56 protein-coding genes and 4 tRNA genes (1 of these 60 running past the window's edge) are annotated in these 57,041 nt (G+C 65.7%); 20 read left to right on the top strand and 40 right to left on the bottom strand.

Features of this window, described 5'->3' with window-relative positions; genetic code table 11:
* The 6 genes from C0J29_RS00295 to C0J29_RS00270 form a co-directional block, all read right to left on the bottom strand.
* On the bottom strand, positions 1-65 hold the 5' end (the start) of the coding sequence (locus C0J29_RS00295) for a PPE domain-containing protein (RefSeq protein ID WP_120791169.1). It extends 1,075 nt beyond the left edge of the window; only the first 65 of its 1,140 coding nucleotides appear in the window; the start codon lies at positions 63-65; its stop codon lies off the left edge, out of view.
* 7 nt (positions 66-72) lie between these two features.
* Positions 73-378, bottom strand: coding sequence for a PE domain-containing protein (locus tag C0J29_RS00290; protein ID WP_172834776.1), 306 nt, complete (start codon positions 376-378; stop codon positions 73-75).
* Between the two features lie 82 nt (positions 379-460).
* A complete protein-coding gene (eccCa, locus tag C0J29_RS00285; RefSeq protein ID WP_120791168.1) occupies positions 461-4,558 on the bottom strand; it encodes a type VII secretion protein EccCa in 4,098 nt (1,365 codons plus the stop codon).
* Between the two features lie 2 nt (positions 4,559-4,560).
* The gene (eccB, locus tag C0J29_RS00280; protein WP_120791167.1) at positions 4,561-6,057 is read right to left on the bottom strand and encodes a type VII secretion protein EccB; all 1,497 of its coding nucleotides are present in this window, start codon (positions 6,055-6,057) and stop codon (positions 4,561-4,563) included.
* 45 nt (positions 6,058-6,102) lie between these two features.
* Entirely contained in the window at positions 6,103-6,444 is a 342-nt protein-coding gene (locus C0J29_RS00275; RefSeq protein WP_065047707.1) for a DUF2710 family protein, read from the bottom strand.
* Positions 6,445-6,483: 39 nt separating this feature from the next.
* On the bottom strand, positions 6,484-7,626 hold the full coding sequence (locus C0J29_RS00270) for a DUF5631 domain-containing protein (protein ID WP_120791166.1): 1,143 nt from the start codon (positions 7,624-7,626) through the stop codon (positions 6,484-6,486).
* A gap of 101 nt (positions 7,627-7,727) precedes the next feature.
* Between C0J29_RS00270 and C0J29_RS32615 the strand changes: the two genes are divergently transcribed.
* Complete coding sequence (locus C0J29_RS32615; RefSeq protein ID WP_162951361.1) at positions 7,728-7,871, top strand: hypothetical protein; 144 nt, start codon at positions 7,728-7,730, stop codon at positions 7,869-7,871.
* Between the two features lie 4 nt (positions 7,872-7,875).
* Here C0J29_RS32615 and C0J29_RS00265 read toward each other — a convergent pair whose 3' ends face one another.
* Genes C0J29_RS00265 through C0J29_RS00240 form a run of 6 tightly spaced genes read right to left on the bottom strand, consistent with a single transcriptional unit; the run spans position 7,876 to position 11,937 of the window.
* A complete protein-coding gene (locus C0J29_RS00265; protein ID WP_120791165.1) occupies positions 7,876-8,181 on the bottom strand; it encodes a DUF2694 family protein in 306 nt (101 codons plus the stop codon).
* A gap of 16 nt (positions 8,182-8,197) precedes the next feature.
* The gene (locus tag C0J29_RS00260) at positions 8,198-8,509 is read right to left on the bottom strand and encodes an ESX-1 secretion-associated protein (RefSeq protein WP_065047702.1); all 312 of its coding nucleotides are present in this window, start codon (positions 8,507-8,509) and stop codon (positions 8,198-8,200) included.
* 21 nt (positions 8,510-8,530) lie between these two features.
* A complete protein-coding gene (locus C0J29_RS00255; RefSeq protein ID WP_174814878.1) occupies positions 8,531-9,934 on the bottom strand; it encodes a DUF4226 domain-containing protein in 1,404 nt (467 codons plus the stop codon).
* Positions 9,935-9,983: 49 nt separating this feature from the next.
* Positions 9,984-10,337, bottom strand: coding sequence for a DUF4226 domain-containing protein (locus tag C0J29_RS00250; protein ID WP_120791164.1), 354 nt, complete (start codon positions 10,335-10,337; stop codon positions 9,984-9,986).
* Between the two features lie 21 nt (positions 10,338-10,358).
* Positions 10,359-11,150, bottom strand: a complete 792-nt coding sequence (locus C0J29_RS00245; RefSeq protein ID WP_120791163.1) for a C40 family peptidase — start codon at positions 11,148-11,150, stop codon at positions 10,359-10,361.
* Positions 11,143-11,937, bottom strand: coding sequence for a helix-turn-helix domain-containing protein (locus C0J29_RS00240; protein ID WP_120791162.1), 795 nt, complete (start codon positions 11,935-11,937; stop codon positions 11,143-11,145). The genes C0J29_RS00245 and C0J29_RS00240 overlap by 8 nt, the downstream gene beginning before the upstream one ends.
* 145 nt (positions 11,938-12,082) lie before the next feature.
* On the opposite strand from C0J29_RS00240, the gene C0J29_RS00235 reads away from it, so the two are divergent.
* The 4 genes from C0J29_RS00235 (at position 12,083) to C0J29_RS00220 (ending at position 15,377) form a co-directional block, all read left to right on the top strand.
* Positions 12,083-12,511, top strand: coding sequence for a WhiB family transcriptional regulator (locus tag C0J29_RS00235; protein ID WP_120791161.1), 429 nt, complete (start codon positions 12,083-12,085; stop codon positions 12,509-12,511).
* Positions 12,512-12,615: 104 nt separating this feature from the next.
* Positions 12,616-13,998, top strand: coding sequence for an acyl-CoA dehydrogenase family protein (locus C0J29_RS00230; protein WP_065047690.1), 1,383 nt, complete (start codon positions 12,616-12,618; stop codon positions 13,996-13,998).
* 22 nt (positions 13,999-14,020) lie between these two features.
* Positions 14,021-15,022 carry a pirin family protein gene (locus C0J29_RS00225; RefSeq protein ID WP_120791160.1) on the top strand — a complete coding sequence of 334 codons (1,002 nt, stop codon included), beginning with the start codon at positions 14,021-14,023 and terminating at the stop codon, positions 15,020-15,022.
* Between the two features lie 13 nt (positions 15,023-15,035).
* On the top strand, positions 15,036-15,377 hold the full coding sequence (locus C0J29_RS00220; RefSeq protein WP_065047686.1) for a GNAT family N-acetyltransferase: 342 nt from the start codon (positions 15,036-15,038) through the stop codon (positions 15,375-15,377).
* 2 nt (positions 15,378-15,379) lie between these two features.
* On the opposite strand, the gene C0J29_RS00215 is transcribed toward C0J29_RS00220, so the two are convergent.
* The 4 genes from C0J29_RS00215 to C0J29_RS00200 all read right to left on the bottom strand — a co-directional run bounded on the left by C0J29_RS00215 (position 15,380) and on the right by C0J29_RS00200 (position 18,973).
* Positions 15,380-16,873: a PPE family protein gene (locus C0J29_RS00215; protein ID WP_120794443.1), complete on the bottom strand. Its 1,494-nt coding sequence runs from the start codon at positions 16,871-16,873 to the stop codon at positions 15,380-15,382.
* 240 nt (positions 16,874-17,113) lie between these two features.
* Complete coding sequence (locus C0J29_RS00210) at positions 17,114-17,341, bottom strand: YdeI/OmpD-associated family protein (RefSeq protein WP_371872511.1); 228 nt, start codon at positions 17,339-17,341, stop codon at positions 17,114-17,116.
* Between the two features lie 57 nt (positions 17,342-17,398).
* Positions 17,399-18,703 (bottom strand): ammonium transporter, encoded by a 1,305-nt coding sequence (locus C0J29_RS00205; RefSeq protein ID WP_120791158.1) that lies wholly within the window; start codon positions 18,701-18,703, stop codon positions 17,399-17,401.
* Positions 18,704-18,890: 187 nt separating this feature from the next.
* A tRNA-Leu gene (locus C0J29_RS00200) sits at positions 18,891-18,973 on the bottom strand.
* A 236-nt stretch (positions 18,974-19,209) separates the two neighbouring features.
* Here C0J29_RS00200 and C0J29_RS00195 point away from each other — a divergent pair.
* The 7 genes from C0J29_RS00195 to pknB all read left to right on the top strand — a co-directional run bounded on the left by C0J29_RS00195 (position 19,210) and on the right by pknB (position 29,157).
* A complete protein-coding gene (locus tag C0J29_RS00195) occupies positions 19,210-20,877 on the top strand; it encodes a DUF3662 and FHA domain-containing protein (RefSeq protein WP_120791157.1) in 1,668 nt (555 codons plus the stop codon).
* A 124-nt stretch (positions 20,878-21,001) separates the two neighbouring features.
* Positions 21,002-21,469 carry an FHA domain-containing protein FhaB/FipA gene (locus C0J29_RS00190; protein ID WP_065047758.1) on the top strand — a complete coding sequence of 156 codons (468 nt, stop codon included), beginning with the start codon at positions 21,002-21,004 and terminating at the stop codon, positions 21,467-21,469.
* Positions 21,470-21,545: 76 nt separating this feature from the next.
* Complete coding sequence (locus tag C0J29_RS00185; protein ID WP_065047673.1) at positions 21,546-23,096, top strand: PP2C family protein-serine/threonine phosphatase; 1,551 nt, start codon at positions 21,546-21,548, stop codon at positions 23,094-23,096.
* Positions 23,093-24,505 carry an FtsW/RodA/SpoVE family cell cycle protein gene (locus C0J29_RS00180; RefSeq protein WP_120791156.1) on the top strand — a complete coding sequence of 471 codons (1,413 nt, stop codon included), beginning with the start codon at positions 23,093-23,095 and terminating at the stop codon, positions 24,503-24,505. Before C0J29_RS00185 ends, C0J29_RS00180 begins: the two co-directional genes overlap by 4 nt.
* Positions 24,502-25,980: a D,D-transpeptidase PbpA gene (gene pbpA / locus C0J29_RS00175; protein ID WP_120791155.1), complete on the top strand. Its 1,479-nt coding sequence runs from the start codon at positions 24,502-24,504 to the stop codon at positions 25,978-25,980. The genes C0J29_RS00180 and pbpA overlap by 4 nt, the downstream gene beginning before the upstream one ends.
* A gap of 61 nt (positions 25,981-26,041) precedes the next feature.
* Positions 26,042-27,280 carry a serine/threonine-protein kinase gene (locus tag C0J29_RS00170; protein ID WP_370530890.1) on the top strand — a complete coding sequence of 413 codons (1,239 nt, stop codon included), beginning with the start codon at positions 26,042-26,044 and terminating at the stop codon, positions 27,278-27,280.
* Positions 27,277-29,157, top strand: a complete 1,881-nt coding sequence (gene pknB / locus C0J29_RS00165; protein WP_065047667.1) for a Stk1 family PASTA domain-containing Ser/Thr kinase — start codon at positions 27,277-27,279, stop codon at positions 29,155-29,157. The genes C0J29_RS00170 and pknB overlap by 4 nt, the downstream gene beginning before the upstream one ends.
* Here the strand turns inward: pknB and C0J29_RS00160 are convergent.
* Positions 29,135-29,830 carry an aminodeoxychorismate/anthranilate synthase component II gene (locus C0J29_RS00160; protein WP_065162696.1) on the bottom strand — a complete coding sequence of 232 codons (696 nt, stop codon included), beginning with the start codon at positions 29,828-29,830 and terminating at the stop codon, positions 29,135-29,137. The genes pknB and C0J29_RS00160 overlap by 23 nt on opposite strands.
* 35 nt (positions 29,831-29,865) lie before the next feature.
* Positions 29,866-30,609, bottom strand: coding sequence for a DUF881 domain-containing protein (locus tag C0J29_RS00155; protein WP_065047663.1), 744 nt, complete (start codon positions 30,607-30,609; stop codon positions 29,866-29,868).
* 98 nt (positions 30,610-30,707) lie between these two features.
* Here C0J29_RS00155 and crgA point away from each other — a divergent pair, with 98 nt between their 5' ends.
* Together crgA and C0J29_RS00145 are read left to right on the top strand one after the other, a co-directional pair.
* Complete coding sequence (gene crgA / locus C0J29_RS00150; protein ID WP_055578119.1) at positions 30,708-30,989, top strand: cell division protein CrgA; 282 nt, start codon at positions 30,708-30,710, stop codon at positions 30,987-30,989.
* A gap of 168 nt (positions 30,990-31,157) precedes the next feature.
* Positions 31,158-31,571 (top strand): PH domain-containing protein, encoded by a 414-nt coding sequence (locus C0J29_RS00145; protein WP_065047662.1) that lies wholly within the window; start codon positions 31,158-31,160, stop codon positions 31,569-31,571.
* Positions 31,572-31,669: 98 nt separating this feature from the next.
* On the opposite strand, the gene C0J29_RS00140 is transcribed toward C0J29_RS00145, so the two are convergent.
* Positions 31,670-32,218, bottom strand: coding sequence for a peptidylprolyl isomerase (locus tag C0J29_RS00140; RefSeq protein ID WP_065047660.1), 549 nt, complete (start codon positions 32,216-32,218; stop codon positions 31,670-31,672).
* A gap of 123 nt (positions 32,219-32,341) precedes the next feature.
* On the opposite strand from C0J29_RS00140, the gene cwsA reads away from it, so the two are divergent.
* Positions 32,342-32,767: a cell wall synthesis protein CwsA gene (cwsA, locus tag C0J29_RS00135; protein ID WP_120791154.1), complete on the top strand. Its 426-nt coding sequence runs from the start codon at positions 32,342-32,344 to the stop codon at positions 32,765-32,767.
* 99 nt (positions 32,768-32,866) lie between these two features.
* Here the strand turns inward: cwsA and C0J29_RS00130 are convergent, their stop codons facing one another.
* From C0J29_RS00130 to C0J29_RS00125, 3 genes are all read right to left on the bottom strand, one after another.
* Positions 32,867-34,054, bottom strand: coding sequence for an IS481 family transposase (locus tag C0J29_RS00130; protein ID WP_120791153.1), 1,188 nt, complete (start codon positions 34,052-34,054; stop codon positions 32,867-32,869).
* Between the two features lie 114 nt (positions 34,055-34,168).
* A tRNA-OTHER gene (locus C0J29_RS32610) sits at positions 34,169-34,232 on the bottom strand.
* A gap of 200 nt (positions 34,233-34,432) precedes the next feature.
* On the bottom strand, positions 34,433-34,705 hold the full coding sequence (locus C0J29_RS00125; RefSeq protein ID WP_162951360.1) for a hypothetical protein: 273 nt from the start codon (positions 34,703-34,705) through the stop codon (positions 34,433-34,435).
* A gap of 132 nt (positions 34,706-34,837) precedes the next feature.
* Between C0J29_RS00125 and C0J29_RS32605 the strand changes: the two genes are divergently transcribed.
* Positions 34,838-35,311: a hypothetical protein gene (locus tag C0J29_RS32605; protein ID WP_162951359.1), complete on the top strand. Its 474-nt coding sequence runs from the start codon at positions 34,838-34,840 to the stop codon at positions 35,309-35,311.
* An 85-nt stretch (positions 35,312-35,396) separates the two neighbouring features.
* Positions 35,397-37,241, top strand: coding sequence for a dCTP deaminase (gene dcd / locus C0J29_RS00120; protein WP_162951358.1), 1,845 nt, complete (start codon positions 35,397-35,399; stop codon positions 37,239-37,241).
* Between the two features lie 291 nt (positions 37,242-37,532).
* Here dcd and C0J29_RS00115 read toward each other — a convergent pair whose 3' ends face one another.
* From C0J29_RS00115 to C0J29_RS00070, 9 genes are all read right to left on the bottom strand, one after another.
* Positions 37,533-37,844 carry a hypothetical protein gene (locus C0J29_RS00115; RefSeq protein WP_120791150.1) on the bottom strand — a complete coding sequence of 104 codons (312 nt, stop codon included), beginning with the start codon at positions 37,842-37,844 and terminating at the stop codon, positions 37,533-37,535.
* Between the two features lie 562 nt (positions 37,845-38,406).
* Entirely contained in the window at positions 38,407-38,670 is a 264-nt protein-coding gene (locus C0J29_RS00110; protein WP_120791149.1) for a hypothetical protein, read from the bottom strand.
* Positions 38,671-38,686: 16 nt separating this feature from the next.
* Complete coding sequence (locus C0J29_RS00105; RefSeq protein ID WP_120791148.1) at positions 38,687-39,562, bottom strand: hypothetical protein; 876 nt, start codon at positions 39,560-39,562, stop codon at positions 38,687-38,689.
* Positions 39,559-39,894 carry a MerR family transcriptional regulator gene (locus tag C0J29_RS00100; RefSeq protein WP_120791147.1) on the bottom strand — a complete coding sequence of 112 codons (336 nt, stop codon included), beginning with the start codon at positions 39,892-39,894 and terminating at the stop codon, positions 39,559-39,561. The genes C0J29_RS00105 and C0J29_RS00100 overlap by 4 nt, the downstream gene beginning before the upstream one ends.
* Before the next feature lie 277 nt (positions 39,895-40,171).
* Positions 40,172-41,773, bottom strand: a complete 1,602-nt coding sequence (locus C0J29_RS00090) for a hypothetical protein (RefSeq protein ID WP_174814877.1) — start codon at positions 41,771-41,773, stop codon at positions 40,172-40,174.
* The gene (locus C0J29_RS00085; RefSeq protein WP_120791145.1) at positions 41,770-42,120 is read right to left on the bottom strand and encodes a DUF2742 domain-containing protein; all 351 of its coding nucleotides are present in this window, start codon (positions 42,118-42,120) and stop codon (positions 41,770-41,772) included. Before C0J29_RS00085 ends, C0J29_RS00090 begins: the two co-directional genes overlap by 4 nt.
* A complete protein-coding gene (locus C0J29_RS00080; protein WP_120791144.1) occupies positions 42,117-42,581 on the bottom strand; it encodes a hypothetical protein in 465 nt (154 codons plus the stop codon). The genes C0J29_RS00085 and C0J29_RS00080 overlap by 4 nt, the downstream gene beginning before the upstream one ends.
* 26 nt (positions 42,582-42,607) lie before the next feature.
* The gene (locus tag C0J29_RS00075; RefSeq protein ID WP_120791143.1) at positions 42,608-42,997 is read right to left on the bottom strand and encodes a hypothetical protein; all 390 of its coding nucleotides are present in this window, start codon (positions 42,995-42,997) and stop codon (positions 42,608-42,610) included.
* Positions 42,994-43,236 carry a hypothetical protein gene (locus tag C0J29_RS00070; protein ID WP_120791142.1) on the bottom strand — a complete coding sequence of 81 codons (243 nt, stop codon included), beginning with the start codon at positions 43,234-43,236 and terminating at the stop codon, positions 42,994-42,996. Before C0J29_RS00070 ends, C0J29_RS00075 begins: the two co-directional genes overlap by 4 nt.
* Positions 43,237-43,238: 2 nt before the next feature.
* On the opposite strand from C0J29_RS00070, the gene C0J29_RS32600 reads away from it, so the two are divergent.
* The 3 genes from C0J29_RS32600 to C0J29_RS00055 all read left to right on the top strand — a co-directional run bounded on the left by C0J29_RS32600 (position 43,239) and on the right by C0J29_RS00055 (position 45,393).
* The gene (locus C0J29_RS32600; RefSeq protein ID WP_162951346.1) at positions 43,239-43,445 is read left to right on the top strand and encodes a hypothetical protein; all 207 of its coding nucleotides are present in this window, start codon (positions 43,239-43,241) and stop codon (positions 43,443-43,445) included.
* A 267-nt stretch (positions 43,446-43,712) separates the two neighbouring features.
* Positions 43,713-44,240 carry a helix-turn-helix domain-containing protein gene (locus tag C0J29_RS34285; RefSeq protein ID WP_120791140.1) on the top strand — a complete coding sequence of 176 codons (528 nt, stop codon included), beginning with the start codon at positions 43,713-43,715 and terminating at the stop codon, positions 44,238-44,240.
* Positions 44,227-45,393, top strand: a complete 1,167-nt coding sequence (locus C0J29_RS00055) for a site-specific integrase (RefSeq protein ID WP_162951356.1) — start codon at positions 44,227-44,229, stop codon at positions 45,391-45,393. The genes C0J29_RS34285 and C0J29_RS00055 overlap by 14 nt, the downstream gene beginning before the upstream one ends.
* Positions 45,394-45,410: 17 nt before the next feature.
* Here C0J29_RS00055 and C0J29_RS00050 read toward each other — a convergent pair.
* From C0J29_RS00050 to dnaA, 9 genes are all read right to left on the bottom strand, one after another.
* A tRNA-Ala gene (locus tag C0J29_RS00050) sits at positions 45,411-45,483 on the bottom strand.
* Between the two features lie 157 nt (positions 45,484-45,640).
* A tRNA-Ile gene (locus tag C0J29_RS00045) sits at positions 45,641-45,714 on the bottom strand.
* 66 nt (positions 45,715-45,780) lie between these two features.
* Complete coding sequence (locus C0J29_RS00040) at positions 45,781-46,638, bottom strand: DUF3566 domain-containing protein (protein ID WP_120791138.1); 858 nt, start codon at positions 46,636-46,638, stop codon at positions 45,781-45,783.
* Between the two features lie 72 nt (positions 46,639-46,710).
* A complete protein-coding gene (gene gyrA, locus C0J29_RS00035) occupies positions 46,711-49,791 on the bottom strand; it encodes an intein-containing DNA gyrase subunit A (RefSeq protein ID WP_120791137.1) in 3,081 nt (1,026 codons plus the stop codon).
* A 46-nt stretch (positions 49,792-49,837) separates the two neighbouring features.
* Positions 49,838-51,871 carry a DNA topoisomerase (ATP-hydrolyzing) subunit B gene (gene gyrB, locus C0J29_RS00030; protein ID WP_065047651.1) on the bottom strand — a complete coding sequence of 678 codons (2,034 nt, stop codon included), beginning with the start codon at positions 51,869-51,871 and terminating at the stop codon, positions 49,838-49,840.
* 244 nt (positions 51,872-52,115) lie between these two features.
* Entirely contained in the window at positions 52,116-52,655 is a 540-nt protein-coding gene (locus C0J29_RS00025; RefSeq protein WP_065047648.1) for a DUF721 family protein, read from the bottom strand.
* Positions 52,652-53,803: a DNA replication/repair protein RecF gene (recF, locus tag C0J29_RS00020; protein WP_065165106.1), complete on the bottom strand. Its 1,152-nt coding sequence runs from the start codon at positions 53,801-53,803 to the stop codon at positions 52,652-52,654. The genes C0J29_RS00025 and recF overlap by 4 nt, the downstream gene beginning before the upstream one ends.
* Positions 53,804-53,814: 11 nt before the next feature.
* Positions 53,815-55,011, bottom strand: a complete 1,197-nt coding sequence (dnaN, locus tag C0J29_RS00015) for a DNA polymerase III subunit beta (RefSeq protein WP_120791136.1) — start codon at positions 55,009-55,011, stop codon at positions 53,815-53,817.
* 527 nt (positions 55,012-55,538) lie between these two features.
* Entirely contained in the window at positions 55,539-57,041 is a 1,503-nt protein-coding gene (gene dnaA, locus C0J29_RS00005) for a chromosomal replication initiator protein DnaA (protein WP_120791134.1), read from the bottom strand.

Below are 57,041 nucleotides of genomic sequence, written 5' to 3'. Positions count from 1 at the left end.
GGGGAACCGGCCTCGAAGATCGCCGCGACGACCTCGGGCGGTCCAGTCCAGCGGGGATCTGGCATCGGCGTCCTAGAGTCCGACGGCGCCCGCGTTGGCCGCCTCGGCCGCGACCGTCGTCGCCGAGGACAGACCTTGTGCCCCCGAGAAGGCGACGCGCTGCCCGACGTGCTCCGCGGCCGTCCCCAGATAGGCGGATCCGGCGGCGTTGAGAGCCGCCGCGAACTCGATCGAGTCCGCGTCGGCGGCCATCGGTACCACTCCGGTGAGCGCGGCCGCCCCTGCCGCCGTCGTGGCGGCCATCCCTTCGCTGATTCCTGCCTCGGCGGCCGCCGACATGTCGACAGCGCCCGGCACCATGCCGAAAAATCCGCCCATTGCTACCTCTCGATTCAATCCCGCCGGACAGAGCCGGCGACAAGTTGCGCTGAGTCTAGGTTCAGGCTCGGCGCCTGTCGATTCACGTCTGCGGCTCTGCGACCAGCACTCCTTCCATCCCACCGTCGCTGGTGACCAACAACGCCCGACCGGGCGGCAGTTGCTGGGCGCTGATCCTGCCGAACACCTTCACCGCTGCCGGGTCGTTGTCCATGAACAGGGTCGGCGCCCGCGAGCCCGTCATCTTCTGCAGGAACGGGTTGGTGACCGAGACGCCCGCCCAGTTGCCAGGCAGGCGCGACGCGATGACGTGCAAGCCGATCTCGCGGCTGCGCTCGATCAACCCCCAGAGCGGCGCCGTTGCCGCATTCTTGCCCAGCACACCGTGCGGTCGCAGTTCCTGCTCGTCATCGATCAGAACGAAATGGTGCGGACCTTCCCAGCTCCTGCGGTTGAGCAGTTCTTCCTGGCTCAAACCCGACGGAGGCAGGCGGTCGCGCAGCAGCTGTGTCAACTCGGCCAACACCGCGTCGATGTCGTCCGCGGTGTATGCGTATGCCCGCACATGCTCGCCCTGAATTCTGCCGATCAGCGAAGTCTTCGGGTCGATGATGGTGATCTGCGCCTGCTCCGGTGTGCAGCGGGCTACGACCATCTGTCCGAATACCGCCAAAGTCGTTGACTTCCCGCATGATTGACGGCCCACGACCAGCATGTTGGGTACCACTCGGGAAGGCAGCGCGGCCGGTTGCAACGCGGTTTCGCCGATCCCGAAGGGAATGGTCAACGGATCGGCATCCCCGGCGCTACCCGCGAACACTTTCGCCACCTCGCTGAGCGGAATCCGTTGGGGCAGACGGGCCAGGCTCTCGACCCGCCCGGCCCCGGTTCGGTCAGAGATGAGGGCGCCGATGTCGCGGGTGGCCACCCGATCTCCGTTGGGCGCGAACACCTCCGGGACGCCGACGAGCAACTCGAAGCCTTCTCGAGTGAGCCCGAACCCTGGCCGGTCCAGGGTGTTGCGGGCTGCCTTCTTCCGCTCGAATCCCTCACCCATCTGGGTTTCATCGGGATTGCTCAGCCGCAGCTGGATTCGTGCATTGGAGACATTGACCAGTTGTTGCTTCTGCCCGATGAGCCACGCGGTCGCGGTGGTCATGATGTGCACCCCATAGGACAGGCCCTGCCGGGCAATGGCGATTGCCCGTTCTCCCATAGCAGCGTCCTTGTCGTAGAGATCGCTGAAGTTGTCGATGACGAGGAAGACGTCGCCGAACTTGTCGTCGGGGTCCGTCGTGCCAGTGCCTGTCTGGACGCTGCTGTCCAGGCCGAAGCGCCGGTCCCGGAACTCGGAAATGTCGATCTGATACCTCTTGAACGCCGCCTCACGCGCCGAAATCAGGCCTTCGATCGAGGCGATGGTCCGAGACACTCCCTCGCGGTCGGTCGGGCTGACCACCGACGCCACATGCGGTAGTTCTTCGACCGGGTACAGCGACGCTCCGATGCAGAAGAACGTCACCCGTTCCGGCCGGTACATCAACGCCGCGGAGGTCATCAGCGTCATCAACGTGGTGGACTTGCCGCGCTGGGCGGTCGCAACCACCATGACGTTGTCCATTTCGGCGTTGATCGCATGCACGCGTTGGTCGTGTTCCTCGGGAATGTCTACGACTCCCAGCGGGAACACCAGGCCTGGATTCTCTCCGTATGCGACATGCCACGGCCGGCCGCGCCAGCGGGCCACCAACGCGTCGACCGGCTCGCTGACTTCCAGTGGCGGCAGCCATATTTGGTGCGGCGGCCGCGCGGGGTTCGAGACGAGTGACTCGCGGACGACGTCGACGAGCTTCTTCTTCCGAAAGCCGTCTGCATGGAACAGGAATTCGTCCGGCTCGTCGGGTGCATCCGCGACGGCCAGCGCCGCGCTGTCGGACTCACTGAGCGGTTGGTATTCCGAGGTGTACGCGCGTGGCTGCGAAAAGCTCATGGCCACCGTCTTATTCACGTTCAACGCCGGTTTGGGCACCACGAACGGGGCCGACACATAGAAGCACCGGAACTGCTCGAGGTCACGGGGGCCGACTTTGAGCAGCGCGTAGCCGTTCTCCTGCGACGGCAGGTGCAGCGCGGCGTCACTGCCGATCACGTCGCGGGAGTCCTCCGCGGTCTCGGCGCGCAGCGCCACCCGAAAGGCTATGTTGCTCTTCGCCTTACTCAGCGACGACAGGTCCAGCCGCTGGCCGCCCAGGGTGAAGAAGACGTTGCAACCGCGGCCTTCCTGCCCGATGTGGATCACCAGGTCGATCCACTCCGGGTGATGAATGAACAGCTCGAGGTACTCGTCGATGATCACGAGCAGGATCGGGATGGGCTCCAGATCCCTTCCGGCGAGCCGCATCTCCTCGTACTCGTTGGCATCGCGGGCCCCGGCGTCCTTCAGAAGCCGGTAGCGTCGGGCGATCTCGCCGTTGACCGCTTTGCGCATCCGCTCGGCCAGGTGGCGATCGTCCTTGCCCAGGTTCGACAGCGATCCCGCGACGTGCGGGAACCCCTGTAAGTCCTGGGCGGCCGACTCGAACTTCATGTCGACGAAGATCACGATGAATGTCTCCGGGGAGTGCGTCAGCGCGATTCCGCTGCACAGTGACAAGAAGTATTCCGACTTGCCGGAACCAGAAGTGCCGATCACTACGGAGTGAAAGCCGTAGCCGCCGAAGTCCTTGGCCCGCAAGATTACATACTGCAGGTCGCCACCCTGCCGGACGCCGACGGGCACCATCGCCCACTTCGGATCGCCCCGTCCCCGGCTCTCTGCCCACAGCCGGTCGACGTCCAGGTTGCGCGGGTCGGTGATGCCCAGTGCGCGCAGCAATTCACCCGCCTGGCTGTCGGTTTCGGACAAGTCGCCGGCGCTCATCGGCGACCAGCGGGCAAGCGCACGCGCAAACCTGTTGGCAGTGCTGTCAGCCAGCGTGTCGGCGACGGCGTAGAAGGTGTTGCGGTGGGTCAGCCTGCCGTCGCGCAGCGCGAACCGCTGGCTCTCGTCAGCGAACCCGACGCCGACTCCGGCGCGAGTTGCCAACCGCAACACGGTGATTCCGGCCATTCCTTTCTGCCCGGTTACACCCTCCCACTGTTCGGGGGTGCCGACGTTGTCATCCACGATCACCCAGTGCGGACCCAACGTCGGTGCCGTCGTCCCTTCCATGGGTGACGGCATGGACGTCGGACTCGCCGTCACGGGCGGCGACCAGGGCCCGCGCCCCTTGCGGTGCAACTCGGCGTCAAGCGCGTCTTCCAGCTCCGTCGGCGATGCGAATACCAGGCGGCGCAGCCCGCACGCGTCGAACATCTCGTCGTGCTGGTTGTGTGGCAACCAGACCAGCCATTGCCAGTGTTCAGGATGGCGGGTGACCACCATCAGTTTCACGTCATTGGGACTGTGGTAGACCGCGAGTGAGCACAGCAGTGCGCGCGCCAGACCGTGCAACTCGCTCGGATCATCGGCAGTGAAGCTGAATCCGGGCTTCGACCGCAGGCTCAGCACCTTCCCGATCCCGCGGATCTTGCTCTGTTCGAGGATGAAATCCCGCAGGGCACCGCCGGTTACCGGCTCCAGCTCTTCACCGATGGGAACGTCTGGCCACTGCAGCGAGACTGCCGATTCGCTGGCCTGCTGAACGCCGATACCCAGCCGGACATCGAGGAAGTCCGGATCGGCGGGGCGCCGTTCCCACATTCGTGGGCCGCCGATCACCGTGTCGAGTTGCTGCGGGCCGGCATGCACGAACAGCTGGCTTCGGCGTTGTTCCCGCGCGGCACGCTGAACTTCTTCACGGTCGTCATCGAGCTGGCGCAGATAGCTGCGCCGCTGCTTTTCCAGTTCGCCCCAACTGATTCGGCGACCGCGACCGAACCGCCCGCCGAACATCAGCGCGCCGAAGCCGACCAGACCGACCATCGGAAAGAAACCCGACTGCAACGACCTGACACCGGACGCATACATCACGACCAGGGTGCCGACGATGCCGACCAGCAATGCGGGCAGCGCGATCATCAGCAGGATGTTGCGCGGCTCGCGTTCGGGCAGCGCCAACGGCGCGGCGATCGCCACCCGCACCGGCGGCACATTCGGTGTGGGCGTGCGCTTCGGTCGCACGAATCCGCGTTTGGACATGGCTAACTCCCCGTCTCGCTGGCATCGGGAAGGGGCGCCAGTGCGCCGCCCGCGGATACCGCGTCGCGGGCAACCAGGGCCGCGTCGCGACTGATCGCTGGACCGGGCGCGAATGTGCGTACCAGGGGCCATGGTGCCTGCACGGCGAGGCGTGGATCCAGTCCGAGCGCTTGCAGGGTCCGCGGATCGGATTGGATCCCGTAGCGAACTCCTTGCGGTGAAACCCAATACAGGCTTTCTCGGCTGGCCGCGGTCAGCACGCCGCTGGTGGTGGCCACGAAGTTGGCCGCATCTGGCAGGACCAATGTCTGGTCGGCCTCGCTGGACTCCGGGCTGCGGTCATCGCGCACCAGATGCACCAGACGTGAGTCCATGCCACTCGGAACCGGCAGGCCCCGACCCGAGATGATGGCGACTCTGGCCTGGGGGTCGGAAGCTTGTTTCTCCCATCCCACACAGGTCACCGGATTAGCTTTGGTGTCAACGAATTCCAGTTTGCCGGACGGATAGTAGTCGACATTGAGCACGTCGACGACCGGGATGTGGATCAATCGGTCCGGCGCTATCAGCGTGGGTGCCGTCGAGCCTTGAGAGTCCCTGGTGCGCAGCAGATCCGCGACGAAGCTGCTGATCTTCTGCACGCCTCCGGTCAGCAGGACATAGAACCCGTTGACGGTTCCACCGGAGTCGCGGGATTGAAGGACGCTGCCCACCTTCAGCTCGGGCAGCCACCGCGACGCGGTTCCCGAATCCGGAATCGTCGGTGATACAAGCGGTTCCGTCGCCGGCATGGCGTCAAAGAGGGCGTTGGACAGTTCGACCGGATACGTCACGCCGGGATCCAGACCCAGATTGAAGGTCACCGAGCGGTCGGCCGGGTCGATGCGCGACCGTTGCCCTCCCCAGATCACGTAGGTCGTGCCGTTGTGCGTTGCCAGGAGTGCCTGCGTCGGGCTCATCGCAGCTGCCCTGTCCAGTGGAGTCAGCCGTCCCGCGATCGCAGTGACGAGGGGCGGTGTGGTGCTGCCCCGAGTCCCGTTGGGTGCGGTGTCACACACCGCCCACGCGGACACCGCGGCGGCCGCGACGGGCAGGCTGTCGGGCACGCCGGGGATACCGATCATCGGACCGGTCGGGAATTTGGCGATTTCGTTTGACGTAACCCAGGTAGGCGCGGTGGCATTGCCGACGACCAGCCGTGCGGAGGTGAGGTTGAGCGCCGGGTACAGGCGCCCGTTGACTTTGGCGTAGATGGCTCCGGTGTCGCGGTTCCCGATGACGGCCGAACCAGCGACCAAGCCGGCCGGCTTCATGATGTGCAGCAGGGCCATCCAGCCGACACCGATGAGCACCAGGACGAGCGAAAGGGCCACCGCCGCCTGCTGTTTACGGTCGTCGTGCTTCATCCGGACGGAGAACCGGGTAATCGCGGCGCGCAGCCGTCGGTTATAGAACAGATGCCCCGAATTCTGGTCTCGGTTGGACAGATTGAGCGGCACAGTCTTCTCCTTCCGGTGACCGGTACGGACCCGATTCCGTACCCGTCACCACTGCAGGCCTCCGCCGTACCGTGCCTGGTTCTCGGCTTCGGCCTCCTCTCGCAGCGCTGCGATCGCGAGGTTCAATCTGTCGGCCAGCTCGCCGGGTGCGTAGCCGGTCATCACGTCCGGGTGCAACGTCAACTCGAGCAGGCGGCCGTCCGAGTTCACCACCGCGTGCACGTCGCCGAGGTCCACGCTGTAGGTGACGGTCTCAGCCTGGGCGACCAGTGCTTCCCACTTGTCGGCTGCCTCGCTCAGTTCACGAAGAACCGCTTCGACGAGGTCTGCATCGCTTCCGGCGCTTCGGTCGCTGAGCTCGCTGGAAGGACCCGACCCCGACACCATGACAGTATGTCGATGCCTCCCACCAGCGTCAATTCAGATTCAGTCGGCACTTTCCGGTCCGGTTTCGCCCCGGCTCCCGGTTGGCGTGGCGTCCAGTTTCGCGAACCACGCGAAGTGGTAATTCGCTGACATCGGGTCCCCGGAAACGCGGCCGTCGATAGCGGCGAGCAACATGCAGTCGAGCAGGTGCGCCGGATCGACGTCGGGGTATTGCGCCAGGACCTGGTACCGGACGGTGTCCAGATGAACCCGCAGCAGATCGACTTCTTGCTCGACGATGTCGGCGCCGGAGGCGACCGCCTTGGCCATGGCGTTCACCAGGCGGGGTAGGCCCTCGCGCCCGTGCGTCGCCACCCTCAGCTCCCAGTCCAGGTCCTCGACTGCAGGTAGCTCCAGCGGCTGCGCCGAAGTTTGCGGGTCGGGAGCGTCACTCGACCACCTGCCGGGATCACCCGGCGTGTAGGTCAGCACGCGGGTGGTAGCACCCAGCAAATCGACCGCGCGACCGCTGCGCCGCTGGGGCTCCAATAGTCGCACTCCATCGGGTACGGCGATGCCCGGCGGAATCCAGCCGTGGGCGAGGTCGGTGACCAGCACAGTCGTGCCGTCTGGCCGCTCTCCGACGGCCCAGCTCAGGCGCGGCTCCTGCCGCGCCACAAATGCCAGTAGCCCCTGCAACCGGTCGTCGGCGGTTCCCGCCGAACTGTCCGCAACCTCAGCCGGTTGTTGCCCGTCCGTGCTTGGGGCTGGCGCCGGAGCGGGCGGCTCATCGCGGATCGCGGGAAGGACCTGCGTCTTGTCCATGTCTGCGCGCGGATCGGCGTCCTGCCGCTGCCGGCGCAGATGGCGCATTGTCGATTCGACGCGGCGCACCGCCAAGTCGCGGGCCTCGTCGATCACTCTCGCTTCGGCGTCGCGCCGGGCCGTGTACTCCATGCCCGCTCTGCCGATCGCTCGCAACTCATCGTTCGCGGCGCCGGCGATCCGCTGTAGATCAGCCTTGAGATACCCAGCGGCGGTTGCGGTTTCGGAGTTTCCGGCCGCCGATAACTCCGCTGGCCACAGGCCGCCGGTGACCCAGGGCGTGCAATCGAGCGGCGCGCTGAAGGTGGGTACCGACAACGATTCCTGGGTCGCTCTGCGCAGACGCTGCCGCGCGGTGATACGGCCGAAGATCCCCACCGGCCAAGAGTAGCGGTAGATATCGGCCCACCCGGCGGCTTTCGCGGATGGTGACCAGATGGTGAATTGTGTGGCGGACCCGGCGTGGGTAGCGTGTGCCCATGGCCGAATCCGCGCTGCAGCAGCAACTCGATGAGGTGCGCTCTCTGCTCGGCCGTGCGCGAGAGTTGTTCGGCGACAATCCGATCGAGCCACCGACCGAGATTGCGCCCGACCCGGAAACCGGCCGGACCTGGTTGCTCTAGACGGTCAGTGGCCGCGGCGACGCAGCCGGTGGTCGAGCAGCTTCTCGATCGCCGCATCGAGGTCGGCGTCCGTCGGCACCTCCGCCGATGGGGAATGTCCGGCCGCGACAATCTCGGCGCGCACTTCCAGCAGCGCCTTGAGGCACGAGACGTCAGCGGTCAGCAGGATGCCCTCGGCCAGAGTTTGGGCGTCCGTCTCCATGGCCGCCTCGCTGAGCGCGACACTGTGCAGGTATCCGCCACGACACGACCGCACCAGGATGTGACCGCTGGGATGCACGGTGTCGAAGGCGGGATTGGCGTCGGTCATGAATGTCCAGCGACTGTCATCCGTCGAGGATGCCGCCGAGTTTGCCGGCTGCCTCTTGTTCGTGCTGCTCCCATAGCGCCGCTGAGGTGTGCAGGTTCTGGGCGATGTCGGCGTGGTCGTCGGCTTGTTGTTCGTAGCACTCCCGCCTGAGTTCGAGCAGTTCCCGTCCGGCCTCCCGCAGCTCGCTGTAGATGGGGCCGAGGGAGTCCAGGCTCGCCTGGATGGCCGCGTGCGAGGCGGGCAGGGCACGCAACTGCTCGGAGGTCTGTTGGTGATGGGCGGCGGCTTCCCGCAAATGAGCCGGCACCACATGAATTCGGTCTGCCATCCGCTTTCTCCTCCTCTGCTGCTAGGCCGTGGCTGATGGCCGGGTCGGTGTGGGTGTGTCAGTAGGCGGTGCGGTCGTCTGGCCCGCCGGCACCGGCGGGTGCTCCCAGCCTAGGAAGCTCGGCCCGGTCACGGTCGAAATGTGTTGAATCTGGCCGTCGAGCAGCGCCTTGCTACGTCCGAGGGCAAGTGCGTGCCGATCGGTGAACATGCCGATATCGCCTGGCTCTACTCGGGACGGGTCGAGGGGAGCGCTGACTGCCGTGCCCGGCGGCGGGATGGTAATGCCCTGTTGCTGGAATGCGTCGGCGATCGGGGTGCCTGCCGCTGCGGCCTTGATCGCCGCGGCCAGTTGCGGGCTGGCGGCGGTCACCGTCTCGCCGGTGGGCAGCGTCACCGTCGTCGGACCTGTGAGCGGCGCCGCGGGCTGTTCGGCGGCCGGGTCGCGATGCTCGTCGTCTCGGTGGTCGGCTTCCTGGGCATCACGCTTCTTGTCCTCAGCTGACTCACGGTCAACGGGGTCGTCGTCGAACAACCCGTCGTCCAGCGATCTCGAGCCCCGGCCGGTGCCGCCGGTCGGCAGGTTCGGCAGCGCGAACCCACTCGGTGCTCCCAACGCCGGCATTGAGGCGCCCGCCGGCGATGTTCCACCGCCCGCACTGGGCGCAGTTGCCGGAGCGGACGTCGCCGCGGGCAACGGCCCCGAAGCGCCGGCCGGCACCGACCCGGGGTCATCGAGGAGGAACGAGTCGGGCAACGGTTCCGATGCGAGGGCCGGCATCGGCTGTCGGTCGGCGCCGCGCCCGGGCGATGGTGCCGCTTCGGACGCCGGACGCGGGGCGGGCGATGTCTCCGGTGCGTTCTTCGACGCGTTGTACAGCGACGTCCACGCGGCCATCAGGGCCGACTTCGACGTGTCGTCCAGGCTCGCGGTGGCGACCACCTCGCGGATATCTCTGAGCTTGCCGATCAGCAGACGCTGGAAGTCCCTTGCGCCAGAGGGGGTGTCGAGATCAGAGCGCGTTGCGACGGCCGTCTCGATCTCGTGCTGCAGTTTGGTGAGGGCGTCCCGGCCCTCGACCGTGGTCAGGTGCGCATTCAGGATCGCCGAAACCACCTGCAGGTCAAGCTGAGATGTCATGGAATTCTGATGGGCCAGAGCGGCTTCCGCATCCGCGATGGCTTTGGCGGCATCGCCGTCGGCGCGATCTGCCGGTGCCGGGGCGGGGGAGGCCGGCGGGGAGAAGAGGTCCGGGTGCTGCCGCCGTATCTTGGCCAGGATCTCGGCGAGCTGCGCCCCGGTCGTCGGGGGTGATACCGCGGCGATCCGTTCGTCGGGTGTCAGCCCGACCATCCATGCCAACGGATCGCCGGTGCGCTCCTGGATGAGTCGCATGGTGTCCACGAGGTCCTGATATGTCGTCACGACCCCTCCATGCCGCGGGACAGTACCCAGGCGCCGTCCCCTCGACAATTCACCCTGTGGACGGCCGGCTGTACTGCGACCGCAGCCCTTGCAGCACAGCGCTTTTGGCGCGGCTCACCTCGCGGGCATCGGTGATGACAGTGGTGATGTCGCGTTGCTTGGCCAGCAGGAAACGTTGAAATTCACGCGCGCCCAACGGCGAATCGAGCGCAAGGCGGTGCGCACGCTCGATCTCCGCCGCGATCGCATCGAGCCGGCGCAGGCTCTCCCGCAACGCCTCATGCGCACCGGCGAGGGTGTCGGCCAGCACCCGGTCCGCCTCGGAGGCAGCGCGGTGCCTGTTCGCCAGCTCGGCTTGGCGGGCGGTAATGGCACTGATCGAGGATCCCGCTTGGTCCGACATGACTTGAACGTGAACCTTCCTCTACCAGGGCCGCCGGATCGCCACGTTGGTGCCCATTCGGCTGATCCGGACGGAGGCACCCGAATAGGGCGCTTCGACCACCAGATTGTTGCCGATGGCCATTTGTACGTGCCCGGTGTGCGGGAAGACGAGGTCGCCCGGTTTCACCTGGTTGCGCGGCACCGGAACTCCGTCGTTGATCTGTTGGTAGGTGGTGCGGTCGAGGTGGACCCCGGCCTGCCCATAGGCCCACTGGACCAGGCCGGAGCAGTCGAACTGGTCGGGACCGGTCGCACCCCAGACATACGGGCGACCGATCCTCGACAGCGCGGCCCTGACCGCCGCGCCCGCACGACCGTGCGCCGAGGTCAGCCGGGGGCGATGGTGCGTGGCGTGATACCGCAGCGCACGCAATGCTTCGGCGTGGCGCCGCGCCCTGCCGTGCGCGGCAAGTACGTGGGCCCGTTGCGCTCGCAACCGCGCCACCCGCCGGCGCATCGCCTCGCGCTGACCAAGCGGGGTCGCCGGGGTGAGCGCGGCATCGGCGCGGGCTTCATCGACAACACCACCGGTGAGCCCCCGCGCAACGGCCCTGTCCCGCCGTGCGCCGGCGATGATCGTCGCTACTGCTGAATCCGTGTGGGCGGCTGAAGTCAGGACGACGCGGCTGCGGTTCACCGCACGCTGATATGGAGCATGGGGCGCAACGTATTTCGGCTCAGGATCCGGCACCGCTCCCATCGTCACGGCGGGAGCGGTTCCGGCGAACAGTCGGTGGGCGCGCTCCAGTGCCTCCAATTCCGGCTCAGTCACCGGCCGTCCCTTCGTCGACGGGCTCATGGGTTCCCCACACCGCATCGGTGAAGGCGCGCACCCGGGGGATTGCTCCGGACGGGATGACACCCCGGTTGCGGATGTCCCACACGTCTTCGCTGGTGACGCCGATCAGCGCCGCAATGACCGCGTCCGGAAGTGACGACCACGAGCACGCCCGGTCGAATCGGGCGCTCAGACTCGTCGGCAGCCGTTCCAATAGCCCGCTTCGGGTGGCCTCGAGCGCCTCTAAGTGCGACATGAGGCGTCCCGTCGAATCGGCGCCCGCGTTCACCGCAACCCGCCATGAACTGGCGGCCAGCATCTCCGCTTTCACGCACTGTGCGATCACGGTCAGAATATACGTCTCATATTCGTTTGATGTCTTCGCCGGCATCCGGTCGATGAGTGACCGCAGCGTTTCAAGCTGTGCCTCGGCGTACTCTTCGAGGACATCGGTATCGCTGTGACGCTCGACAATGACCGATCCAGCGCTGCCCGATCCAGTGCTCCGGGCGGCGGTGGGCGCCGGCGGTCGCGCCGAGAGCAGGCGAGCCAGTTCCGCCTCGGGATCCGCCGCGACCACGAGCCGCGAATACGTGCCCGGAGGCAGGCCGAGCCCTTCTTCAACCTTCTGAACAGTGCTTTTGTGGGGTTTGCGGGCGCCGCGTTCAAGGTAGCTCAACCCCATGATGCTCACATCGGTAGCCGCCGCGAGGTCGGCGAGTGACCAGTCCCGTGATTCGCGGAGCGCGCGAATGGCCGCGCCGGCCGACTCGCGGCTCACGGCGGGCTCCAACCCATACGCGGATATTACACAGCGAGCTTTCCCTACCTGTGTATATATGTTTTGTTATCCGTTTTGCTTGTTGCCCACCGTCTCATGTGTATACGATTCCGCCTACGTTTCACGTAGACAAGGAGGCCTTCCCATGGCAAACCCCTGCACCTCAAACCCGGAACTGTGGTTCGGCTACCCCGATGACGACGGTGGCGACGGTGCCGCCAAGGCGCGCATCTACGAGCGGTCGGCAATGGAGGCGAGGGTGCAGTGCCTGCGCCGGTGCCCCCTGGCGCAGCAACGCCTGTGCGCCGAGTGGGCGATCAAGCACGGCGAGGAATACGGCGTCTGGGCCGGCGTCAAGTTGCCCGGCGGGCAGTACCGCAAGCGCGAACAACTGGCGCACGCCCACGAGGTGCTGCGGCGAATCGCCGCAGGAAAGATCAACGCTCGTGAACTACCCGAGAACGCGGCCCTGCTGGCGCGCCTGGAAAACGACGCCGAGACCAACCGGCTTCCGTTGAACGCCGTGGTCCTGCATCTTCCTGCCGCACAGGTGGGTCCGCGTTCGGCGGCCTGAGCAGCGTTGCGGGGAACTCGCGCGATAGCGGACCGAAACCCGGGGTATACGGCGCTTGACAGTGGCCCCGTCCGGGCCGAGGCAACTGAACCAGAGGCGCTGCCATGACTTTCGACGTATCCCCTACCGCAGCACAACACGATCTGGCCCGGCGGACCCACGAGTTCGCCGAGCAGGTGATCCGGCCGGTCGCAATGGAATACGACCAGCGGCAGGAGTTTCCGTGGCCGGTGCTGGAGGAGGCGGCCCAACGTGGTTTCTACAGCCCGCTGTTCTATCGCGATCTGATCGGCGACCCGACCGGCGTCTCGCTACCGATGTTCATGGAAGAGCTGTTCTGGGGCTGCGCGGGAATCGGCCTGGCCATCGTGATGCCGGCCCTGGCACTCTCGGCGATCGGCCAGGCCGCCTCACCCGAGCAAATGCTGCAGTGGGCGCCGGAATGCTTCGGAACCCCAGGGGACCTCAAGCTGGCCGCACTGGCCATCTCAGAACCCGAGGGCGGCAGCGATGTCCGCAACCTCCGCACCGTCGCCCGCCGCGACGGCGACGACTGGATCATCGACGGACACAAGATGTGGATCGGCAACGGCGGTATCGCCAATGTCCACGTGGTGAACGCGGTGGTCGACGAGGAACTCGGCCACCGCGGCCAGGCGCTGTTCGTCGTACCGGGCGGGACCCCCGGGCTGGAGCTGGTTCGCAAGCTGGACAAGTTGGGCTGTCGGGCATCCCACACCGCCGAGCTGCGGTTCAACGGTGTCCGGGTGCCGGGCGGCAATCTGCTCGGCGGACAGGACAAGCTCGAACACAAGCTGGCCAAGGCCCGCGAAGTGGTGGCCGGGGCAAAGAAGTCGGGCTCCGCCACGCTGGGCACCTTCGAGCAGACCCGGCCCATGGTGGCGGCGCAGGCGATCGGAATCGCGCGCGCCGCACTGGAATACGCGACCGCTTACGCGACCGAGCGGGAAGCGTTCGGCGGACCGATCATCGACAACCAGGGGATCGCGTTTCCGTTGGCCGACTTGGCGACTCAGATCGACGCGGCCCGGCTGCTGACGTGGCGCGCCTCGTGGATGGCGGCCAACAACGTCCCCTTCGAGCGGGGCGAAGGCTCCATGTCCAAGCTGGCCGCCAGCGAAGTCGCGGTCAAAGCCACCGAGCGGGCGATTCAGACGATGGGCGGCTGGGGCTACATCACCGATCACCCGGTGGAGAAGTGGTATCGAGATGCCAAGTTGTACACCATCTTTGAGGGCACTAGTGAGATTCAGCGGATGGTGATCTCCAATGCTCTGGGTTCGTCCGTCGACGTCCCGCCCCTGCACGTGACCGTCGAACCGACCGGGGGTCCCCTCAACCGGATGTTCGGCAGGGGGACACCGCTGCGCTCTCGGGCGGCCGACCGGGCGCTGGCGCTCAAAGACCGCATTCCCGAGCCGGTGATGCGGGTCGCTATGAAGGCGCTGCAACCGCCGGGCCGGTAAGGCGGCGAGTAAGGTCGCGAGAGTGAGCAACCTGGAGACCGCGCCCGCTGAAGTTGCTTGCGGCGCTTCGCAGGTCGCATCATCCCGCCCGGTTGTGCAGGTGCTCCGGCCACGAGAGGTGCCCCTGGGCGGGCCACGGGCAATGCCGGTGCAGCGCACCCTGCCGCAGCGGCAACGCTCGCTGATCGGCGCCTGGTGCTTCGTCGACCACTACGGGCCCGTCACCGGAGATGCCGCGCGAATGGATGTTCCACCCCATCCGCACACCGGCCTGCAGACGGTGAGCTGGCTGTTCAGCGGGGAAGTGGAGCACCGCGACAGCGCCGGCGTACACGCCATGGTTCGGCCCGGTGAACTCAACCTGATGACCGCCGGTGCGGGCATCTGTCACTCCGAAGTCGCGGTGGGCGGTGGGGCGCTGCACGGCGCGCAGTTGTGGGTGGCGCTGCCGGATTCGGTGCGCGACACCGACCGCGACTTCGCGCACTACCGACCCGAACCGGTGTCGGTGCCGGGGGCCCGCGCCTCGGTCTTCCTGGGCGCGCTCGCCGGAAGTCATTCGCCGGTAACGACTTTCACCCCTCTGCTCGGTGCCCAGATTGACCTGGACCCGCGGGCCGACCTCGAACTCGCGATCGACCCGGCGTTTGAACACGGGGTGCTGTGCGACGACGGCGATGTCGCACTGGATGGCGTTCGCCTGGCTGTGGCGGACCTGGGATACCAGGGCACCGGACATTCGGTGCTGCGGCTGCGCAACGTGGGGGAGCGCCCTGCCCGGGTCCTGGTGCTGGGTGGGGCTCCGTTCTGCGAGGAGTTGGTCATGTGGTGGAACTTCGTCGGGCGCAGCCACGAGGAGATCGTCACCTACCGGCAACTCTGGCAGGACCCCCGTAACGATTCAGCCGACCGCTTCGGTGCCGTCCGGGGCTATCAGGGTTCGGTCACCCGGCTGCCCGCCCCGCCGATGCCCACCACCCGGCTGGTTCCCCGGCCACTTCCACATCAGCAGGAGCACACATGACAAAGGAGCACACATGACAACGGACAAGACCGGTGCAGAGGTCGACATCCGGGCCGAGGACCGGCGCTACACGATCGCCGTCGCCGGTCAGGACGTCGGCTTCGCCGATTTCGCGGACCGGGGCGATCAGCGGGTCTTCCACCACACCGAAATCGACCCCGCCTTCGGCGGACGCGGCTTGGCGACGCTGCTGCTCGAGGATGCGCTGAAGGCAACACGCGCGGACGGCAAGCGGATTGTGCCGGTCTGCTCCATGGTCGTCACGGTGCTCAAGAAGCATCCCGAGTACAACGACATCGCTGACCCGGTGACCGCCGAAGTCGTGGGATGGGTCAACACCCAGCCCAGCAACTGACGTTAGCGACCGTCTGACTCCCACGTGTTGGGGAGCATCGGAACGGTTGGGCCACTACCGAATTCGTCGGCGGGCAAGGTCATCAATCCGCTCGCGTCGGCATCGTCCTTCACCGCGGTGCCCCCGAAGCCCATCGCGCCGGCGCGGCTTCTCGAGGCCGTCACCGCCGGCTCGTCGGGCGGCACGGGATCGGGTTCCGGGTCGTAATCCAGAACCTCGTCGGCGTATTGGTGCTCCGGCATGGTGGCCGCGCGCCGACGTCGGGATCGGCGTTTGTCCCGGGCCGCCACCCCGGCAGCCGCCGCCGGGATCCCCTGTGCCGGCGCCTTCACGCTGGATCCCTCCCGAAAAGTCGGGGTGAACCCTTCGCCGGGGTCCATCCCGAGGACGGCATACGGCACCGCCGACGCGGCCGGGGCCGGTGTCGCCGATGCGGGCGCCGAGCCGGCTGACGAGGCTGCCGAGCCGGCTGGTGCGCCAGCGGGACTGGCGATGGTCGGCGCGAGGGTGGCCAGCGGCCAGTTCGACGAGTGACTCGGTGCGCTGACCACGGCCGCCGGCGTTTCCGCGCCTTCGACGGCGAAGGTCGGTAACTGCTGGAGGTACTCGTACCCGACTCCGATCACCACACCCAGGGTGATCGACAGCAGCGGGTCCAGCAGCAGTTGGGGGTAGGTGAGGCTCGCCGCGATCCACGTCACGACCTGGTAGATGACGGCGAACAGGAACGGTCCCCAGGTGGTCAGCGCCTGTGCCGGGTTGGTCATGAAGTCGGTGATCAGCTGGAAGGTGTTGCCCACCGGGTTCTGCAGAAAGTTGGTGATGGGCTCATATATCTGCTGCACGACCTGCACGTACTGCTGCAGCAACTGAGTGATGATGTCGGCCAGGTTGAGCTGATTTCCGGAATCCGCGGCGGGAGCCGCCGCAGCGAGCTGGGTGGGTTCGGCGGCTGCGTCGGCTTTGACCACCGTCGGCGCCGGCGAGGTGGGCGGGACGGCCGCCAGCGCCGCGGCCGACGCCGCTTCGTAACCAGCCATCGCGGCCGCGGCCTGCAGCCACATGCGGACGTAATCGGCTTCGTTCAAGGCGATCGGAATGGTGTTGATACCAAAGAAATTCGTCGTGACCAGCACACCGTGAACGACGTGGTTGGCGGCCAACTCGGGCAGTGTCGGCATCAACGCCAGCGCGGTCGTGTAGGCAGCGGCGGCCGCCTCGTGTTGGGCGGCGGCGGCCTGGCTGGCGGCCTGTGCCTGGGCCAGCCAGCCCAGGTATGGCGCGTGCGCGGCGATGTACTGGGCGGCACTCGGGCCTTGCCAGGAACTTTGGGCCGCGCCCAGCACGCTCAGCAGATCGGCCGTCGCGTCGGCGTACTCGGCACCCAACGCCTGCCAGGCGCCCGCGGCGGCCAACAGGACCCCCGGCCCCGGTCCGGCGGACAACAGCGCCGAGTGCACTTCGGGGGGTGAGGCGATCCAGATCGGCGTCGTCACGGCGCGCTCTCCGCCGGCCAACCCCTCGGCATCACACCCATCAGCAACTGGTCCTCCCCTTGCTGCGCAGTCGGGGTCACGCGCGGCGTGCCCGGATTCGGCATCTCGCTGCAGTCAGGGCTGTGACGCAGCGGGGCGGTTGACCTGACCTGGCGGGAGGGGACGCCGCTAGATTAGGTTCGCCTAACCAAACACTAGACGCCTTGGGTGGGGTCCAGCAACGGGCCTAGGGGTAGGGCGCTACTTGCCGTTGCGCTCGCGATGCTTGCACCCCGGCCAGCAGCAGGGTCGGCGCTTGCCCTCCTCGAGCTCCTCCTGGGTCCGCCGGATGCGCCGCTCGCGGGTCGCCGCCTGCCTGGCGTCCTCGACCCAGCAGATGAATTCGTTGCGGGCCAGGGGAGTGATGTCTTTCCACAGCTCCAGGGCCGTCGAGTTGGCGATCAGCGCCTGACGAAGGTCTGTCGGCATCTCGTGCACGACGCCACCCGGTATTTGCTTGCTGCTCACGTGGTCAGGCTAGCGGCCCTACTCGTCGTCGTCGATCGACCGGGGCCGGGACTCGTCGCGTTCACCGCTGGCCGGACGGCGCGGCGCCTGGTGGCCGTAAACGCCCTCCGGATAAGCGGTTTCGGCGTGCTCGGCGAGATCGATGCCGCTCTTCTCGTCGGCGGCGCTGAGACGGAATCCCATGAACCGATCGATCAGCTTGCCCAGCACGAAGCTCACGGCGAAGGCGTAGAGGGCGACCACCACCATGGCCAGGGACTGCTTGCCGAGCTGGCCCAATCCGCCGCCGTAGAACAGGCCCTTGGCGCCGCCGGTCATCACCGCGGTGGCGAGCAGCCCGATCAGGAAGACCCCGACCACACCGCCGACGAAGTGCACGCCCACCACGTCGAGGGAGTCGTCGTAGTTCAGCTTGAATTTGACCAGGATCGCGTACGAGCACACGATTCCGGCGACCAGACCCACCACCGCGGCGCCGAGCGTGTTCACCGTGCCGCACGAGGGCGTGATCGCCACCAGGCCGGCCACCACCCCCGAGGCGGCACCGAACGTGGTGGGCTTCCCGTCGCGGAACTGCTCGACCGTGAGCCAGCCCAGCATGCCGAGGCAACCGGCCACCAGGGTGTTGAGGAAGATCGCGGACGCCAACCCGTTGGCGGCCAGCGCCGAGCCGGCGTTGAACCCGAACCAGCCGAACCACAGCAGTCCCACGCCGAGCAGGACGAAGGGCAGGTTGTGCGGGCGCATGGCCTCGACCTTGAAACCGATGCGCGGCCCGAGTACCAGTGCCAACGCCAAAGCCGAAGAGCCCGAGACGATCTCGACGACCAGTCCGCCCGCGTAGTCCAGCACCCCCAGCTTGGCCAGCCAGCCACTGGGCGACCACACCCAGTGGGCGATGACCGCATACACCGCCACGGACCACAGCAGCACGAACACCATCCAGGCCCCGAACTTGGCGCGGTCGGCGATGGCGCCGCTGACCAGCGCGGCGGTAATGATGGCGAAGCTCAGCTGAAAGGTGGCATACAGCAGCTCCGGGACCTGTCCGTGCAGGGTCTCCGGCCCGATGCCGCTCATGCCGGCATGGGACAGGCCGCCCAAGAAGCCACCGGCGCCGCCGTCGGAGAATGCCAGGCTGTAGCCGACGAGCAGCCACGCCACCGTGACCACCGGGATGGAGATGAAGCTCATCATGATCATGTTGAGGACGCCGGTGGTCCGCATCATGCCGCCGTAGAAGATCGCCAGGCCGGGGGTCATGAGCAGGACGAGCGCGGTGCTGGCGAGCAACCACGCGGTGGCCGCGGGATCGATGTTCACGCTGCGACTCCTTCGATAGCTGTCGAACAGAATGTAGACGGCGGCCGAACGTGGCCGCACGGCGTCGTGGGGCGCCGCGAGCGTGCGCGGAATGTCAGCGGTATCGGCGCGTCGACGTACGGCTGTGCACGCTCGCGTTGCCGACCCCGGACAACAAAAAACCCCGGCCGATGGCCGGGGAAATCTGTGGGCGAAGGGGGACTTGAACCCCCACGTCCCGAAGGACACTGGCACCTGAAGCCAGCGCGTCTGCCATTCCGCCACTCGCCCGAAACAACCGGAGGACCATATCACTGTAGTGGCCGTGCGCCCCAACCGTGCGCTCGGGGGCCACCGCCGCGCTCCCGGCCAAAGGTCTCCGAACAGTATCGATGTGATTCACAGGATTCTGACGGTGCCGCCGCGTCGCGCTATCCCGATACGATTGTCAGTTAACAAGTCAGGTGGCCGAGTTCCTTCGCCTTCGGCCGGTGACTCCCGTGCACAGTAGTGAGGCGAGCGCAAAAATGGGTAGCCAACGAGGGCTGGTTCAGCGCATCGAGCGCAAACTTGAGTCGACGGTTGGTGATGCGTTTGCCCGGGTGTTCGGCGGATCGATCGTGCCGCAAGAGGTGGAAGCCCTGTTGCGCCGCGAGGCTGCCGACGGCGTGCGGTCCCTGCAGGGAAATCGCCTTTTGGCACCCAACGAATACATCATTACCCTCAGTGTGCACGACTTCGAGAAGTTGGGCGGCGACCCGGAACTCACGTCGAGCGCTTTTGCTCGGTACTTGGCGGACTATATCCAGGAACAGGGGTGGCAAACGTATGGTGAAGTGGTCGTCCGGTTCGAGCAGGCCTCGAACCTGCACACCGGCCAGTTCCGCGCCCGCGGGACTGTCAACCCCGACGTCGAGCCCCGCCCGACGGCTACCGATTCCGCCCAGCCACAATCAAATCATGCGTTTGGCGCAGAACCAGGAGTACGACCGATGACTGACAATCCAGGCTACCGCGGCGGTCAGGGGCAGGGGCGGCCCGACGAGTACTACGACGACCGCTACCAGCGGCCGCACGAGGGTGGCCAGCCCCCGTACCCGCCGGAGCAGGGCGGGTACCCGCCTCAGCAGGGCTACCCGCCACCTCAACAGGGCGGCTACGGCCAGGGTGGCTACCAGGATCAGGGTGGCGGTTACGGTCAGGGCCAGGGCGGTTACGGCCAGCCGCAGGGTGGTCCTCCGGGGCAGCCCCAGGGCGGCTACGGCGACCAGGGTGGCTACGACCAGCAGCGCGGCTATGGCGACCAGGGCGGCTACGACCAGCAGCGCGGGTACGGCGACCAGCGCGGGTACGGCGACCAGGGCCAGAGCAACTACGCACCCACCTACGAGGCACCTCCGCCCGCGCCGCCTCAGGGTCCGCCTGCCGGCGGTTACGGGGGCCAGGGCGGCTACGGTCAGGACCAGGGCTACCAGCAGGGCGGTGGTTACGGTCAGCCCCAGGGCGGCCAGCAGGGCTACGGCGGCGGCTACGGTGACTACGGCCGCGAGCCCGCCCGCCAGGACGAGGGATACGGCGCGCCCAGCGCACCGCCGGCGCCCCCCGAACCGCAGCGGCCGTCCTACGAGCAGGGTGGCGGTTACGGCCAGGACCAGGGCTACCAGCAGGGCGGCGGCTACGGTCGCCAGGACTACGGCAGCGGGGACTACACCCAGTACGCCGAGGCGTCGGCCCCCGGCGGGTACGCCCCGCAGGGCGGGTATGCGGAGCCGCAGGGCTATGGAGAGCAGCAGGGCTACGGCGACTACGGCCAGCAGTCGGCTCCTGATTACGGTCAGCCGCCGACGCAGGATTACGGCCAGGCGGGTGGCTACGGCGGTTACGGTCAGGGCGGCTACGGGTCGGCCGGGGCTCAGGTCACCCTGCAGCTCGACGACGGCAGCGGCCGGACCTACCAGCTGCGCGACGGCTCCAACATCGTCGGGCGCGGCCAGGACGCCCAGTTCCGGCTGCCGGACACCGGAGTGTCACGCCGGCACCTGGAGATCCGCTGGGACGGCCAGGTCGCGTTGCTGTCGGACCTGAACTCGACCAACGGCACCACCGTGAACAACGCCCCGGTACAGGAGTGGCAGCTGGCTGACGGCGACGTGATCCGCCTGGGTCATTCCGAGATCATCGTCCGCATTCACTGAACCCACTGGCTCGAAGCTGCCGCGCATCTCCCCGCATCGGTCACCGTCGAAGTATCGTGACTTTGCTGAGGTGCACGGCATCGGTGCGCGGGGTGGGCAGTGCCGGGACGGAAAGGACCGCCGGATGCAGGGGTTGGTACTGCAACTGACGCGTGCCGGGTTTTTGATGCTGTTGTGGCTGTTCATCTGGTCGGTGTTGCGGATCCTGCGCACCGACATCTACGCGCCCACCGGCGCGGTGATGGTTCGTCGTGGTTTGACGCTGCGCGGCAACCTGCTGTCCCCGCGCCAGCGCCGCGACACGGCGCGGTACCTGGTTGTGACTGAAGGGGCTCTGCAGGGCGCCCGGATCACGCTGAGCGGCCAACCGGTGCTCATCGGGCGCGCGGACGACTCAACCTTGGTATTGACTGACGATTACGCCTCAACTCGGCACGCCAGGCTGTCTCAGCGCGGCTCCGAATGGTATGTGGAAGATCTAGGATCGACCAACGGCACTTACCTCGACAGGGCCAAAGTGACAACTGCTGTGCGAGTTCCCATAGGTACGCCGGTTCGGATCGGCAAGACGGCAATAGAGTTGCGCCCGTGACCCGCGCTTACGACGATGGTGCCGGCATGGGCGGCACCATGGGGGTACCGCCCGCTAGCGGGGGAGAGTTGCGCCCGTGACCCTGGTCCTGCGATATGCCGCCCGCAGCGATCGCGGCCTGGTACGCGCCAACAACGAAGACTCCGTCTACGCCGGCGCACGCCTGTTGGCGCTGGCCGACGGCATGGGTGGCCACGCAGCCGGGGAAGTCGCCTCTCAGCTGGTGATCGCCGCCTTGGCGCACCTCGACGACGACGAGCCGGGCGGGGACCTGCTGGCCAAGCTCGACAACGCGGTGCGGTCCGGGAATGCCGCGATCGCCGCGCAGGTCGAGATGGAGCCCGATCTGGAGGGCATGGGCACCACGCTCACCGCCATCCTGTTCGCGGGCAACCGTCTGGGGCTGGTCCATATCGGCGACTCGCGCGGCTACCTGTTCCGTGACGGCGAGCTCACCCAGATCACCAAGGACGACACCTTCGTCCAGACGCTGGTCGACGAGGGCCGCATCACCGCCGAGGAGGCGCACAGCCATCCGCAGCGCTCGCTGATCATGCGGGCGTTGACCGGGCACGAGGTCGAGCCGACGTTGACGATGCGCGAGGCGCGTGCCGGTGACCGGTACCTGCTGTGCTCCGACGGCCTGTCCGATCCGGTCAGCAATGACACGATCGCCGAAGCCCTGCAGATTCCTGATGTCGCTGAAAGCGCATACCGCCTGATCGAACTCGCGCTGCGCGGTGGCGGCCCGGACAACGTCACCGTCGTCGTGGCCGACGTAGTCGACGACGAGTTCGGCCAGACCCAGCCGATCCTGGCCGGGGCAGTGTCCGGCGACGACGGCGACGACCAGCTCACTCTGCCGAACACAGCGGCCGGCCGCGCCTCGGCGATCGGACCGCGCAAGGGCGAAGTCACCAAACGAGTTGCGCCGCAGGTCGAACCGCCGCCCAAGCGACGCTGGTCGCGACGCCGGATCGGGCTGGTAGTCGGGTTACTGACCCTGGTGCTGATCGCCGGTCTGCTGATCAGCCGCGCCGTCATCCGGAACAACTACTACGTCGCCGACTACAACGGCACCGTGGCCATCATGCGCGGTATCCAGGGCTCGCTGCTGGGTCTGTCACTACATGAGGTCTATTCGCTGGGCTGCCTGAACTCCAACGACGAGATCTCCGACATCGGGCCCGGCGAGCCCCCCGAGCGCCACAACTGCCGGCTGATGAAAGTCGACTACCTCAACGGAGCGGCCCGGGCGTCGGTTCAAGCCGGGCAACTGCCGTCGGACACCCTCGACGGCGCCCGCAAGCAGCTGCAACAGCTGGCCAAGTCGTTGCGTCCGAAGTGTCAGCAGGGCGCCACGTCCGCGCCCGAGCCGTCGGCTCCGTCGACCAACAGCAGTGGCACCCCCGAATCGAGTTTCGCACCGTCCGCGCCGGCCTCCGCCACTCAGTCGGCCACCCCCTCCACGGCACCGAGTTCCGCTCCGACCACCACCACGCCATCGACCCGCCCCAGCACCACCCCGGCAGCGCCTGCGACGCCGTCGTCGACCACGCCCAGCAGCACGGCGCCGACGACGAGCGGAAACCCGCCACAGCAGGCCGATTGCCGACCCGCGGCATGACCACAACGGAACTGCCGGCACCGGTCGCGGTGACACCTCCGCTGCCGACTCGGCGCAACGCCGAGTTGCTGCTGTTGTGTTTTGCCGCGGTCATCACCATCGCCGCGCTGTTCATCGTCGAAGCCAACCAGGAGCGGGGTCTGCACTGGGACCTCACCACCTACGGGCTGGGTTTCCTCACCCTGTTCGGTATCGCCCATCTGGCGATCCGGCGCTTCGCGCCCTACACCGATCCGCTGCTGCTGCCGGTGGTGGCGTTGCTCAACGGGCTGGGCCTGGTGATGATCCACCGTCTGGATCTAGTGGACAAGCAGGGTGGGCCACACCGCCATCCCAGCGCCTACCAGCAGATGCTGTGGACCCTGGTCGGTGTCACCGCCTTCGCACTGGTGGTGACGTTCCTCAAGGACCACCGCCAGCTCGCGCGCTACGGCTACATCTGCGGCCTGGCCGGTCTGATCTTCCTGGTGATTCCCGCGCTGCTGCCGGCGTCCTTGTCCGAGCAGAACGGCGCCAAGATCTGGATTCGGTTGCCGGGCTTCTCGATTCAACCCGCCGAGTTCTCCAAGATTCTGCTGTTGATCTTCTTCTCCGCGGTGCTGGTGGCCAAGCGCAACCTGTTCACCAGCGCGGGCAAGCACATGCTGGGCCTGACCCTGCCGCGGCCGCGCGACCTGGCTCCGCTGCTGGCCGCCTGGGTGATCTCGGTGGGCGTGATGGTCTTCGAGAAGGACCTGGGCACCTCGCTGCTGCTGTACGCATCCTTTCTGGTGGTGGTCTACCTGGCCACGCAGCGGTTCAGTTGGGTGATGCTGGGCCTGGTGTTGTTCGCCGGCGGCAGCCTGGTGGCATACCACCTGTTCGCGCACGTGCGGGTCCGTGTGCAGACGTGGCTGGACCCGTTCGCCGACCCCGACGGCACCGGCTATCAAATGGTGCAGGCTCTGTTCAGCTTCGCCACCGGCGGGATCTTCGGCACCGGACTGGGCAACGGCCAGCCCGATACCGTCCCCGCCGCCTCGACCGACTTCATCATCGCCGCCTTCGGCGAAGAGCTGGGCCTGGTCGGCCTGGCCAGCATCCTGATGCTCTACACGATCATCATCATCCGCGGCATGCGCACGGCGATCGCCACCCGTGACAGCTTCGGCAAGTTGCTGGCGGCCGGCTTGGCCTCGACGCTGGCGATCCAGCTCTTCATCGTCGTCGGCGGCGTCACCAAGCTGATCCCGCTGACCGGGCTGACCACGCCGTGGATGTCCTACGGCGGATCGTCGCTGCTGGCCAATTACGTGCTACTCGGCATCCTGGCCCGGATCTCCGATGGCGCCCGCCGGCCTCTGCGCACCCGCCCGCGCAAGAAGTCCCCGATCGCGGCGGCCAGTACCGAGGTGATCGAGCGCGTATGAACACCTCGCTGCGCCGAATCTCGATGACCGTGATGGCGTTGATCGTATTGCTGCTGCTCAACGCCACGATGACGCAGGTTTTCACGGCCGACGGGCTGCGCGCCGACCCGCGCAATCAGCGTGTGCTGCTCGACGAGTATTCGCGCCAGCGGGGACAGATCATCGCCGGGGGCCAACTGCTGGCGTACTCGGTGGCCACCGACAGCCGCTTCCGTTTTCTGCGGGTGTATCCCAATCCCGCGGCCTACGCGCCGGTCACCGGGTTCTACTCCCTGCGCTACTCCAGCGCGGGCCTGGAACGCGCCGAGGATTCGCTGCTCAACGGGTCCGACGAGCGGCTCTTCGGCCGACGCCTGGCGGACTTCTTCACCGGACGCGACCCGCGCGGCGGCAATATCGACACGACGATCCGGCCGCGGATTCAGCAGGCCGGTTGGGACGCGATGCAGCAGGGCTGCGGAGGGTCGCCCTGCAAGGGCGCCGTCGTCGCACTGGAGCCGTCCACCGGCAGGATCCTGGCGATGGTGTCGTCGCCGTCGTATGACCCCAATCTGCTGGCGTCGCACAACCCCGACATCCAGGCCCAGACCTGGCAGAGTCTGCGCGACAACCCCGACAACCCGCTGATCAACCGCGCGATCTCCGAGACCTACCCGCCGGGCTCGACGTTCAAGGTGATCACCACCGCTGCGGCGTTGCAGGCCGGGGCCACCGAGACCCAACAGCTGACGGCGGCGGCCAGAATCCCGCTGCCCAACAGCACCGCGACGTTGGAGAACTACGGCGGCACCCCGTGCGGCCCCGGCGACACGGTGCCGCTGAGCGAGGCGTTCGCCAAGTCCTGTAACACCGCGTTCGTGCAGCTCGGTCTGCTCACCGGAACCGATGCGCTGCGCAGCATGGCGCACGCGTTCGGGCTGGACAATGCGCCCGACCCGATTCCGCTGCAGGTCGCTGAATCCACCGTGGGGGCCATTCCGGACGCCGCCGCCCTGGGCATGACCAGCATCGGACAGAAGGACGTCGCGCTGACCCCGCTGGAGAATGCGGAGGTGGCCGCGACCATCGCCAACGGTGGCGTCATGATGCAGCCGTACCTGGTAGAAAGCCTCAAGGGGCCGGATCTGGCCAACATCAGCACCACGGCCCCTTACCAGCAGCGCCGCGCGGTGTCGCCGCAGGTCGCCGCTAAGCTAACAGAGCTGATGGTCGGCGCCGAGAAAGTCGCACAGCAGAAAGGGGCTATCCCCGGCGTGCAGATCGCATCCAAGACGGGTACCGCCGAGCATGGCACCGACCCGCGGCATACTCCACCGCACGCGTGGTACATCGCCTTCGCACCTGCGCAGGCCCCGAAGATTGCCGTGGCGGTGCTCGTGGAGAACGGCGGCGATCGCCTGTCCGCGACCGGGGGAGCGCTTGCCGCGCCCATCGGGAGGGCAGTGATCGAGGCTGCTTTGCAAGGGGGACCATGAGTCGCCATAGGCGAGTGAGGATCGCAGCGCGGAACGCGCGAGGACCGGAGCGAGGCGAAACATGAGTCCCCGCGTTGGGGTGACGCTGTCCGGCCGGTACCGGCTGCAGCGGCTGATCGCCACCGGTGGCATGGGCCAGGTGTGGGAGGCGGTGGACAGCCGCCTGGGCCGGCGCGTCGCGGTTAAGGTGCTCAAGCAGGAGTTCTCGCAGGACCCGGAGTTCATCGAACGTTTCCGGGCTGAGGCACGCACGACCGCGATGCTCAACCATCCCGGCATCGCCCAGGTCCATGACTACGGCGAAAGCGCGATGGACGGCGAAGGCCGCACGGCCTATCTGGTGATGGAGCTCGTCAACGGCGAGCCGCTGAACTCGGTGCTCAAGCGCACGGGCCGGCTGTCGCTGCGGCACGCGCTGGACATGCTCGAGCAGACCGGCCGCGCGCTGCAGATCGCACACGCCGCCGGCCTGGTGCACCGCGACGTCAAGCCGGGCAACATCTTGATCACACCCACCGGACAGGTGAAGATCACCGACTTCGGTATCGCCAAAGCCGTCGACGCGGCCCCAGTGACCCAGACCGGCATGGTGATGGGCACCGCGCAGTACATCGCGCCCGAACAGGCTCTGGGTCATGACGCGACTCCCGCCAGCGACGTCTACGCGTTGGGAGTCGTTGGGTACGAAGTGGTTTCGGGCAAGCGGCCGTTCACCGGTGACGGCGCGCTGACGGTGGCGATGAAGCACATCAAGGAGCCGCCGCCGCCGCTGCCCGCCGACTTGCCGCCCAATGTCCGGGAACTGATCGAGATCACGCTGGTCAAGAATCCCAGCCAGCGCTACCGCAGCGGGGGGCCGTTCGCCGACGCGGTTGCCGCGGTTCGGGCCGGACGTCGCCCGCCCCGACCCAGCCAGTCGCCTCCGCCGGGGCGGGCCGCCCCCGCGGCCATTCCGTCGGCCACTCCCGCCCGGATCGCGCCCGCTCCCGCCACCCGGACCACGGCCCCGCGCCGGGCCGCCGGCGGGCACCGCCCCCCAGCGCGGCGCACGTTCTCGTCGGGCCAGCGAGCCCTGCTCTGGGCCGCTGGTGTGCTTGGCGCGCTGGCGATCATCATCGCGGTGCTGATCGTCATCAACTCCAAGGCGGACAACCAGCCGTCTCCGCCGCCGACAGTCACCAATACCGGCAGCGCGCAGATCGAGCCAGCACCGAACTCCGGTTTCAACTGGACGAACAGTCCATTAACCGGTAATTCTGTACTGCACGCGTCGCTGGCCCGATATGAGACACCTCGATGACCACCCCTCGGCATCTGTCCGACCGCTACGAACTGGGCGACATCCTCGGCTTCGGAGGCATGTCCGAAGTTCACCTCGCCCGTGACTTGCGGTTACACCGCGACGTCGCGGTCAAGGTGCTGCGCGCTGACCTGGCCCGCGACCCCAGCTTCTATCTGCGGTTCCGGCGGGAGGCGCAGAACGCCGCGGCGCTGAACCACCCCGCGATCGTCGCGGTGTACGACACCGGCGAGGCGGAAACGGCCGCGGGCCCGTTGCCGTACATCGTCATGGAGTACGTCGACGGCGTCACGCTGCGCGACATCGTGCACACCGACGGGCCGATGACACCCAAGCGGGCGATCGAGGTGATCGCCGACGCCTGCCAGGCATTGAACTTCAGCCACCAGAACGGCATCATCCACCGCGACGTGAAGCCCGCCAACATCATGATCAGCTCCACCAACGCGGTGAAGGTGATGGACTTCGGCATCGCCCGGGCGATCGCCGACGGCGGCAACAGCGTCACCCAGACCGCCGCGGTGATCGGCACCGCGCAGTATCTCTCGCCCGAGCAGGCCCGCGGCGATTCCGTCGACGCCCGCTCCGACGTCTACTCGCTGGGCTGTGTGCTCTACGAAATGCTCACCGGGGAACCACCTTTCACCGGTGACTCGCCGGTGTCCGTCGCGTACCAGCATGTGCGGGAAGACCCCATCCCGCCCTCGGAGCGTCACGAAGGAATCTCCGCCGACCTCGACGCGGTCGTGCTCAAAGCGCTGGCCAAGAACCCGGAGAACCGGTACCAGACCGCGGCGGAGATGCGGGCGGACCTGGTGAGGGTGCACAACGGCGAAGCGCCGGAGGCGCCGAAGGTACTCACCGGCGCGGAGCGCAAGGCATTCATGTCGTCCTCGGGCGGGGGCCACGGCGGTCCGCGCACCGACCCGCTGCCCCGGCAGAACTTCGACGACTCCGACCGGGACCGCGGCGCCGGTTCGGTGGGGCGGTGGGTCGCCGTCGTCGCCGTGTTGGCGGTGTTGACGATCGTCGTGACCATCGCGATCAACACGTTCGGCGGCAACACCCGCAGCGTCCAGGTTCCCGATGTGCGGGGCCAGACGTCCGCCGACGCGATCGTCGCGCTCCAGAACAAGGGCTTCAAGACCCGTACCCAGCAGAAGCCGGACTCCCAGATCCCGCCCGATCACGTCATCAGCACCGATCCGGTCGCGAATGCCTCGGTGGGAGCCGGCGACGAGATCACGGTCAATGTCTCCACCGGGCCGGAGCAGCGCGAAGTGCCGGACGTGTCCTCGTTGACCTACTCCGAGGCGGTCAAGAAGCTCACCGCGGCCGGGTTCAACAAGTTCAAGCAGTCCAACTCACCGTCGACCCCGGAATTACTGGGCAAGGTCGTCGCGACCAACCCGCCGGCCAACCAGACCTCGGCCATCACCAACGTCATCACGATCATCGTGGGCTCGGGTCCGGAGACCAAGCAGATCCCCGACGTCACCGGACAGACCGTCGACGTCGCGCAGAAGAACCTGAGCGTCTACGGCTTCACCAAGGTCACCCAGACTCAGGTGGACAGCCCGCGCCCGGCCGGCGAAGTGATCGGTACCAACCCGGCCAAAGGCGAGACGCAGCCGATTGACACCGTCATCGAACTGCAGGTCTCCAAGGGTAATCAGTTCATCATGCCCGACGTGTCGGGCATGTTCTGGACCGACGCCGAGCCGCGGCTACGGGCGCTGGGCTGGACCGGAGTGCTGGACAAGGGACCCGACGTCGACGCCGGTGGCAACCTGCACAACAAGGTGGTCTCGCAGAGCCCGTCAGCCGGCACCGGTGTGAACCGGGACGGCGTGATCACGCTGAAGTTCGGTCAGTAGCTCCCGCATCGGTGGGGAAGTGCGGCCGGATCGCGGTCAGCACCTCATTCTCCAGCCGCCGCACCAGGGTGTCGTCACGTGCCCAGCCGCAGTAGCTGAGCCAGTTGGCCAGCATCCGGTGCCCGCCCTCGGTCAGGATGGACTCGGGATGGAACTGAACGCCGTGGATCGGCAAGGACGTGTGCCGCACCGCCATGATCACCCCGCTCTGGGTGTGGGCGATGGCCTCCAGTTCGGCGGGCAGCGACTCGGGCAGGATGGTCAGGGAGTGGTACCGGGTGGCCGTGAACGGGTCCGGAAGTCCTTGCAGCACACCGACATTGGCGTGGAAAACGCTGCTGGTCTTGCCGTGCAGCAACTCCGGGGCGCGGTCGACGGTGGCACCGAACGCCACGCCGATCGCCTGGTGTCCCAGGCAGACGCCGAGCAGCGGCGTGTTTGCGGCGGCACACGCGCGCACCAGCGCGATCGATGCGCCCGCTCGCTCCGGGGTGCCGGGGCCGGGGCTGAGCAATACGCCGTCGAATTCGCCGGCTACGGCTTCGGGGCGGTCGGGTCCGGCGAGTCGGGCGTCGTCGTTGCGCCACACCGTCGCCTCGACGCCCAGCTGGCCGAGGTACTGCACCAGGTTGAACACGAAGCTGTCGTAGTTGTCGACGACCAGGATCCGCACCGTGACAGGTTACCGCCCGCTGTGGGTGGCCGCGCTCAGTAGCCGATCGGACCGATCGGTTGCGCGAAGTGCAGCCGCACCGGCTCGGCATGCCCGACGACGGCGACATCGGACTTCACGTCCTCCCGGTAGCCCAGCCCGAAACGGACCACGTACTGCTTGTACAGCGTCACCAGGGGAGCGGCGGCCAGGGCTGCCTGCATGGCCGTCGCGTCGCCGATCGCTGTGATCGAGTAGGGCGGGCTGTAGGTGCGGCCGTTGAGCAGCAGTGTGTTGCCGACGCACCGGACGACCGAGGTGGCGATTATGCGCTGGTCCTGCATTTGGATCGCCTCCGCGCCGGCGCTCCACAACGCGTTGAGCACCGCGTCGATGTCCTGCTGGTGCACGACCAGATCATCAGGTGTGGCGTCGCGGGGGAACCGGCCGTTGGCGTCGCGCTGGGCATCGTTGAGGACCACCACCAGGCCCGGGCCATGGACCGGGTTCATGTCCGCGTCACCGGCCAGTTCCGCGGCCCGCTTCAGCATCGCCTTCAGCGCGACGTCCGAGGACCGGCCGTGCGCCGCGTCGATCTTTCTGGTCAGCGCCTCCCGCTCGGAATCGAGATGACCGACCGAGGAGCGGGTTTCCCGGACCAGGTCGACGAGGCGTGGCGCATCACTGCGGCGGATCTCCGCGCCGCCCGAGACGCCGTGTGTGGCAGCCAGCAGCAGTCCGGCCAGCAGACATACCACGGGCACACCGAAGCGCCACGGCGAGCGGCGCCGATCGGTCATGGTGTCTCCTGTGGGCTAGTCTCGTATCCGAGCTCTACCTGCATGCAACCGTAATCGTTGCACCCGTCCCGCTCTTTGTTGAGGTATCAGAGGTACACATGCCCAAGTCGAAGGTCCGCAAGAAGAACGACTTCACCGTCTCCGCGGTCAGCCGGACGCCCGTGAAAGTGAAGGTCGGGCCGTCGAGCGTGTGGTTCGTCGCCTTGTTCATCGGCTTGATGCTGATCGGCCTGGTCTGGTTGATGGTGTTCCAGCTGGCGGCCTACGGTCCGCAGGCCCCCGCGGCCCTGCACTGGATGGCGGAACTGGGTCCGTGGAACTACGCGATCGCATTCGCTTTCATGATCACCGGGTTGTTGCTCACGATGCGCTGGCACTGAACGGCCGGGATCGGGATCGACGCGCACGTAATGCATTCATCTCGCGGTCCGTTCGGTGGCGTCCCAGCAACCTACCTGCCACCCAATCACACGCGTGTGATTCATCCCCACTGTTGATAGCGTCTGTGGATAACCGCGTCTGCCGTGGTAAGGGGGTGCCGGTAGCCCATGCAGCAAACTGAGTGGGCGCCTCAGACGGCGGGAATCGCTGGTTGTGGCATTGGCGGCGTCGTGCTGGCTATCGCGACTGTGACCCTGGTCACAGACCCGCCGGGGCGGGTCATCGCGGGGATCGCCGCGGCCGGTCTGCTGTTGTTTGCTGCGGCATCGTGGCGCGCACGACCCAAGCTGGCAATCACGCCCGAGGGTTTGGTCGTGCGCGGCTGGTTCCGCACGCAGGTATTGCGCCGCGACGTCATCAAGATCATTCGCATTTCGGAGTTCCGCCGGCACGCGCGGCGGATCCGGCTACTCGAGCTCGAGACGGTCGACGGCGGGCTGCTCATCCTGTCCCGCTGGGACCTGGGCACCGACCCGCTGGACGTGCTCGACGCGCTCACCGACGCGGGTTACGCGGGCTAGCGTCTCCCGGTCCGCGAGCGTGCGCGTCTGTACGCCGACACGCCGGCTCGGCTGGCAGCGAGTGCACGCTCGCGGCCGGCCGGGCGCAGCGGCGGCGGTCAGGAGATGGTGATCGACTCGATGACGACCGGGTTGGTCGGACGGTCATTGCCGTCGGTGGCCGTCGTGGCGATCGCGTCGACGACGCCCTGCGAGTCGGGGTCGATGACCTCACCGAAGATCGTGTGGCGGCGGTTCAGGTGCGGGGTCGGGCCGACGGTGATGAAGAACTGCGAGCCGTTGGTGCCCGGGCCGGCGTTGGCCATCGCGAGCAGGTACGGACGGTCGAACTGCAGCTCGGGGTGGAACTCGTCAGCGAACTTGTAGCCGGGGCCGCCGCGGCCGGTGCCGGTCGGGTCACCGCCCTGGATCATGAAGCCCCGGATCACACGGTGGAACACCGCGCCGTCGTAGAACGGGCCCGACGGACCACCCGATGCGTTCTGGGTGGAGTACTCCTTGGTGCCCTGCGCGAGGCCGACGAAGTTGGCGACGGTCTTGGGCGCGTGGTTCCCGAACAGGGCGACCTTGATGTCTCCGCGGTTGGTGTGCAACGTGGCGGTAGCGGTCTGAATGGGGCTGTTAGTCACGGCACCACAGTCTGCCACTAGCGGCGGCCCGGCCCGCAGGCGGTGCCGTCGGCGACGCGCCAGGGGCGGACCCTCTAGCTCTGGGGGCTCGGTACCTGATAGGACTGCGTAGGACTTGAGCAGTACATCGAAAGGCGGCAGATGAGCCAGAAGGCGGAAGCCTCGTTGACACCACGCGAGCGACTGACCCGTGGCCTGACCTACTCGGCGGTGGGACCCGTGGACGTCACTCGCGGCGTGGTCGGTCTCGGGGTGCAGTCAGCCCACTCCACCGCGACGGAGGTCCGCCGCCGTTACCGGGAGGGCCGGCTGGCACGGGAGCTCGCGGCCGCCCAGGAGACGATCGGCCAAGAGCTCGCGGCCGCGCAGGAAGTGGTCGCGAACCTGCCGCAGCTGCTGCAGGACGCCCGCCGCAATCAGCGCCGCAGCAAGAAGCCGTGGCTGATCGCGGGAGGGGCTGTCGTGGTGCTGGCCGGCGGCGCGGTGGCCTTCAGCCTGGTGCGGCGCTCGTCGAAGCCCGAGCCCTCGCCGCGCCCGCCGAGCGTGGACGTGCAACCGCGCCCGTAGGGTGCGCGCTCGGGAAATCCTGGAAAAGTGGAGCTGTTCAGCGTCGGTTGATGGTTGACGTTTCTACGTCGGTTGATCCTTGACACTCTGGGTTATGGGTTAGGCCTGTTCGCGGGTGCGGAAGGCCCGTTTGTTTCTTACCTCGCCGCGGCTGGTGCGCGCGACAGTCTTGACCAGTTCATCGCCGATGAAGAACCGCAGGAGCTCACCGTCGACATGGACATCGCAGCGGGCCCCGGCGTGATGTGCTCCCAGGCAGACCTGCTGCCAGGCCACGCTGACTACCCCGTTGGTCGTCACGCGCCGGCTGACCCAGTCGTCTCCGCTGCGGTCCTCGCGGCTTTTCCGCGACTCCGATGGGGCAGTCAGCACCGCCCCCGCGGCGAATCTTTCCGCCGGGGTGGCCATCTCCAACGCTTGATGCGGACGGGTGTTGTTGTAATAGTCGACCCATTCATCCAGGGCCTGCTGGGCGGCCTTGAGGTTGGTGAAAGGTCTTTGCGTGCTGAGGAATTCAGCACGCAAGCTGCGGTGAAACCGCTCGATCTTGCCGGTCGTGGTCGGAGACCGGGGCTGGGTCAGCAGGTGCTCGATACCGTTCTCGCGGCAGATCGCGTCGAAGAGAACCTCCACCGGGGGGTGGTGAAATCGGCCGGTGAAAACCTTGCCGTTATCGGTCAACAGCTGATGAGGTACCCCGTAGGCCGCCAGCGCGGCCCGCAGCCCGTCGCACACCGCCCGCGTGCGTTCAGCGGCCATCAACCGCGCAGACACACACATCCGGGAATGATCATCGAGACCGGTCAAGGCTTTGGCGCTGGTGCCATCGACCAACGGGAAACCACCCACCACGTCCATCTGCCACAACTCCATCGGCGCCCCGCGTTCCCACCGTTTCCACTTCCGCGAACGCCGATCCCGCAACGCCGGATCGATCATCCCGGCCCGCACCAACGCCCGATACGCCGCCGACTCCGAGGGCACCGGACGCACCCCACGCCTCTCAAGCTCAAAGACCAACCGCCGCGGACCCCAATACGGTCGCGACCGCCGCAACTCCAACAACGCGGCCTCCACCGCCGCCGACATCTGATGCGGACACGACACCGGCCGATGCGACCGATCCACCAACCCCTCCAGGCCCTCAGCCTCATACCGGGCCAACCAGGCATGCAGCGTTTGCCGCGACACCCCCGTCTTCTCGGCCGCCTGACTAATCGACAAGCCGTCGGCAATCACTGACATCACGGCCTGATACCGCTGCTCGGCCACGGTTAACTCCCTCATCTAGGGAGTGTCAAGGATCAACCGAAACAACTGTCAAGCATCAGCCGAAACACTGTCAGGCATCAACCGAAGCCGAAACGTGAAGCATCAGCCGAGCTAATACACCTGGAAAAGTGGAGCCTAGGGGAATCGAACCCCTGACACCCGCCTTGCAAAGGCGAATCATGCTGCTGTTCAACGGGTTACGGCTTGGTCGACGTGCGGAAATACACAACCGCGGTTAACAGTAGTTATCTGTAACTGTGGTCAGATTGTGGCCACGATGTGTCCGAGCATGTCGCACCAGATCGCCGACTGCGCACGGGCGATTCAGCCGTGAGCGGACCGGGGACTATCGATGAGGCGAGACTAGTTGGAAATTTGGGCGGATATTCCGCCCTACTGTGAAACGTCTTCCCACTCGGCAGAAAGTTGGTCGGCCAGTGACCAGAATGCGGATTCAACGCGTACATAGTCACCCCTGTTGGACACGGAGCGAACGAGACCGACTTGATCGAGCTTGCCAAGCTCTTTTGAACACTGATCGATGCCGGTCATCGTCACGATCTGTCCAGTCGAGAACTCTGGCTTGGCGAGGCGACCGATCGCAGCCCAGATCCGAAGCGCCTCCAACCTGCCAAAGAGTCTCTTGGACCGCGAGTCGATGTTCACTCTTCCAGCTTCCTGATGCTAATTTCCAAATTAGAAACTAGATATTGAGCATACGCTGCCGGAGTCACGGCAACAACGACTAGAGTCGATGTTCGAACGCGCATTCGAACAGAGTTTCGAAGAAGGGGAATCATGGTGATCGCAGGAGCGACCCCGGTGCGGTATGAACTGATGAGTGGGGGCGCCGAACTTGTCGACCTGTCGCTGCTTGCCGCCCGAACCGCGGTAGCTCTTCGACGCGTGGCTGACGGAGGCTGTCTTGCCGTGGAAGACGAAGGCGCCCTGCGCGGGATGGCACAGCTGCTGGGAGAGGCCGCTGAAGCTGTCGACTTCTTCGGATCTAGCGGCAATGTAGGAACACCACCGAGTGCGGCATTGGCGCCCCAGTTGGACGCCACGATCGGCGCGGTCCTAGATGAACCGATGCACCCCGCAGATGCCACGGCAATATCCCATAGGCTTATCCAGCTGTCGGAGCGTCTTCGATGCGTTGCGGAACCGTGGCGGCCCGATGAGGCTGAAGAACTTAGTCGATACTTCAGTGGTTTAGCACGATCCGCCCTAAATCAGACGGGAAGTGTCGGTGAAGTGACGACCGCGCTTTGACGACGTGGTATCGGCTGCAACTGCTTCAGAACTTCGACGCGCTCTACTTCTGCGTGCCGCTGAACTAGAGCATATAACTGGCAATTTGCGCGGCCAGTTAGGTGCGTCGCGCGGATCTCTCAACGATGCGTTGTTACTCGCCGAATCACTGCCGGAGCTTATGCGGGATGTTGTAGAGCAAGAAATGACTCGCATATCAGACCCTGACCTTCAGATACCGATTTTGCAGCCGCTACTGCGGCACCTGAACCAAGTCCTGGACTTCGTCGAGAAGCATCTCGCTCATGGAACTAGACGAGAACTGTCCGAAGCCTTGGGCGATGAGGTCCGACAAGAGCTAGCCGATCTTGGCGTCGCGGACCACCAAGTCGTTCTATCACACGGCGCCGCCAACAACTTTGACACCACCTATGGCGATCTCAGCAAGGTGTTTTTCGGCCCGGTTGCACTGGATCCTAGCCAGATACCCGCTGTTTCAAAGTTCGCACTGTTCAGGGTGCCTCGGCTCGAGGGGGCTAGTGTTCAGTGGCGCCCAGTTGTTTTGGGCCATGAGGCAGCTCATGTCGCGGTGACGGACAAAGATGCTGTAAAGGCGTTCGACATACCGAGCAAGTTCGACTATGCCGCGGCCGGCGCCCTACCCAACCCGGCAGCCGGACCCAACAACTTGCCACTACTAATCGCGCTCGGGCTGTTCAAGATCGCAACGTTCTGGGCAACAGAGCTAATTTGCGACCTCGAGGCATTGCACCGGTTTGGGCCGGCCGCTGTCGCGTCGCTTGCCGAATTCCTCGAAGTCATCGGAGCGATGGAAGTATTGATGCCGACGCATCCGCCCGGCCTCCTTCGCATCCGACTGTTGCTCGACCAGATCGGTAGCGTTAGCGATGCGCGATTGAACTCCATTGTGGCACCGTGGGCTGATCGCATACCTCCGAACATCTCCTTCACAGAGGGTTGGGCCCAATATCTAGTTGATTTTTTCATTCTGCACCGAGCGTCGCTCAATGCCGCTGTTTCAGTTCTGGCTACAGAAGCATACGAATTCGAGGACCGATCCGAATGGGTCCACGCCATTGCAGATCGTCTCGCAGTCGGTTTGCCTGGTCGCGAAAGCCTATCGGATGCCGGCACCACTGAAGTCTCCGAAAATGCCGACGTTGTCAACGCTGCGTGGCTCGCTCGAGTAGAAGGGGCTATGACACCGTTCGATCAGCTCGCCGAAAAGACCCTTGAGTCAGTGCAATTCGTTCGCAAGTGGCTTGCAAGTGGCGGACAGATACCCTCCGAGATCCAAGAATTGCGCACCGATGCCGACGAGGTTTTGGCGGCCGAAGCTGGTCTGTCCGTTCTGTCGGAGGACTGTCTATTACGCCGGATGCAGCTTGACGACCAGGCCAAGGGCTTGGTCGTCGCGCCGGCACTTGATCTCCCCAAGGGCACCGGAATTGATCTCCGGTTGGGTACTAGGTTTATCGTCTTCCGACGGACGGCAACGGCATCTTTCGATCCACTCGCAGAGGAAGACGACCCTCGTGCAATCCAGATGTTTGTTGAGTTGTCGCATAGGGAGAGGTTTGTCCTCCATCCGCAAGAGGTCATCCTCGGCGCGACACTTGAGTATCTTGGCATTCCCGACGACCTCTCGGGACAGGTAATTACGCGCTCTAGCTACGGCAGACTTGGTCTGCTTTCCGCGACTGCCGTCCAGGTTCACCCAGGATTCAGAGGTTGTCTCACATTAGAATTGGTCAACCTGAGCACCATCCCGATCACACTCACACCGGGTGAACGAATCGCACAGCTAATCCTTTGGAAGACGGGCCCGGTCCAACCCTCCACGGACAAGTACACGTACCCGATAGGCCCGCAGTTCTCACGAGTGAGGGCGGATTCGGAGTCGAGCATCCTTCGCAAGCTCCGCTCTTAGGCCATGTTCGCCAGCCCATTCGTCATAGATCGTTCCGCTCATGCCAGGACTGCGCCGAACGCTTCTGCCACCGCGACATCGCCGTAGCCCGCGCATCTATCGCCGCTCTGCCGCCCAAGAAACCCCACCGAATGGCTTGCAGGAAGACGCGGAAAAACGGGCGAGACGCGCACGCAGGATGGGAACCGCTATGGCGTCTCGGTGCGGCGGTCGGCCCGGGGATTACCCGGTGGGGTGGGTCCACCGCCGTTGGACACCTGATCATCTGCAACTGTGGGCGGAAGTGGTCCGTCAACCATCTGAAACGATGTCTGTGCCACGAACGATGAAGTGCACCAACACGTCGTCGCCTGGGTCGAATAGTCGGCCAGGAGTTCCATCCTCAAACTCCACCGTCAACTGGCCACGGTCGGCTAGCGCCGATCCGAAGTGGTCGCTGACAGACTTAACTTTTCTGGCGAAGTGGGCAGGCACGCCATCGACCCCGTGCTGCACGACATTGTCGTCAATGAATAGCGGCCAGTACCGGCGCTGGTAGTCCGCTAAATCCGAGGCTTTGACTGTTTGGGTCATGATGACGGTGCAGCTGGGATCAGGTTGCATAGGCAAGAACGATAAGCCGAAACCGCGATTGAACTACCCCTGACCAGCGTGCCCGTGTATGAAACTCGGGCTTGAAAAAGATTTGAGTTTTGCACAGACCGGCAGGCCCTATGCGGAACGGCGCGGCGTGCCGCTCCCTGGGGGGTCACCCCGCCAGGAGGTCTCAGCCCGCTCCGCAAGGCATAGGCGATGCGAGAGGGAGCCCAATTTTTTCTTCGCGAGGGAGGTGAGACCGGGTGGGCGGGTTGCCCGTGGGGTGGTCTAGCTTCGCCCCGCAGGGCATAGGCGTCCGTTTTTGCGCGGAGCTTTTTCCGCCACGGCATCGGCCACTGCGCCGCACGGTCTCCGTCCGGGTGGAAAAAAGCGGCGGGGAGAGATAGCCGCCTATGCCTTGCGGAGCGGGCCGGTGGGGGGCTGGGGGTCAGTGGCCCTACCCCCTCTGACAGATCGAGAGGTCCTCGCGGCGGCGGGGCGCAGGTGCCGGCTCGGGCCGTGCTGCAGTTGCCGTCTTGACCGTCCTTCCATCTCAACTCACGATGGTTGACGCCCTGCCGCCGTTTGGTCATTGCGCGTACCCCATGCCGCGGCGTAGGAAGTCGGCGAATGTCGTGGACGGCGACGGCGCAGGACGCTCTACGGTCCGACCCTCACTGGGCACGTAGCCCGGGGCTAGATCTCGCGCCAGTGCCGCATGGGCCTCGAACGGATCTGCGCCGTCGAGTATCTCGTCCACGCCGGTGTCGCTACTGCCGACGTCAGGTGTGGCGGCATCTCCGGACGCGTGTGCCCGCAACAGCTCGATGATGGTCTCGGTCAGATCGGACATGCCGATCTCCTTTCGGTCAGAGGGTCGCCGATGGCGCGTGGTCAAAGATGTAGTCCGACTCGGCCTGGCGCTGCAGTCCGTACGGCTGGCCGTCGGGGTTGTTCTCGATCTCGCCGTAGCTGTGATCGCGCATCCCCATATCGGGTGTGCTCATACCGATCGCGTACATGAAGGCGGTGTGGCGCTCGCGACGGGTCGCTACCTCACCGATGTGTGCTAGGCGCAATCCCAGGGGCCGCAATGCATCCCATTCAGCCAAGGTCTGCGGGACGCTGCTGTTGAAAGTCTTCAGCGCGTCCTGGACCTGGTCGCGGGTGGTAGCGGCCTGCGGCGCCAGGACAAGCCAGACGATATCGGGGCCAATGGCTTCGGCTTCCTGGGCGGCATCGCCGATGACCGCGCGCTGCATCAGGACGTTGGACAACTCGCTGGCGACGCGCAACGCCGAGGTGTGGGCGGCAACGTCCTCGTCTGACTCGTGGCCGGTGAGCGCGCGTGGTGCATCGGCATGGGCGTCAAAGGCCTTCAGCAGGTCGTCGAATACGGTGACCAGGCGTCCGGTGATGTCGGCAATCGCTGCCAGGCCGGCGGCTGCGACCTCCCTCTCCCAATGCAACACCAGTTCGTCGATCACGTCGCGGCGGGCGGCCTCTTGGCACCGGACCCCTACGGCGGCGTCGATCCACTTCGTGATGTCTTTGGGCTTGGCTGGGGACGGTGGGATGGTGGGCACGGCGCGTTGGGCTTCGCGGCACGCGGTAAGCATCGCGTAGGCGTCGTTGTATGCCTGGGGTCGCGGCCAGCCGTGCACGTCGCTGATGCCGATGACGTTATTGGCCTTCCGCAGAGCGGCCAGGACGCCGGGTTTGGCGATGCCGGTGTTGCTGTTCAACGTGTTTGCCTTTCTTGCGCGTACTCGATGACGGTCTGTCGGCGGAATATCCAGCGCCCGTTCACGTTCCGCCCGCCCAGTTTGTTGCTTATCGTGCGGACCCAGCGAGTGGAGCAGTTGAGAATTTCGGCTGCGCCAGCTGAGTTGACCAACTCCAGTGTCACCAATTCGCGCTCAGGCGTTGAGAATCCACTTCCGTGCGCGGAAGCGATCAGTTGCTTGAGGAGGGTGTGCATTCCCTTCGGGATGGGCTGTCCGCCGAGGGTGCGTCGCGTCACGAGGTCGCGGGTGGCGTACAGGGTGAGGCGTACCTGCTCGGGGGTCAGCTCCATCAGTCCGCTTTCGGTGGCCGCCCGGCTGGCCCGCTTAACCGGAGTTGCCCGGCAATGACGCCGAGCGGCCGTTTGGCTTCAGGCAGCGATGTCAGCCAGTCGGCACAGCGATCCAGGGCCGGGCACCGGTCACACAGGCCCAGGGCTTGGGCGTGACGCGCCTGGGCGTGCTCCCCGAGATCAGCCGGGTCGAACAGGCGATGCCGACCACGACAGCGCGCACCGGGCAGTGACGGGGCACCGGCGAGGGCCTCGATGAGAACGGTGTACGGGTTCGTCATCCGGCCCGCTCTCGTTCGCTCGGTACCCGATGATCGTCGGCAGCGATGGTGCCGTTGTGCACCACCGTGAGTGCGTAGTTGGTCGTCGTCTTCTTCGGCGGCACCGGGCGCTCCGGGGCGTCGATGCAGTCATCACAGAAGGCTGCTGTGCTGGCTGTTGGAAGGCTGACGTAGCAACGCTGGCAAACTCCTACACGGGCTGGCGTCACGGGCTCCTCTTTTATCTGGGCGCTCGAAGGTGGATCTTCGGCATTCGGCCCCTGGGTGTACGAACTGGGGAGATTCGACGGGGCAATGCCTCCGGGTTGTTCACCCTGAACAAGTAGTTCACCCTGTCTGAACTGCGCATATTGACCCTGAACTAGTTGTTCACCCTGAACTTTCAGCGTCAGCCGGTACCGTGTTCCACGTTCGACCGGTACAGACTCAACAACGCGTTCTGCAGCTAACTCGGCGATAGCCTGGTCAAACAGGTCGCGTCGATCACGCTTTCCTTGCCGGCTCCGCAGCTCATTGCCCGCTTGTTCGCCATCGCGCTCGAGCGTCCGTACGATGCTCCGCTTGACGCTGGCGAGCAGCCGCGAGTCGTAGACCTCATCGCCCACCGCCCGCGCGACAGCTCGATCGTGGATCTTTGCTCGATCCGCTTTCTTTGCCTCGCTGAGGATCCATTCGCGGGTCCGATCAGAGACCGCCATCACCGTTGCCGACAGCTCCCAGTCCGTCTGGGACACCACCGAGCGGTGGTGCATGATCGCCAGCAGTGCGGCCACCTTGCAGCGGGTCAGCATCCAGTGCCCGTTCAGCGGGTCGGCGTCCCCGCGCTGGCGGGCGATGTGCGCGGCGATCACCCTCTGAGTGATCTCGGGCGGTCCGTAGACGATCTCGACCACGCCGTCCTCTGCGGGCTTCCACAGCGGTAGTGCCGTGTCCAGCGGTGCGGGATCTGGTGAGTTGGTGTCCGGCATGTCCGGGTCGGTGGTGGGTGACCACAGAAATCGCTGCGGGGTGCCGCCGGTGGTGTCGTTGAAGATGACGCCGGTGTGACCGGGTTGGGCACCGACCGACAGACAGCACCGGTAGGAGTGGGCGGGCACTATCCGGCTGGTCGCTTTGGAGGCGTTGGATTGGCCGAGTTGTTCGCCCATCGCCATCGACTTGAGCTGAGCGAGCAGGATGGAGCCTTGGCGGGAGGCGATCCCCGACAGCGTGTCGATCTCGGGGATGTTGAAGATCGCCGCGGTGATCGGTTCGTTGTCTTCGTCGGGCTTGTCAGGCTGTTTGAAGGCGGCGGCGACGCCCTCCCCGCTACCGATCGGCAGCTCGAGTATTGGCGCAGGCCACGCCATCCGCCCGACCTTGTCCGAAATGCCCTTGCCTCCGCCGGAGGCACTGACGAACGCGCACAGCAGGTTCAGGCTGGCACGGCCGCCGATGACACCGGGGAGCCGGACGTGCGGGCCGACGCTGGCCGCGACCCGCAGGAGCACGGCGAAGAAGACCGCCCACGGCGCTGCGTACCGGGCCCTGGCCCAGTAGTAAATCCTGGTGAGCTGTTCGCTGCCAGATTCAAGGAAGAACTGCTCGGTGTCGATCACGCTGACCTCCGGGGAATGTAGGCCTCGCGTCGGCGGCCGATGGCGCGTGCGGTGGCTGACCAGTCTGCTGATCCAGCAATGGCTTTCGATGCTTCGGCGAATTGCTCCTGAGCGGTTTCCACCCTCAGAACGTGGTGTTCGCCAGCGATCGCTACCGAGAGCAGCTTGCGGGGGTCGCCGTCAGCCAGGGCGCACCACGACGGTGTTCCGGGGGCCGGTATCTGGCCGTAGTTCGCCTGCTGCACAACAGCTTCAAGGAACTCGTGGACCGGCCACCACGCACACTGCTGAGAAGGCGGAGCACCGGCCCACTGGGGGCCGGCTTCCGTCTTCGATGACCCGCTCATTCTGCTGGTCCGATGATGAACTGGTCACCGTCGATCCGCTGCACCAGGAATTCCTGCTCGCTGACGCAGGCTGGACACGTTGCGGCGTAGGTCCATTTGCCGCTGCTGACTCGGACCTCCTCGCTACCGTCGCAGGTCCGGCATTCCCCGTCGCTTCGGCACTCGCGCAGCAGCTCGGCGGCTTTGTACGAAATGCCGCCGAGATCCGACAACACATCGGGATGGGTGGCCACCACATCGGCCACACCGGCGGTATCCGGTAGTCCCTCGATGTAGGCCTCAAATCCGACTTCCAGCGCCCTGTCGTCTCGTTCGTCCCAGTACGCGAAGCGACGCACGACTGCCACGAGCTCTGCAACGCGCACCTCGGCGTAGGTGTCCCAGCGAAACACCGGATCATCACCTGGTTTTGGTGCCGGCACTGGCGGCAGGTCAAACCGCTTGACCTCGAGCTTGGTCATAAAACAGCGCTCAGTTGACGTTACGGTCATCGCGCACCATCGATCTCGTCGCAGGCGGCAAGCAAGCTACCAGCCAGTCGGCGCGCCTCAGCCAGTGTCAGCTGGACATCTACGTCAACGCTGCAGTGGCTGTTCTCAGTGGGCCGGTAGAGGTTGAGCTTGACGGTGGGCAGCGCGTGCCACCCGCGAAACGCATACACGGTGATACCCGGCGCGGCGAATAGCTCGTCGTCATGCAGGGGCAGGGCTGGTGCGCCGTCCTCAAGGCCCAGGATTACCTTGCGCTGAGGACCCCAACAATCTTGGTCAGCACGGAGAGAGTTGAAGGGGTGTCCATTGGCGTCGGTGCACCAGCCTGCGCACGCGATCCGATCTGCTGCCGCGAGCAGCTGCTCATGAAGGCCAGTGCCGGTCATCGCGACACCGCCTCGGCGTCGAGGGATTCGGCGACGCGGTCGATCAGGATCGAAGCCTGGCGAAGGTGTCCGAGAGCCGTCACGAGGTCGACGATTGCGAACAACGGAGCATCATTGGGCAGTATCCGGAATGCGCTGTTGGCGTCGTTGCGAGCCAGGGTCAGCATGTTGGCGGTCTGGTCGAGCAGTAATCGCAGATCGAGATGTACCGGCTCGGCGCCGGCGGTTGGTAGAGTCACTGGTGAACTTCCTTTCTGGTGAGGGGTTGGTTCAGAAGGCCTCGGGGCGGCAACCCTGGGGCCTTCAACATTTCGGTGGCGTCGTCATCCACCAGGCCGCGATCCTCGATCGCATCGCGGTCGGCCTGAGTTGTGTGGGGATGGCTCATTTAGGCGGCGTCACCGCCAATGCGGTTGTCCGCCAAGAACTTCAGAACATCAGCGCGTAGATAACGGACTCGCCCGCCGATCTTGACGTGTGGAATGCCGCGTCGCCGGTAACGGTCCTGTGCTAACGCGTCCACCGTGGTCTGGAGGACTCCTGCAACTTGGGCTGCCGTGGCGATTGACGGCAGATCCTCTGGTAGGAGCAGTTCTGCCATGTCTATCCTTTCCGATAGGTGTCATTATCAGTATTGATATGACTGTTCATCAGATTGCATAACATTGGCCGTATTGTCAAGCATGGTGTGGTGTGTTATCAGTTCTGATGTCGTATGGTGAGCCGCATGGGCCTAGACGAAGCGCCGGGCAAGTCATCGAAGTCAGCGGGCAGACCACTCGGCGCAACCGGCGACACAGTTCGCAGGAACATTCGAGACATAAGAGATCGCAAGGGCATTTCTGGTCCCGAACTGTCTTCGAGGCTCGATAACCTTCATCGTCCGATCCCACCGTTGGGGATCCACCGGATCGAGAGTGGCCAGCGGCGAGTAGATGTGGACGATCTCGTGGCAATCGCTCTCGCACTGGATGTTTCGCCCGTGAGTCTGCTTATGCCCCACGCCGTCGAAGCAACGGAACGGGTTCGCATCACCGGAATCAAGAACGCACTGGAGGCCGAACAGGTCTGGGAGTGGCTCACAGCCAACCTTTCACTCCGGGGCCGTGATGAATTCATGCAATTTCTCAACGAGGCATGGCCTGCCTGGAAGGTTGGGCCTCTCAACGAGGCCGCCGCCGCCGCGTTCGAGGAGCAGAAGCAGCAGCTGGAACGGCAGAGGCAAAAACGTGGCGACGATTGAGAAGTACGAGACATCCTCCGGCGCAATGCGTTATCGGGTCCGCTACCGAACCCCAGATCGTCGTCAGTCCACGAAGCGTGGTTTTGAGACCAAGCGGGATGCACAAGCCTGGGCCGACCAACTCGAGGTCGACAAGCGCCGCGGTGTGTACGTCGCACCGGCCGCCGGCCGGATCAAGCTGGGGGAGTACGCCCAGTCGTGGCTGGACTCCAAGCACAAACTGTCAGAGTCGACCCGTTCCCGCTACCAGGGGGTGCTCGATTCCGCGGTTTCTAGATACGCCGATGTTGCCCTGGGCGACATCAGTCGGCGGTTCGTTCGTGAGTGGGTTGCGGATCTGAGCGTGGATCTTGCGCCGGCATCGGTCCACAAGACGGTCGGTGTCGTCCGCCAGGTGCTCGCGATGGCCGTTGAGGACAACCGCTTGGCGATGAATCCGGTCGACGGGGTCGAACTGCCGTCTGTACGTGCGGCCGAGCAGCGTTTCCTCACGCTCGAACAGTTGCACGCGCTAGCCGACGGTGCGGGCGCTCACCGACCGTTGGTGTACGTGCTTGGCACGTGTGGTCTGCGATTCGGGGAAGTCGCCGAGCTGCGCTGGCGAGACATCGACGTAGACAAGCGCCGGATCAGGGTGTCGCGATCGGTGACCCTGGTCGACGGGACGTTCGTCGTAGGGTCGCCGAAGAACGGCAAGGCCCGCACCGTGAGCGTGCCTGCGTTCGTCGCCGAGCTGCTGGTGCCGGGGGCGCCGGACTCGCTTGCTTTCCCCGACACCGCGGGCGGATACATGCGGGGGAGCAATGTGCGTCGGCGGTGGTGGTCGAGTGCGGTCACGGCGGCCCAGCTGTTCCCCCGGGCGGTAACGGACGCGGCCGGGAAGCAGGCCGTGGTCTACGAGTTCAAGCTGCACGAGCTCCGGCACACTGCGGCATCCCTAGCGATCCAGGCCGGCGCGAACATCAAAGCCCTGCAGAACATGCTGGGCCACGAGTCCGCGGGGCTGACCCTGGACCGCTACGGCCACCTATACGGATCGGATGTCGAGGCCGTTGGAGTGGCCATCAACGCTCTATTGACTCGTGATTGTGGTCAAAATGTGGTCACGGACCCAATATCAGGCCTGCCACAGGACCTACCGGATAGCGCCTGAGCAGCGCTTTTGATCTGTGGAGCCTAGGGGAATCGAACCCCTGACACCCGCCTTGCAAAGGCGGTGCTCTACCAACTGAGCTAAGGCCCCTCTGGGTTGTCCGGCACGTCGCCAGGGGTTACTTCGGGCGCCATGTGCCAGACCTCGACGTCGCGGCGGGATCGGACCACCGCCGCCGCACCGAGGGCGGCGGCCGCTGCCAGGGGCAGCGCCAATTTCACACGACGTCTTGACGGGCACATGATCGTGGGCCTAGGAGGACTCGAACCTCCGACCTCTTCGTTATCAGCGAAGCGCTCTAACCGCCTGAGCTATAGGCCCGTACTGCCAGTACGGCCGAGCGACGAGATTACCGCACGGGCCGCCTGACTCCCAAAACGTCCCCAGCTAGTCCCGATCTGCCAGGGTCACTTCGATCCCACCGATGAGATCGGTGGTCAGGTTGTAGACAAAAGCGGCGATGGTGGCCATCGCGGTCATCAGCACGATGTTGACCAGGCCGATCAGCACAGCCCCGCCGAAAATCGTTCCGCTCGAGACGAGTTCGCCGCTGCTGCCGCTGGTGTTGTTCAGCAGATCGCCGACGTTGCTGTTCAATTTCGACCACACGCCCATGCCGCCGAGCACCAGGTAGAGGAATGCCACCGCGATCATCCACACGAAGAAAAGCGCCACCGACAAGAGCAGCGACACCTTGAGGGTGCTCCACGGGTCGATGCGCCGGATCTGCATGCTGGCCCGCACCGGACCGCGACCGCGTCGGGAGCCCACGGCCACGCCCCGCGCTTCCCGCGCCTCACCGGCGGCCGGGCGTGCGGTGGACGTCGACGGTGTCTCCGCGGGTCGTTCGGGCTTTCGCTGGGTGGCACGCGGAATCGGACCGGAGAGATCCGGCAATTCGCTGGCATATGCCTCGGCGGGTGGGTTTTCACTGCGCACGGCTGGGACCTCCGCCGGTGGGCCGGGCGTCGGTGTCGACGTCCCGGAAATGAAACGGTTCAGCCGAGCTTCGGAGCTGGTGGGCGTCCGGACGTCGGTGGGCGGGTCGGCGGCGGGCCGAGACCCGCTTTGAGACGTTTGAGACCCCGCGCGGGCCGCACCCCGCTGCCACGGCGGCGAGTCTGCACCCTCCGGAAGGCGGCCGGGGCCCGTCGTCGCACGGTGCGCGCCGGCGCGTTCGCCCGGCCCGTCCCCGTTCGGGTTGTCACCCTGACTGGGGCCGCCCGGCTCGTTCGGTGAACTCACCCCGACTCCTTACATGTCTGCTCAGGTAGCTGAGTCTATGCCGGGTTCGCGGCGTGCCGGCCCCCCGCCCGGTCAGCTACCCGCCTCTTCGCCCTCCACCTCGGCGTCCGCGCTCTCCTCGGCGTTGCGCGCGATGGCCAACAAGGTGTCGCCCTCGCCCAGATTCATCAACCGGACGCCCTTGGTCTGTCGCCCGGCTTTGCGGACCTGCTTGGCGGTGGTCCGGATGACCCCGCCGACCGAGGTGATGGCGTAGAGCTCGCTCTCATCGTCGACGATCAACGCGCCGACCAGCCGGCCACGCCGGCGGTCGTACATGATGGTCAGCACACCCTTCCCGCCGCGGCCCTGCACCGGGTACTCCTCGATTCCGGTGCGCTTGGCGTAGCCGCCGGCGGTGGCGACGAGCAGGTAGGTGCCTTCCCGGACCACATTCAACGACAGCAACCGGTCGTCGGTGTTGAATCGCATGCCCTGCACGCCGGAGGTGGCGCGGCCCATCGGCCGCAACGCCTCGTCGGTCGCCGAGAACCGGATGGACTGGCCGTTTGCCGACACCAGCAGCAGGTCCTCTTCGGCAGAACACAGCACCGCACCGACGAGTTCGTCGCCGTCGCGCAGGTTGACCGCCACGATGCCGCCGGACCGGTTGGAGTCGAAATCGGTGAGCTTCGACTTCTTCACCAGCCCGTTCTGGGTGGCCAACACCAGGTACGGCGCATCCTCGTAACTCTTGATCTGGATGACCTGGGCGATGCGCTCCTCGGGCTGGAATGCCAGCAGGTTCGCCACGTGCTGGCCGCGCGCGGTACGCAGGGCCTCCGGCAGCTCGTAAGCCTTGGCCCGGTACACCCGGCCCTGGGTGGTGAAGAACAGGATCCAGTCGTGGGTCGAGCAGACGAAGAAGTGCCGCACGATGTCGTCCTGCTTGAGGCCGGCGCCCTGCACACCCTTACCGCCGCGCTTCTGGCTGCGGTACAGATCGGTCTTGGTCCGCTTGGCGTAGCCGGTCTCGGTGATCGTGACGACGACGTCCTCGCGCGCTATCAGATCCTCGTCGCTGACATCCCCGTCGGCGGCGATGATCCGGGTACGACGGTCGTCGCCGTGCTTCTCCACGATCTCGCCGAGTTCGTCGCGCACGATGCCGCGCTGACGTTCCGGTTTGGCGAGAATGTCTTCCAGGTCAGCGATTTCGGCTTCGATCTTGGCCAGGTCGTCGACGATGCGCTGACGCTCCAGGGCGGCCAAGCGCCGCAGCTGCATGTCCAGGATGGCCTGGGCCTGGATTTCGTCGATGTCGAGCAACTCGATCAGGCCTTGCCGGGCGATATCAACGGTTTCCGAAGCCCGGATCAACGCAATCACTTCGTCCAGCGCGTCGAGTGCCTTGACCAGACCGCGCAGAATGTGGGCCCGCTCGTTGGCTTTTCGCAACCGGTAGGTGGTACGCCGCACGATCACGTCGAGTTGATGCTCGACGTAGTAGCGAATCATCTGGTCCAGGCGCAGGGTTCGCGGCACGCCGTCGACGATGGAGAGCATGTTCGCGCCGAAGCTGGTCTGCAGCTGGGTGTGCTTGTAGAGGTTGTTTAGCACCACCTTGGCCACGGCGTCGCGCTTGATCTCCACGACGATGCGCAACCCGACGCGGTCGCTGGACTGGTCTTCGATGTTGGAGATGCCGGCCAGCCGGCCGTCGCGGACCTGCTCGGCGATCGAGGTGATGAAGTTGTCGTGGTTGACCTGATACGGCAACTCGGTGATCACCAGTGAGGTGCGGCCGCGCGAATCCTCTTCCACCTCCACGACTCCGCGCATCCGGATGGAACCGCGGCCGGTCTTGTAGGCATCCGAGATGCCCTGGGATCCGACGATCAGACCGGAGGTGGGGAAGTCGGGACCTTTCACCCGCTCCATGACGGCGGTGAGAGTCGCCTCTTCGTCGGCGTCGTAGTTCTCCAGGCACCAGAACACCGCTTCGGCCAGCTCGCGCAGGTTGTGCGGCGGGATGTTGGTGGCCATACCGACGGCAATGCCGCCCGAGCCGTTCGCCAGCAGGTTGGGGAACCGGCTGGGCAGAACCGTCGGCTCCTGCACCCGGCCGTCATAGTTCGGGATGAAATCGACTGTCTCCTCATCGATTTCGCGCAGCATCTCCATGGCCAGCGGGGTGAGCCGGGCCTCGGTGTTGTGGCTGACGAATCCGTTGGTCAGAAACGCGTGATCGTCGGTGTCGACCCGCAAGCTGTACACGGGTTGCACGCCTGCCTCTGTGACGGAGGCGACTTTTGCGTAGTAGAAGCGTCCGTCGGTGAGGTCGGTCGCGATCGCGGACGCATCAGCGTCGTTCTCGTATGCGCGGAGGAAATCCTCAAGGCCGGGCACGTCTTCGGCCGCGACGGCCATCCGCGGTGACGCTTGAGTATCAGCGACATATGCGGCATTCATCACCGCGCAGTCACCGGGTCGAATCTCTTCGATCAGCTTCCAGAGAAGCGTTGGCACACCGCCGAAGTTCACCAGACATAGCAGCGGGTGGTTCGCAGTGCCTGTTACCTCATGCCCCTCCACCGTCCGCACTGTGAAGACAGGGTGCTCCCCAGAGTGAAAGAGCCGATCTGCGACGACAGGTGCGCCGTGCCTATCGAGCACCTTTAGATCAATCGCGTTGTCGCTATTCGCTTTAGCGTCCGGCACCACATCGGCGATCGGGACCGAACGGCCCTCCGGCAATGCCACCGAGGCATCGCCTGTGACGCAGTACCTCATGGCGGCCGGCGGGTCATTCCCCGGCGAACCGAAGTTCCCCTGCCCGTCCACCAGCGGGTAACGCAGCGACCAGGGCTGCGCCATCCGGACCAGGGTGTCGTAGATCGACGCGTCACCGTGCGGGTGGTAGTTACCCATCGTCTCGGCGACCGAGCGGGCCGACTTCGCGTGGCTGCGGTCGGGCCGGAAACCGCTGTCGTACATGGCATACAGCACGCGGCGGTGCACCGGCTTGAGACCGTCGCGGACTTCCGGCAGGGCGCGGCCCACGATCACGCTCATCGCGTAATCGATGTAGCTGCGCTGCATCTCCTGCTGAATGTCGACCGGTTCGATCCGGTCTACCGGTCCGTCACCAGGAGGCAGCGTTGTGTCAGTCATAGTTTCCTCGTCTGCTGGTTAAAACGCGGACAGGCGCTAAATGTCGTCAGACATCTAGGAAGCGAACGTCTTTGGCATTACGGGTGATGAAGCTGCGGCGCGCCTCGACGTCCTCGCCCATCAGGATCGAGAACAACTCGTCGGCCGCGGCGGCGTCGTCGAGGGTCACCTGGCGCAGCACCCGCACGGACGGGTCCATGGTGGTTTCCCACAGCTCCTTGGCGTCCATCTCGCCCAGACCTTTGTAGCGCTGGATGCCGTCTTCTTTGTTGATCTTCTTGCCGGACTTCAACCCCGCCTCCAGCAGACCGTCGCGTTCCCGGTCGGAGTAGGCGAACTCGGGTTCGGTGCGCTGCCACTTCAGCTTGTACAACGGCGGCTGGGCCAGGAACACGTGGCCGTGCTCGAGCAGCGGTCGCATGAACCGGAACAACAGCGTCAGCAGCAGCGTCGAAATGTGTTGTCCGTCAACGTCGGCGTCGGCCATCAGCACGATCTTGTGATAACGAAGTTTGGTGATGTCGAACTCGTCGTGAATCCCGGTGCCCAGCGCGGTGATGATGGCCTGGACTTCGGTGTTCTTCAGCACCCGGTCGATGCGGGCTTTCTCCACATTGATGATCTTGCCGCGCAGCGGCAGGATCGCCTGGAACATCGAGTCGCGGCCGCTCTTGGCGGAGCCGCCGGCCGAGTCGCCCTCCACCACATACAGTTCGGACTTACGCGGGTCCGTCGAGCGGCAGTCCGCCAGCTTGCCGGGCAGACCACCGAGGTCGGTGGCACTCTTGCGGCGCACCAGTTCTCGCGCCTTGCGCGCCGCGATCCGTGCCTGTGCCGACGAGACCGCTTTGTTGACAACGGTTTTGGCTTCGGAAGGGTTGGCTTCGAACCAGTGGGTGAGCTGTTCATTGCACACTTTCTGCACGAACGACTTGACCTCGGTGTTGCCCAGCTTGGTCTTGGTCTGGCCCTCGAACTGCGGTTCGGCGACCTTCACCGAGATGACCGCGGCCAACCCCTCCCGGATGTCGTCACCGGTCAGGTTCGGGTCCTTCTCCTTGAGCAGCTTCTTGTCTTTGGCGTACTTGTTGACCACCGAAGTCAGCGCACTGCGGAACCCTTCCTCGTGGGTACCGCCTTCGTGGGTGTTGATTGTGTTCGCGAAGGTGTGCACGGACTCGGAGTAGCCGCCGTTCCACTGCATCGCGATCTCGACTTCGTGGCCAGTGCCTTTGCCTTCGAAGTCGATGACGCTCTGCTGGATCGGGCTCTTGGTGCGGTTGATGTGTTTGACGAAGTCGACCAGACCACCGGGGTAGTGGAAGGTGCGCTGCTTGACCTTGTGCGGCGCCTTGGATTCGGCTGCCTTCTCTTCGGCGGACTTCGGCGCTTCGGCGGTGTCGCTGACGACCTCGTCGACGACCTCGTCCTGCTCCACCCGCTCGTCGGTGAGGTTGATGGTCAGGCCCTTGTTCAGGAACGCCATCTCCTGCAGCCGCCGCGCGACCGTCTCGAAGTCGTACTGGGTGGTTTCGAAGATCTCCGAGTCTGCCCAGAACCTGATGGTGGTTCCGGTCTTCCTGGTCGCCTCGCCCTGCTTGAGGGTGCCGGGCACGGCACGTTCGTAGTACTGCGACCACTCGTGCCCGTCGCGTTTGATGTCGACTTCCAGCCGGGTGGACAGCGCGTTGACCACCGACACACCCACGCCGTGCAAGCCGCCACTGACGGTGTAGCCGCTGTTCTCGCCGCCGAACTTTCCGCCGGCGTGCAGTTGGGTCATGACCACGTCGACGGTCGGCGCACCGGTGGCGTGCATGGCCACCGGAATCCCACGACCGTCGTCAGCGACCTCGACGCTGCCGTCGTCGAGCAACCGCACGTCTACCTTGCTGGCGTAACCGGCCATCGCTTCGTCGACCGAGTTGTCGACCACCTCCCAGATGAGGTGGTGCAAACCACGCTCCCCGGTGGAGCCGATATACATGCCCGGGCGTTTGCGGACAGCCTCCAATCCTTCGAGGACGGTGATGGCTGAAGCGCCGTATTCGTTTTGTGCCTTCTTCTTCGGGGCAGCCACGGTCGGAATGCTCTCCTTGGGGTTGCATGCGAGCGGTCGAGTCACCGCAGCGGTCGCATTGGCCTACTCTACCGTGAAGCACCGTCAGCACCGATTTTGTGGGCGCGTTTCCGCCCATCTGATTGCGCCGTGCGCTAATTTTCTTCGCTGTGGCCGCGTCCCGACGTTCCAGATAAGGGTTCGTCAATTTCTGGCGGCTCTGAGACGGCTGTGGTTTGCACCCCGTTCACTCGCCGGAACAAGCCTAGCCATAAGTGTCTCGCGGACCCCGGCCGGCGATGTGACGCGGTCCCTTCCGCCATGACGGCGCCGCCGGCCCGGTGATTTTCAGCGAGGTCACCACACCGTTGCCGACGGCGGCGGCGATCTTGGCGAGCAGCTGGGCCTGCATGAGGCGCAGCTGGGTCGCCCAGGCCGTGGATTCCGCGGTGACGCTGAGCACCCCGTCGTGGAGTGCGGACGGCGTGGCGTGCTCGGCGATCTGCGCGCCGACCACCGACGTCCAATGACCGAAGACGGTGCCCTCGGCGACATGAGTGGTCCAGCCCTGCTGCTTGGCCAAATCGCGGCTCAGCCGTCCCAGCGGCTGCGGATCCCGCGCGTCGGGACCCGGTCCCGACCAACTGCGCCGCCCGCCGGCGCCGCGCCGCCGGGGTAGTGGGGCCGCGCGGCCGCGTCCGGCGTCCTGCCCACGTTCGCGGGCCGCCGCGCGTGCCTCTTCCAGAGTTCGCCGCACCAAATCGAGGCCACGCTGAGTCACCTCATCCTGGTTTTCCTCGGTCACTCCCTCACCTCCGACACCGCACCAAGATCGCTGTCATTGAGTTCCACCTGCACCCGCCTGGCTTCCCACCCGTCGGGAATGTCTTCGGGCACCGCCGCGGTGACCAGCACCTGTTCGGCGGACTCAGCGACGGCGGCAAGTGCCCGCCGTCGCTTGGTGTCCAACTCCGCGAAGACGTCATCCAGCAACAACACCGGGTCGCTGCCGTCGGCGCGCAACAGTTCGTAGGCGGCCAGCCGCAAAGCAACCGCGAACGACCACGATTCACCGTGACTGGCGAAACCTTTAGCGGGCTGGTCGCCGAGACGCAGTTCCAGATCGTCGCGGTGTGGCCCCACCAGGCACACGCCCCGCTCGAGTTCAGCGGTCCGCCGTGCGGCCAGTGCAGTCAACAACGCGGCTTCCAGGGACTGCTGATCGGTATCCGCCACCGGCGCCACCGCATCGGTGCTGGCCCGGTAACCGATTGCGGCCGAACGTGATTCGGGAGCCAGCAGCTGATAGGCCTTCTCCACCTCCGGTGCCAACTGGTTCACCAGATCGATGCGGGCGGCCATCAGTGCCGCCCCGTGCTCGGCCAGCCTGCTGTCCCACACTTCCAAGGTGTCCAGTGCGCCCTGGTCACCGCGGAATCGGGCGCCGGTCAACGATTTCAGCAATGCGGTGCGCTGCCGCAGCACCTTGTCATAGTCCGCGCGCACTCCGGCGATCGTCGGTCGCCGCACCGTCGCCAAATCGTCGAGGTAACGGCGGCGATCCGAAGGATCGCCGCGCACCAACGCCAAGTCCTCCGGAGCGAACAGCACCGCCCGCAGCACGCCGACCACCTCGCGCGTACTGCGTACCGGCGAGCGGTTCAACCGCGCCTTGTTCGCCCGGCCGGCGGCGATCTCGAGGTCCACGGCACATTCCCGGCCCTCATTGACCACGATGGTCGAGACCACCGCGCGGTCGGCGCCGGCCCGGATCAGCGGCGCGTCAGTACCCACCCGATGCGAGCCTAGGGTGCTTGAATACCAAAGCGCCTCAAGAAGATTCGTCTTTCCGAAGCCGTTTCGGCCGACGAATACCGTGCGACCCGGCTGCAGATCGAGGTCCGCGTGGGCCCACGACCGGAAATCCCGCAATACCAAATGCCGGACGTACACGCCCCGACCGATCAGCCCGGCAGCCGCACCGGCATCAGCAGATACACGTAGTCCGTCGGCGCCGCGGCGAACGGACCGCTGCCGCTCGGCACCGGGTCATCGGCCGACGCGGGCCGCAACAACGCCGGTTTACCCGGCGTGGTGAACCCGAACGACACTCGCTCGGAGTGCAGCGAGCCCAGGCCGTCGGTGAGATACGTCGGGTTGAACGCGATCGTCAACGGCTCGCCGGCGTAGTCCACCGCGAGGTCTTCCTCGGCACGACCGACATCGTCGGCCCCGGCGGACAGCCGCAACATTCCGTCCGCGAATTCCATGCGGATCTGCGCGCCCCGGTCCGCCACGAGTGCCACAAGCTTGATCGCCTCGGTCAGTTCGGCGACGTTGATGGTCGCCACCGCGGTGTGCTCGGCCGGCAACAGCTGGCGGAATTTCGGGAATTCCGCGTCCAGCAGTCGGGTGGTGCTGCGCTTGCCGTTGCCGGTGATGCCCAGCAGACCGTCCTTGCCCACCCCGGAGCCGGCGCCCAGCGACAGCCGAACCTCCGAGCCGTCGGCTCCGGCCTTGGCCGCCTCGGCCAGGGTCTTGGCCGGTACAAGCACCGCCGCCTCGATGTCCGGCGACAGCGCCGACCAGGTGAGCTCGCGCACCGCCAGGCGGAACCTGTCGGTGGCCGCCAAAACCACCGTCTCGCCGGAGATCTCGACCCGGATGCCGGTCAGCATGGGCAGCGTGTCGTCGCGGCCGGCGGCGATGGCGACCTGTCCGATCGCCTCGGCGAACAACTCGGCGGGCAGCGTGCCGGTCTCTTCGGGCAGCGTCGGCAGGGTCGGGTAGTCCTCCACGGCCATCGTCGGCAGCGAAAATCTGGCGCTGCCGCAGGTCAGTGCCACGCGGTTGCCGTCGACGTAGAAATCCACCGGCTTGTTCGGTAGCGCCCTGGTGATGTCCGACAACAGCCTTCCGGACACCAAAACGCTTCCCGGCGAAGCAATTTCAGCGGCAACCTGTACCTCGGAGGAAACCTCGTAGTCGAACCCGGAGATCGTCAGGCCGTCGTCGGTGCCGTTGAGCAACACCCCGGAGAGCACCGGGACGGTCGGCCGGGACGGCAGATTCTTGGCTACCCATGACACCGCTTCGGCGAAGGACTCCCGCACCAAACGAAATTTCAAGTCGGTGACAGCCCGTGTTGTAGCCGCGTCCATTGCGTCCCTTCACCTAACGTGACGTTCAAATCCGTGCCCAGCTCCCCCGCCGGCGTTGGGGACCCTCCGTGACGAACGCCGCTGGCGAGGTGATTCGCCATGACGGCCGAAACGGCAGTCGAACAACAACCGTAGAGCTTCTGAGGCCAACTTGAAAGCTAATCGTCCGCGCTGACAAGGCGGGTTCGGGGCTGCTCTGCGCATCCGTCAGGACGGATGTCCCCAAGCGTGTTCTTCAAAGAAGAAATGACCAAGAGATCTCAATATCAGTATTAAGGGCTGTGCAAGCTGGGGACAGTTCGCTCTTGGCGCAGCGTGCGGGCCAGATGGGGTTGTGGATGACCGTGGGCGAGGCTGTGGGGTCCGCGGTGCACGACTGGGGACGAATCGTTGATGTGCACCGGGGGATGGGTGCTGCACTCCAGTTTGTGGGGTTTGTTCACAGGGCTGCTCACACGGCCACGGTGATACGGGTGTGACTCGAGGGAGAGAAGTTTTTTGCCGGAAATCCGACCGGAAGGGGCGTTTCAGCGCTTGGAGCGCTGCCGGATCCGAGTGGTGAGTTCCTTGACGTTGTCGAAGATCTCGCGGCGCTCGGCCATCTCGTTGCGGATCTTGCGTTCGGCGTACATCACCGTGGTGTGGTCGCGGCCGAAGGCCTGACCGATTTTCGGCAGCGAGAGGTCGGTGAGCTCGCGGCACAGATACATCGCGATCTGCCGAGATTGCGCGAGTGGACGGGCCTTGCCCGGGCCCCGTAATTCCTCGACGGTGGTGTCGAAGTATTCGGCAGTGGCGGCCATGATGGTGGCCGCGCTGATCTGCATCCCGCTGGCATCGGCGATCAGGTCACGCAACACGATCTCGGCCAGTGACTTGTCGATCGCGGTCTTGTTCAGCGACGCGAACGCGGTGACCCGGATCAGCGCACCCTCGAGTTCGCGGATGTTGCGTTCGATGCTGCTGGCGATGAGTTCGAGGACATCGTCGGGCACCGCCAGCCGTTCGACTTGTGCTTTCTTGCGCAGGATGGCGATGCGGGTTTCCAGATCGGGTGGCTGGACGTCGGTGATCAGTCCCCACTCGAAGCGGGTACGGAGCCGGTCTTCCAGGGTGGCGAGTTGCTTGGGCGGGCGATCGGAGGAGATGACGATCTGCTTGTTCGCGTTGTGCAGCGTGTTGAAGGTATGGAAGAACTCTTCCTGGATGCCGTCCTTGCCCTCGATGAACTGGATGTCATCGACCAGCAGCACATCGACATCGCGGTAGCTGCGCTTGAACGACACCTTGCGGTCGTCGCGCAGCGAGTTGATGAAGTCGTTGGTGAATTCCTCGGTGGAGACGTATTTGACCCGCATCCCCGGGAACAGCCGCTGCGCGTAATTGCCGGCCGCGTGCAGCAGATGTGTCTTACCCAGACCCGACTCGCCCCAGATGAACAGTGGGTTGTAGGCCCGGGCGGGTGCCTCGGCGATTGCCAGGGTGGCAGCGTGGGCGAACCGGTTGGAGGAGCCGATGACAAAGGTGTCGAAGGTGTAGCGCCGGTTCAGGCTGGTGCCGGATGCGGCCGCGGTGTCGGTGGCCGTCGGGCGTTCGGCGAAATAGCTCGGCCAGTTCTGCCCCGGCCCCACCACGGTGTCGCCTTGGTCGTCGTCGGCGATGGGATCCTCGGCCCGCTCGAGATCCTCGACGGGGGGAGGGGCGTCCGAGGGGGAGAACGCGCCGTCGTCGTCGTTCGGCGGGGGAGCGATGCGCACGCCGAGTTGGATTTGTTGTCCGAGGCGACGGCTCAGTGCGTCGGTGATCGGGGTGCGCAGGTGGCGTTCGATCTCGTTCTGGACGAACACGCTCGGCACCGAGAGCAGAGCAAACCCCTCGACGATGGTGAGGGGTTGCACGAGTTTCAGCCACGCCCTTTGCTGGGCGGTCAACGGAGAGGTGAGAGCCGAGCCATTGCCGGCCTCACCATTGAGCTCGGAGACGACCGCGTTCCATACCGGGGCGAATCCGGAACCGGGGTCATCGGTCAA

The organism is Mycobacterium paragordonae, assembly GCF_003614435.1.
Classification (GTDB): domain Bacteria; phylum Actinomycetota; class Actinomycetes; order Mycobacteriales; family Mycobacteriaceae; genus Mycobacterium; species Mycobacterium paragordonae.
Note: the sequence above shows the minus strand (reverse complement) of the source record. Positions and strands in the feature narration are given on the sequence as shown.

What these genes read in the sequence shown, in the direction of transcription:
- C0J29_RS00275 (WP_065047707.1), bottom strand. Translation starts at nt 6,444, where the DNA reads ATGGTGTCGGGGTCGGGTCCTTCCAGCGAGCTCAGCGACCGAAGCGCC.
- crgA (WP_055578119.1), top strand. Translation starts at nt 30,708, where the DNA reads ATGCCCAAGTCGAAGGTCCGCAAGAAGAACGACTTCACCGTCTCCGCG.
- C0J29_RS00220 (WP_065047686.1), top strand. Translation starts at nt 15,036, where the DNA reads ATGACAACGGACAAGACCGGTGCAGAGGTCGACATCCGGGCCGAGGAC.
- C0J29_RS00130 (WP_120791153.1), bottom strand. Translation starts at nt 34,054, where the DNA reads ATGAGGGAGTTAACCGTGGCCGAGCAGCGGTATCAGGCCGTGATGTCA.
- C0J29_RS00265 (WP_120791165.1), bottom strand. Translation starts at nt 8,181, where the DNA reads ATGACCGACGCCAATCCCGCCTTCGACACCGTGCATCCCAGCGGTCAC.
- C0J29_RS00170 (WP_370530890.1), top strand. Translation starts at nt 26,042, where the DNA reads ATGAGTCCCCGCGTTGGGGTGACGCTGTCCGGCCGGTACCGGCTGCAG.
- C0J29_RS00210 (WP_371872511.1), bottom strand. Translation starts at nt 17,341, where the DNA reads ATGCCGACAGACCTTCGTCAGGCGCTGATCGCCAACTCGACGGCCCTG.
- pbpA (WP_120791155.1), top strand. Translation starts at nt 24,502, where the DNA reads ATGAACACCTCGCTGCGCCGAATCTCGATGACCGTGATGGCGTTGATC.
- C0J29_RS32605 (WP_162951359.1), top strand. Translation starts at nt 34,838, where the DNA reads ATGGTGATCGCAGGAGCGACCCCGGTGCGGTATGAACTGATGAGTGGG.
- C0J29_RS00115 (WP_120791150.1), bottom strand. Translation starts at nt 37,844, where the DNA reads ATGCAACCTGATCCCAGCTGCACCGTCATCATGACCCAAACAGTCAAA.
- pknB (WP_065047667.1), top strand. Translation starts at nt 27,277, where the DNA reads ATGACCACCCCTCGGCATCTGTCCGACCGCTACGAACTGGGCGACATC.
- C0J29_RS00075 (WP_120791143.1), bottom strand. Translation starts at nt 42,997, where the DNA reads ATGACCGGCACTGGCCTTCATGAGCAGCTGCTCGCGGCAGCAGATCGG.
- C0J29_RS00145 (WP_065047662.1), top strand. Translation starts at nt 31,158, where the DNA reads ATGCAGCAAACTGAGTGGGCGCCTCAGACGGCGGGAATCGCTGGTTGT.
- C0J29_RS00085 (WP_120791145.1), bottom strand. Translation starts at nt 42,120, where the DNA reads ATGAGCGGGTCATCGAAGACGGAAGCCGGCCCCCAGTGGGCCGGTGCT.
- C0J29_RS34285 (WP_120791140.1), top strand. Translation starts at nt 43,713, where the DNA reads ATGGTGAGCCGCATGGGCCTAGACGAAGCGCCGGGCAAGTCATCGAAG.
- C0J29_RS00110 (WP_120791149.1), bottom strand. Translation starts at nt 38,670, where the DNA reads ATGTCCGATCTGACCGAGACCATCATCGAGCTGTTGCGGGCACACGCG.
- C0J29_RS00290 (WP_172834776.1), bottom strand. Translation starts at nt 378, where the DNA reads ATGGGCGGATTTTTCGGCATGGTGCCGGGCGCTGTCGACATGTCGGCG.
- dnaN (WP_120791136.1), bottom strand. Translation starts at nt 55,011, where the DNA reads ATGGACGCGGCTACAACACGGGCTGTCACCGACTTGAAATTTCGTTTG.
- C0J29_RS00230 (WP_065047690.1), top strand. Translation starts at nt 12,616, where the DNA reads ATGACTTTCGACGTATCCCCTACCGCAGCACAACACGATCTGGCCCGG.
- gyrA (WP_120791137.1), bottom strand. Translation starts at nt 49,791, where the DNA reads ATGACTGACACAACGCTGCCTCCTGGTGACGGACCGGTAGACCGGATC.
- C0J29_RS00235 (WP_120791161.1), top strand. Translation starts at nt 12,083, where the DNA reads ATGGCAAACCCCTGCACCTCAAACCCGGAACTGTGGTTCGGCTACCCC.
- C0J29_RS00190 (WP_065047758.1), top strand. Translation starts at nt 21,002, where the DNA reads ATGCAGGGGTTGGTACTGCAACTGACGCGTGCCGGGTTTTTGATGCTG.
- C0J29_RS00250 (WP_120791164.1), bottom strand. Translation starts at nt 10,337, where the DNA reads ATGTCGGACCAAGCGGGATCCTCGATCAGTGCCATTACCGCCCGCCAA.
- C0J29_RS00195 (WP_120791157.1), top strand. Translation starts at nt 19,210, where the DNA reads ATGGGTAGCCAACGAGGGCTGGTTCAGCGCATCGAGCGCAAACTTGAG.
- C0J29_RS00100 (WP_120791147.1), bottom strand. Translation starts at nt 39,894, where the DNA reads ATGGAGCTGACCCCCGAGCAGGTACGCCTCACCCTGTACGCCACCCGC.
- cwsA (WP_120791154.1), top strand. Translation starts at nt 32,342, where the DNA reads ATGAGCCAGAAGGCGGAAGCCTCGTTGACACCACGCGAGCGACTGACC.
- C0J29_RS32615 (WP_162951361.1), top strand. Translation starts at nt 7,728, where the DNA reads ATGGCCGAATCCGCGCTGCAGCAGCAACTCGATGAGGTGCGCTCTCTG.
- C0J29_RS00180 (WP_120791156.1), top strand. Translation starts at nt 23,093, where the DNA reads ATGACCACAACGGAACTGCCGGCACCGGTCGCGGTGACACCTCCGCTG.
- eccCa (WP_120791168.1), bottom strand. Translation starts at nt 4,558, where the DNA reads ATGTCCAAACGCGGATTCGTGCGACCGAAGCGCACGCCCACACCGAAT.
- C0J29_RS00155 (WP_065047663.1), bottom strand. Translation starts at nt 30,609, where the DNA reads ATGACCGATCGGCGCCGCTCGCCGTGGCGCTTCGGTGTGCCCGTGGTA.
- C0J29_RS00260 (WP_065047702.1), bottom strand. Translation starts at nt 8,509, where the DNA reads ATGGCAGACCGAATTCATGTGGTGCCGGCTCATTTGCGGGAAGCCGCC.
- C0J29_RS00080 (WP_120791144.1), bottom strand. Translation starts at nt 42,581, where the DNA reads ATGACCAAGCTCGAGGTCAAGCGGTTTGACCTGCCGCCAGTGCCGGCA.